The 57,671-nt window shown below is 46.4% G+C and carries 48 protein-coding genes and 1 pseudogene (1 of these 49 cut by a window edge); 39 read left to right on the top strand and 10 right to left on the bottom strand.

The genetic code is table 11. The annotated features are described in order from the left end of the window. Window positions 1-1,002: 1,002 nt before the first annotated feature. Window positions 1,003-1,527, bottom strand: a complete 525-nt coding sequence (locus tag GJB61_RS22815) for an IS66 family transposase (protein WP_154121321.1) — start codon at window positions 1,525-1,527, stop codon at window positions 1,003-1,005. Window positions 1,528-1,687: 160 nt separating this feature from the next. Between GJB61_RS22815 and GJB61_RS22810 the strand changes: the two genes are divergently transcribed. The 7 genes and pseudogenes from GJB61_RS22810 (at window position 1,688) to GJB61_RS32420 (ending at window position 9,772) form a co-directional block, all read left to right on the top strand. Then, window positions 1,688-3,448 carry an ABC transporter ATP-binding protein gene (locus GJB61_RS22810; RefSeq protein WP_154121320.1) on the top strand — a complete coding sequence of 587 codons (1,761 nt, stop codon included), beginning with the start codon at window positions 1,688-1,690 and terminating at the stop codon, window positions 3,446-3,448. Between the two features lie 73 nt (window positions 3,449-3,521). Continuing rightward, window positions 3,522-3,719, top strand: a complete 198-nt coding sequence (locus tag GJB61_RS22805) for a CLI_3235 family bacteriocin precursor (RefSeq protein WP_154121319.1) — start codon at window positions 3,522-3,524, stop codon at window positions 3,717-3,719. 113 nt (window positions 3,720-3,832) lie between these two features. Continuing rightward, window positions 3,833-5,260 (top strand): Cys-rich peptide radical SAM maturase CcpM, encoded by a 1,428-nt coding sequence (gene ccpM / locus GJB61_RS22800; RefSeq protein ID WP_154121318.1) that lies wholly within the window; start codon window positions 3,833-3,835, stop codon window positions 5,258-5,260. Continuing rightward, the gene (locus tag GJB61_RS22795; protein ID WP_195724434.1) at window positions 5,218-6,408 is read left to right on the top strand and encodes a TIGR04066 family peptide maturation system protein; all 1,191 of its coding nucleotides are present in this window, start codon (window positions 5,218-5,220) and stop codon (window positions 6,406-6,408) included. The genes ccpM and GJB61_RS22795 overlap by 43 nt, the downstream gene beginning before the upstream one ends. A 23-nt stretch (window positions 6,409-6,431) precedes the next feature. Next, window positions 6,432-6,728, top strand: coding sequence for a hypothetical protein (locus GJB61_RS22790; protein WP_154121316.1), 297 nt, complete (start codon window positions 6,432-6,434; stop codon window positions 6,726-6,728). Continuing rightward, the gene (locus GJB61_RS22785) at window positions 6,706-8,121 is read left to right on the top strand and encodes a S8 family serine peptidase (RefSeq protein WP_195724433.1); all 1,416 of its coding nucleotides are present in this window, start codon (window positions 6,706-6,708) and stop codon (window positions 8,119-8,121) included. The genes GJB61_RS22790 and GJB61_RS22785 overlap by 23 nt, the downstream gene beginning before the upstream one ends. A gap of 131 nt (window positions 8,122-8,252) precedes the next feature. Beyond that, window positions 8,253-9,772, top strand: a pseudogene (locus GJB61_RS32420) (IS1182 family transposase). 88 nt (window positions 9,773-9,860) lie between these two features. Here GJB61_RS32420 and GJB61_RS22775 read toward each other — a convergent pair. Then, entirely contained in the window at window positions 9,861-10,007 is a 147-nt protein-coding gene (locus tag GJB61_RS22775) for a hypothetical protein (RefSeq protein ID WP_154121314.1), read from the bottom strand. A gap of 366 nt (window positions 10,008-10,373) precedes the next feature. On the opposite strand from GJB61_RS22775, the gene ltrA (GJB61_RS22770) reads away from it, so the two are divergent. From ltrA (GJB61_RS22770) to GJB61_RS31840, 4 genes are all read left to right on the top strand, one after another. After that, the gene (ltrA, locus tag GJB61_RS22770; RefSeq protein ID WP_338116043.1) at window positions 10,374-11,180 is read left to right on the top strand and encodes a group II intron reverse transcriptase/maturase; all 807 of its coding nucleotides are present in this window, start codon (window positions 10,374-10,376) and stop codon (window positions 11,178-11,180) included. A gap of 513 nt (window positions 11,181-11,693) precedes the next feature. Continuing rightward, window positions 11,694-12,545 carry a group II intron reverse transcriptase/maturase gene (gene ltrA / locus GJB61_RS22765; protein ID WP_229522228.1) on the top strand — a complete coding sequence of 284 codons (852 nt, stop codon included), beginning with the start codon at window positions 11,694-11,696 and terminating at the stop codon, window positions 12,543-12,545. Window positions 12,546-12,664: 119 nt separating this feature from the next. Beyond that, window positions 12,665-12,940: a group II intron maturase-specific domain-containing protein gene (locus GJB61_RS31845; RefSeq protein ID WP_229522226.1), complete on the top strand. Its 276-nt coding sequence runs from the start codon at window positions 12,665-12,667 to the stop codon at window positions 12,938-12,940. 225 nt (window positions 12,941-13,165) lie between these two features. After that, window positions 13,166-13,528 (top strand): group II intron maturase-specific domain-containing protein, encoded by a 363-nt coding sequence (locus GJB61_RS31840; protein ID WP_229522225.1) that lies wholly within the window; start codon window positions 13,166-13,168, stop codon window positions 13,526-13,528. A 153-nt stretch (window positions 13,529-13,681) separates the two neighbouring features. On the opposite strand, the gene GJB61_RS22755 is transcribed toward GJB61_RS31840, so the two are convergent. Further along, window positions 13,682-14,503: a phosphatase PAP2 family protein gene (locus GJB61_RS22755; RefSeq protein ID WP_154121361.1), complete on the bottom strand. Its 822-nt coding sequence runs from the start codon at window positions 14,501-14,503 to the stop codon at window positions 13,682-13,684. Between the two features lie 112 nt (window positions 14,504-14,615). Then, complete coding sequence (locus GJB61_RS22750; protein ID WP_154121313.1) at window positions 14,616-15,008, bottom strand: TIGR04086 family membrane protein; 393 nt, start codon at window positions 15,006-15,008, stop codon at window positions 14,616-14,618. 233 nt (window positions 15,009-15,241) lie between these two features. On the opposite strand from GJB61_RS22750, the gene GJB61_RS22745 reads away from it, so the two are divergent. Then, window positions 15,242-16,006 (top strand): YetF domain-containing protein, encoded by a 765-nt coding sequence (locus GJB61_RS22745; protein ID WP_154121312.1) that lies wholly within the window; start codon window positions 15,242-15,244, stop codon window positions 16,004-16,006. A 21-nt stretch (window positions 16,007-16,027) separates the two neighbouring features. On the opposite strand, the gene spoVB is transcribed toward GJB61_RS22745, so the two are convergent. Then, window positions 16,028-17,638 carry a stage V sporulation protein B gene (gene spoVB / locus GJB61_RS22740; RefSeq protein ID WP_154121311.1) on the bottom strand — a complete coding sequence of 537 codons (1,611 nt, stop codon included), beginning with the start codon at window positions 17,636-17,638 and terminating at the stop codon, window positions 16,028-16,030. A 193-nt stretch (window positions 17,639-17,831) separates the two neighbouring features. Here spoVB and GJB61_RS22735 point away from each other — a divergent pair, with 193 nt between their 5' ends. The 6 genes from GJB61_RS22735 to GJB61_RS22710 all read left to right on the top strand — a co-directional run bounded on the left by GJB61_RS22735 (window position 17,832) and on the right by GJB61_RS22710 (window position 24,736). Beyond that, complete coding sequence (locus GJB61_RS22735; protein WP_275591162.1) at window positions 17,832-18,083, top strand: post-transcriptional regulator; 252 nt, start codon at window positions 17,832-17,834, stop codon at window positions 18,081-18,083. A 221-nt stretch (window positions 18,084-18,304) separates the two neighbouring features. After that, the gene (gene secD, locus GJB61_RS22730) at window positions 18,305-19,558 is read left to right on the top strand and encodes a protein translocase subunit SecD (RefSeq protein WP_154121309.1); all 1,254 of its coding nucleotides are present in this window, start codon (window positions 18,305-18,307) and stop codon (window positions 19,556-19,558) included. Next, on the top strand, window positions 19,548-20,447 hold the full coding sequence (secF, locus tag GJB61_RS22725; RefSeq protein WP_338116041.1) for a protein translocase subunit SecF: 900 nt from the start codon (window positions 19,548-19,550) through the stop codon (window positions 20,445-20,447). Before secD ends, secF begins: the two co-directional genes overlap by 11 nt. Window positions 20,448-20,599: 152 nt before the next feature. Beyond that, window positions 20,600-21,562: a cation diffusion facilitator family transporter gene (locus tag GJB61_RS22720; protein WP_154121308.1), complete on the top strand. Its 963-nt coding sequence runs from the start codon at window positions 20,600-20,602 to the stop codon at window positions 21,560-21,562. Window positions 21,563-21,591: 29 nt separating this feature from the next. After that, entirely contained in the window at window positions 21,592-23,994 is a 2,403-nt protein-coding gene (gene recJ / locus GJB61_RS22715; protein ID WP_154121307.1) for a single-stranded-DNA-specific exonuclease RecJ, read from the top strand. Window positions 23,995-24,217: 223 nt separating this feature from the next. Then, window positions 24,218-24,736, top strand: coding sequence for an adenine phosphoribosyltransferase (locus GJB61_RS22710; protein ID WP_154121306.1), 519 nt, complete (start codon window positions 24,218-24,220; stop codon window positions 24,734-24,736). A 211-nt stretch (window positions 24,737-24,947) separates the two neighbouring features. Here GJB61_RS22710 and uraA read toward each other — a convergent pair whose 3' ends face one another. Further along, window positions 24,948-26,258 (bottom strand): uracil permease, encoded by a 1,311-nt coding sequence (gene uraA, locus GJB61_RS22705; protein ID WP_154121305.1) that lies wholly within the window; start codon window positions 26,256-26,258, stop codon window positions 24,948-24,950. 305 nt (window positions 26,259-26,563) lie between these two features. Between uraA and GJB61_RS22700 the strand changes: the two genes are divergently transcribed. From GJB61_RS22700 to GJB61_RS22650, 11 genes are all read left to right on the top strand, one after another. Then, complete coding sequence (locus GJB61_RS22700; RefSeq protein WP_154121360.1) at window positions 26,564-28,747, top strand: RelA/SpoT family protein; 2,184 nt, start codon at window positions 26,564-26,566, stop codon at window positions 28,745-28,747. Window positions 28,748-28,769: 22 nt separating this feature from the next. Next, window positions 28,770-29,213, top strand: a complete 444-nt coding sequence (gene dtd, locus GJB61_RS22695; protein ID WP_154121304.1) for a D-aminoacyl-tRNA deacylase — start codon at window positions 28,770-28,772, stop codon at window positions 29,211-29,213. A gap of 170 nt (window positions 29,214-29,383) precedes the next feature. Further along, a complete protein-coding gene (locus GJB61_RS22690; RefSeq protein WP_154121303.1) occupies window positions 29,384-29,539 on the top strand; it encodes a hypothetical protein in 156 nt (51 codons plus the stop codon). A 139-nt stretch (window positions 29,540-29,678) separates the two neighbouring features. Next, a complete protein-coding gene (locus tag GJB61_RS22685) occupies window positions 29,679-30,137 on the top strand; it encodes a hypothetical protein (RefSeq protein ID WP_154121302.1) in 459 nt (152 codons plus the stop codon). Window positions 30,138-30,949: 812 nt separating this feature from the next. Further along, entirely contained in the window at window positions 30,950-32,203 is a 1,254-nt protein-coding gene (gene hisS / locus GJB61_RS22680) for a histidine--tRNA ligase (RefSeq protein ID WP_338116040.1), read from the top strand. A gap of 33 nt (window positions 32,204-32,236) precedes the next feature. Further along, window positions 32,237-34,024: an aspartate--tRNA ligase gene (gene aspS / locus GJB61_RS22675; RefSeq protein WP_154121301.1), complete on the top strand. Its 1,788-nt coding sequence runs from the start codon at window positions 32,237-32,239 to the stop codon at window positions 34,022-34,024. 73 nt (window positions 34,025-34,097) lie between these two features. Continuing rightward, on the top strand, window positions 34,098-34,853 hold the full coding sequence (locus tag GJB61_RS22670) for a tRNA threonylcarbamoyladenosine dehydratase (RefSeq protein ID WP_154121300.1): 756 nt from the start codon (window positions 34,098-34,100) through the stop codon (window positions 34,851-34,853). Window positions 34,854-35,039: 186 nt separating this feature from the next. Further along, window positions 35,040-36,338 (top strand): NCS2 family permease, encoded by a 1,299-nt coding sequence (locus GJB61_RS22665; RefSeq protein ID WP_154121299.1) that lies wholly within the window; start codon window positions 35,040-35,042, stop codon window positions 36,336-36,338. A 94-nt stretch (window positions 36,339-36,432) separates the two neighbouring features. Continuing rightward, window positions 36,433-38,628 carry a HelD family protein gene (locus GJB61_RS22660; protein WP_154121298.1) on the top strand — a complete coding sequence of 732 codons (2,196 nt, stop codon included), beginning with the start codon at window positions 36,433-36,435 and terminating at the stop codon, window positions 38,626-38,628. A 424-nt stretch (window positions 38,629-39,052) separates the two neighbouring features. After that, window positions 39,053-39,334 (top strand): CD3324 family protein, encoded by a 282-nt coding sequence (locus GJB61_RS22655; RefSeq protein ID WP_338116039.1) that lies wholly within the window; start codon window positions 39,053-39,055, stop codon window positions 39,332-39,334. 185 nt (window positions 39,335-39,519) lie between these two features. Then, the gene (locus tag GJB61_RS22650; RefSeq protein ID WP_154121296.1) at window positions 39,520-40,824 is read left to right on the top strand and encodes a replication-associated recombination protein A; all 1,305 of its coding nucleotides are present in this window, start codon (window positions 39,520-39,522) and stop codon (window positions 40,822-40,824) included. Window positions 40,825-40,891: 67 nt separating this feature from the next. Here the strand turns inward: GJB61_RS22650 and mnmA are convergent, their stop codons facing one another. After that, window positions 40,892-42,013: a tRNA 2-thiouridine(34) synthase MnmA gene (gene mnmA, locus GJB61_RS22645; protein WP_154121295.1), complete on the bottom strand. Its 1,122-nt coding sequence runs from the start codon at window positions 42,011-42,013 to the stop codon at window positions 40,892-40,894. Between the two features lie 314 nt (window positions 42,014-42,327). Here mnmA and cymR point away from each other — a divergent pair, with 314 nt between their 5' ends. Further along, the gene (cymR, locus tag GJB61_RS22640; RefSeq protein ID WP_154121294.1) at window positions 42,328-42,747 is read left to right on the top strand and encodes a cysteine metabolism transcriptional regulator CymR; all 420 of its coding nucleotides are present in this window, start codon (window positions 42,328-42,330) and stop codon (window positions 42,745-42,747) included. Window positions 42,748-43,659: 912 nt separating this feature from the next. Here cymR and GJB61_RS22635 read toward each other — a convergent pair. Both GJB61_RS22635 and GJB61_RS22630 read right to left on the bottom strand, forming a co-directional pair. After that, window positions 43,660-44,346, bottom strand: a complete 687-nt coding sequence (locus GJB61_RS22635) for a DUF1796 family putative cysteine peptidase (RefSeq protein ID WP_338116038.1) — start codon at window positions 44,344-44,346, stop codon at window positions 43,660-43,662. 146 nt (window positions 44,347-44,492) lie between these two features. After that, window positions 44,493-45,173, bottom strand: a complete 681-nt coding sequence (locus tag GJB61_RS22630) for an SOS response-associated peptidase (protein WP_154121293.1) — start codon at window positions 45,171-45,173, stop codon at window positions 44,493-44,495. Between the two features lie 64 nt (window positions 45,174-45,237). Between GJB61_RS22630 and GJB61_RS22625 the strand changes: the two genes are divergently transcribed. After that, window positions 45,238-45,711: a 2-thiouracil desulfurase family protein gene (locus GJB61_RS22625; RefSeq protein ID WP_338116037.1), complete on the top strand. Its 474-nt coding sequence runs from the start codon at window positions 45,238-45,240 to the stop codon at window positions 45,709-45,711. Window positions 45,712-45,829: 118 nt separating this feature from the next. On the opposite strand, the gene GJB61_RS22620 is transcribed toward GJB61_RS22625, so the two are convergent. Next, complete coding sequence (locus GJB61_RS22620) at window positions 45,830-46,660, bottom strand: hypothetical protein (protein WP_154121292.1); 831 nt, start codon at window positions 46,658-46,660, stop codon at window positions 45,830-45,832. A 243-nt stretch (window positions 46,661-46,903) separates the two neighbouring features. On the opposite strand from GJB61_RS22620, the gene GJB61_RS22615 reads away from it, so the two are divergent. From GJB61_RS22615 to GJB61_RS22580, 8 genes are all read left to right on the top strand, one after another. Further along, on the top strand, window positions 46,904-48,055 hold the full coding sequence (locus tag GJB61_RS22615) for a cysteine desulfurase family protein (RefSeq protein WP_154121291.1): 1,152 nt from the start codon (window positions 46,904-46,906) through the stop codon (window positions 48,053-48,055). 68 nt (window positions 48,056-48,123) lie between these two features. Then, window positions 48,124-48,645 carry a PRC-barrel domain-containing protein gene (locus GJB61_RS22610; protein ID WP_154121290.1) on the top strand — a complete coding sequence of 174 codons (522 nt, stop codon included), beginning with the start codon at window positions 48,124-48,126 and terminating at the stop codon, window positions 48,643-48,645. 14 nt (window positions 48,646-48,659) lie between these two features. After that, window positions 48,660-48,869: a hypothetical protein gene (locus GJB61_RS22605; RefSeq protein WP_042179559.1), complete on the top strand. Its 210-nt coding sequence runs from the start codon at window positions 48,660-48,662 to the stop codon at window positions 48,867-48,869. A gap of 225 nt (window positions 48,870-49,094) precedes the next feature. Then, window positions 49,095-53,597 (top strand): carbohydrate binding domain-containing protein, encoded by a 4,503-nt coding sequence (locus GJB61_RS22600; RefSeq protein ID WP_154121289.1) that lies wholly within the window; start codon window positions 49,095-49,097, stop codon window positions 53,595-53,597. 132 nt (window positions 53,598-53,729) lie between these two features. Then, a complete protein-coding gene (locus GJB61_RS22595) occupies window positions 53,730-55,127 on the top strand; it encodes a sugar ABC transporter substrate-binding protein (protein ID WP_338116036.1) in 1,398 nt (465 codons plus the stop codon). A gap of 77 nt (window positions 55,128-55,204) precedes the next feature. Next, a complete protein-coding gene (locus GJB61_RS22590; RefSeq protein WP_154121287.1) occupies window positions 55,205-56,185 on the top strand; it encodes a carbohydrate ABC transporter permease in 981 nt (326 codons plus the stop codon). Next, on the top strand, window positions 56,182-57,039 hold the full coding sequence (locus tag GJB61_RS22585) for a carbohydrate ABC transporter permease (RefSeq protein WP_154121286.1): 858 nt from the start codon (window positions 56,182-56,184) through the stop codon (window positions 57,037-57,039). Before GJB61_RS22590 ends, GJB61_RS22585 begins: the two co-directional genes overlap by 4 nt. Before the next feature lie 33 nt (window positions 57,040-57,072). Next, window positions 57,073-57,671 carry the start of a GH36-type glycosyl hydrolase domain-containing protein gene (locus GJB61_RS22580; protein WP_154121285.1) on the top strand. 2,371 nt of this gene lie beyond the right edge of the window, so 599 of the gene's 2,970 nt are visible here — the first part of the coding sequence; its start codon is at window positions 57,073-57,075; its stop codon lies off the right edge, out of view.

The raw sequence follows: 57,671 nt of genomic DNA, 5'->3' as shown, positions 1-57,671 counted from the left end.
ATGTTGAGTCGCCACAGTGAGTACTAGTGGCTATTACTGTGACTTGGCTCCGAGCAAAAGCGCCTCTTCGCACATGTTCTTATTAAGACACTTCGACGCCTTACAAAGAAAGGATGGCGCTATGGTAAGATGCGTTTTGAGCATCTCAGCGGTCATCATGAACCACAAGAAGATCCATCGAATAGGTAAGTTTAACCTTGTCATGGCCATACGGAAGCTAATCCATACCATAAGATTGTGAAAGCTACTCAGGAGCATCAGACCTGCGCAAACTTACTGAACGCCAATTTGACCAGAAAGCGCCGGAGAAAGTCATTCTAACCGATATCACGTATCTACGCTACGGAAACGGACAGTGGGCTTATCTTTCTGCATAAAAGATGAAGCAAACCGACAAATTCTTGCCGACTGTGTGGCAGGAACAATGGAGTTATCAATTGTTGAAATAACCATTCGGCGTCTACTGGCACAGCTTGATGGAAGCCTTCATCCAGAAGCCATCTTTTGCTCTGATCAATGCATGCACTACACTCATCCTAAAACTCGGCTTCAAATCCAAGAGGCAGGTTTTCAACAATCCGTGTCCCGCAAAGGGAACTGCTGGGACATTGCATCGAAGGAGTCATTTTTTGGGCACATGAAGGATGAAATGAGCGTTCGAGATTGTCAGACTCTTACGAAAGTGAAGGCTCTATAGCCTACTATAACTCCAAGCGATATCAATAGACATTAAAAAATGACTCTTGACCAAATTTAGAAGTCATCTCCTTGCGGGCTATGTCGAGGGGGTATTCTTTTAAATCATCCTCAAATCGGGTCACAGTTCAGGGTCGACACTTCTTTTGTTTTCTTTCATTATTTATCGGCATAGAGATCAATAGAAAAGGGCAGTTAGATTTAAAATGATAAATGGTTACTACTTAGGACCCTCAACAGGTGTAAAAGAAAATGAGCCGGAAGAAGCCAGCATAAAGCTAGCCAGAACGGGGTGTCTTTGCTTAATCAAAGTGGAGATAAAACTGCGGATGGCAGCAAACCAATCGTGAAAGTCGGGGGTCCGGAAGCAGCCGGAGATTTTTGTTTGACGACCACCATGCGTAAATCGCGCTCGGTCTGGTTGTTGTCAAAGGGGACTGCAGGGCGGTGCAGGAACTTCAATATTGCTTCCTTGTGAGTAGCGAAGCGGGCAGCCAGATTGCTGGCTTTGCTCTTGCTTTTGCGTCCCCGTGAACCCGTCTTGGCGGGGATCGGAACGCTCGCTACTTCCTTCTGGCTCTTCTCCAGAATCTCATCGTAGCGCTGTTCCATCCGCTGGATCGCTTCTTCGCTCAGTTGGCCTTCAATCATGCGAACGGCCTTCACCTCCCCCCAGCTTTCCTGGAGTAGCACCAGCATCTCGCTCGCCCACGTCTGCTCATCGTATAAGGTAATCCCTTTACATTCCCGCATCAGGTAGGCATTGCACAGTGCGTGTTCAAAGGCAAATATCTCTGGCTTGAAATAGGCACCGTAGCAGTCATGAAACAAAAATATTGAGTTTAAATTTGTAATATTAAGTATTTAATAGATGAAAATTTTAATAAAGTAAAAATATGTTTACAAAACCAAATTGTAGATTTAAAATGAGGTGAGAAAGTGAGAAAATACAAATTTTGGTTGTTTAATTTACTAGTAGAGGATTTATCAAATGAAATCTATTCTAAGCAAAGAAGATTGTAATCTGCTCAAAAGATGTTTCAAGTATATGTTCCCGTATAAATTCAGGGTTATTGTTACGTTTGTTTGCATAGTCTTTGGTCTAATTCTGCAAGTTGTACAACCTTTAATCCTAGGAAAAGTTATCGCCCTGTTGTTCGCCAGAGAATTTCATGAAATGAGCCTGATGTTGATCTATCTGTTTGTAACCGAGTTAGTCCTCACAGTATTCAGTTTCTTTCAATCTTACCTATTTTCTTCACTAAGTGAAAATATCATATATGACTTGAAAAAAGATATGTTTCAAAAGATTACTACACTTCCTGTTAAGGTGTATGACCATATGAAGATCGGTGAAATGATATCGCGCCTTCAAAACGATACTGCGACTGTCGCCAGTATCTTAACTAACCAATTTATCAGTACGATCATTGACATCCTGAGAGTTGTCATCATATGTGTCATCGTGTTTCGCATCAGCATTCCGCTTTCCTTGGTGATTTTACTTAGCTTTCCAATTACATTTTTCATTTTTACTATCACGGGCAAGAAAATACGGAAAAAAAGTGAAAGTCTGGCTAGGCTTAATGACATCTACTTTAGCAATCTCCAACAATCCATTGCCGGAATTAGGGAAATCAAGAGTTTGGGAATCAAGGGACAGAGAACAATCCAGTTTCTTAATCTTGCGTTATCTCTAAAAGAAAAAAATATAAACATTAATGTTACGAGTACTGTAGCCAGATCATTGTCGCAAATATCTTCTTTTATCTCCAATATTGGAGTTATGGCGTTGGCCGGGTACCTCATTTATAAAGGAGATTTGAATATTGAATACTTCATTGCGTTTTCATCCTATACCGGCCAGTTGAGTGGTTCATTAATGAATATTACGCAAATCAGCAGTACTGTCCAAAATGCGCTAACGTCACTTGTAAGAATATTTAGTCTGCTTGATGAATTTGGTTACAAGAGAGAACGGTTTGGAAATGTACTAAAAGAAGAGATTGAAGGAGAAATCCATTTTTGCAATGTCTCTTTCGGGTATCAGGAAAATATACGGATTCTAGACGATTTGAGCTTTAGCATTGCCAAAAATTCCACAACAGCGATTGTGGGGAGCAGCGGCGGAGGGAAATCTACAATATTCAATTTGCTGCTTCATTTTTATGAGGCTGATAAAGGGCGAATTGAGATTGATGGAATAAATATTAATAAATTCACAGAAGAAACGTTACGCAAACATATAGCGGTAGTACATCAAGCACCGTATTTGTTTAATGCAACATTTACAGAAAATATGTTGATTTCGAGTGATAAAGCTACTGTGGAAGAAATGATTGAAATTTGCAAAAAAATCAAAATACATGATTACATAAGCAGTCTTCCTGTTGGCTACAACACTGTCATTGAAGAGAATGGTGTGAATTTGTCAGGCGGGCAAAAGCAGCGGATTGCAATTGCTAGGGCGATGCTTAAGAATTCCAAAATTATTCTTTTCGATGAAGCCACTTCGTCGCTGGATAATGAAACCCAGCAGATGGTTAGGGAACTGTTAGAATTGGCAGCTGATGACCACACGGTTGTAATTATTGCACATAGGCTATCAAGCATCATTAATGCGGATGAGATACTGATTATTGATTCCGGAAAGCTGGTTGGGCGGGGCAGCCATAGGCAGCTCTTGAATGATAATTTCACCTACCAGAAATTATATGATAATGAGCTAGAGTGCAGAGGATTAATAGGCTGATATATGTTTCAGAGTGAAATACCATTCTGAAATTTATATATATTCTTTTACATACGAAAGGAGGCGAACTGAAATGAAAAAGTTGTATAAAAAAAATATTTCTCATATGCATACTGTGGAGGCATATGCAGACTGTCATCTTTCTTGTGCTTGTTATTGTCCTACCTGCAACTGCCTTGTATCAAACTACCTGTCTATCGCTGATACCAGAGTTGGCAATAACGCCATTGCTATGCAGAATGTTTCTGTTGCAGCGGCTCAAGTAAAATAAAGCTAAATAAACCGGGCTCGAGAAAAAGAATGTACTACTTCCTATTTCCAGAGCCCGGTGTTTTTTGAAATACCGCAGAAGTTTGACTACGCTAAAATAAAGGAGAAATTCCATTGCTGACCGAAATAAAGCCATTAATTCATACTTTCAAGAATATGAGCCAGTTTTATTTCTTTGATGTTAATAAAAATAAGATTATAAATATTGATGAGGAAACGTACAGGGCTCTAAATGATCCAGATCCGACATTAATAGAGGGGATACCTGTGATCAGAAAGCTGCAAAGTCAGGGATACCTGTCAGTGAATAGAGCACAAGAAATTAAACATGCCAATGGTGAGATACTGGAAGAGTTGCTAGGTTATAATTTAAAAAAGATTATTCTTCAAGTAACGCAAAACTGCAATTTCAGATGTAATTATTGTGTGTATTCAGGATCTTATGTTAACCGGGTACATAACAACAAAAGGATGGATTTTGCTGTAGCCCGTAAGGGAATAGATTTTCTGATCGCACATTCCAAGGATGCACAGGAGATTGATATCGGCTTTTACGGCGGTGAGCCCCTTCTGGAAATAGATTTGATTATTCAATGCATGGATTATGCGATTCAAGTGGCTGAAGGTAAAAATGTATCTTTTAGCTTAACTACAAACGGCAGTCTGTTAAATGAAACCAATGCAAAAAAATTGCTGGGTTATAATCTTAGAATTACAGTCAGCTTGGATGGACCTCAAGAGGTTCATGATAAGAACCGGACCTTTGCATCTAACGGATGTGGAACGTTCAATACAGTCTACAACAATATAAAAAGAATTGTACAAAAGTATCCCTCCATTAAACAAAATCTCTCATTCTCAATGGTCATAGATCCTACAGCCCAATTCAGTTGTCTGGATGAATTTATCGGGAGTGAAGAAGAATTTTTTAACGAGTCTTCTGTAATCGGAAGTTTTATTTCCAATGCGTACCGAAATGAAGAAGTCCGATTCAGTGAAAATTTTATCGGGGAATGGGAATACAGCAGGTTCAAATATTTATTGTTTGTACTGGGCAAGGTCTCGAAGGCTAACAATTCACAGCTGATCAGATCTTCATACCGTGAGCACTTTGATTATGTCAGTAAATCACATAGAAATATTGCACCTATTGCTAAAGCCGACCATCACTCAGGTCCTTGTGTGCCTGGCCAAATTCGATTGTTTATGAGTACCGATGCTTTCTTTTATCCTTGTGAAAGAGTCAGCGAAACCTCAGATATTATGAGAATAGGCAGCATTGAAGAAGGGTTTTACTTTGACAAAATAGAAGAGTTGCTGAATGTCGGCAAGCTAACGGAAGATAACTGTAAAGATTGTTTTGCATTCCGCAATTGCAAAATATGTGCTTCTTTATCTGATGACGGGACTAAGCTAAGCAGGGAGACGAAGTTAAAAGCCTGTCAGGATGTCCGCTATAATCTAGAAGAAGTGCTAAAAGATGTTGTTACTCTGAAAGAGTGTGGATTGAAAAAGGAAATGATCCAGAAGGCTATGAGTTGATAAAAGTGGAGGGAACTTTTTTGAAAAAAGAAAACGTGTTGATTTATCCGTATGATTCGCAGTTTACCCCTATGCTAAGGGACAAGGGATTCAGAGAACGTTATGATCAGGTTTTTATATCTTCTCTGCCAGGGTGGGGATTATGCGGCAAAGATGCTTCATACACCGATGGAGGAGACCTCATTGGTATTACGGTAAGCCAAGAGTTCGAGCAAATGCTGGGTGAAGTCGATACTGTGATTTTTGCTGAAACGGATAATTCTTATAGCTTTAAGAATAATATCTTGCCAAAAGTTACAGCTGCAATAGAGGCAGGTAAAAATGTTATTTTCCTCATGAAGATTACTGAGCAGTTTCATACAATACGAGAGCAATGTATACACAAAGGTGTTCAATTCACCAGCTATAGGGAAAGTAATATTGAAGAGGCTTATCAGCCAGCGGTATCAGTTCAGGAAATTGAGGACTGTAGAACTCCTATTCTGGCGCTTATCGGTTTAGCTGAGTACACAAATAAATTTAAGTTGGAGTTGGAATTAAAAGCAGCTTTTGAGGATATGGGTTATAGAGTGAGTGTTGTTGGCTCAAGGCCTTATTGTGAATTTATGGGTTTTCATTCCTTTCCTACATTTATGAATGAACTAACAAACGAGTCTGATAAAATTTTGAACTACAACAAATATATCATGCATATAGAGGCTACAGAAGAACCGGACTTAATTATTATCGCTGTACCGGGCGGATTCATGCGCTATAACAATAAAATCACTAATGACTTCGGCATTACGGCGTATGAAATTTTTCAGGCTGTTGTACCTGATACAGCTGTGCTTAGCTTATTCCATGAGAGGTATACTTCTGAGTATATAGAGGGGATTTTAAATTCTATTAAGTACAAATTAGGCTTGGATATCGATGCAATTAATATCGCGAACCGGCAAATTGACTGGATTGAAATGGTTAGTTCTCAGCCCGGGCAGGTCAGCACCCTTACACTGAATTTGGATTTCATGAGAAAAAGCACCGCGGAATGCAGGCTTGTTACTTCTATTCCTGTATTTAATACAATGGAAAAGGGCGACAATGAAAAAATCGCCAATCTCATTATTGATAAATTATCTGAAGCTGAATTGGCTCTTAATTTCTAAAGCTTAAAGGAGAATATGTGAACATGGAGATTTTAAGTCAGGAAGTAACGGTTACGGAGATTGCACATGTAGTAGATGAAATCCTGAAGAACAAACTTCAGCTAGATTCGGATAGCTGGGGCAATGACAAATTTAATCAAAGCTTTATGGATGTGCGTGTAAATATGAGGGCAAGACACCTTCTTACGTTGTATTTTGAAATTGAAAAGTCTTTTGGGGTTTCGATTCCAGAGGAGGACATCGTGACAGGAAGGTTTAAAACAATAAATAATATCGCAGTCATAATCCGCAATGAACTTGATAACCAAACAAACAGCTAGCGGAGGTAGGCTTGAACGTTCAGGCAGGATAGCTGTTTGTATTATAGATGATGGTATAAATGAAAAAACATTTGCAACAGGCAAGCTGGAATATAACAAAGAAATCAGTGAGAGCCTTGTCATCACTGACAGGCAGCACTATGACAAATTCGCTTTAAACCATGGAACAGTATGCGCGGGAATTATTAAGCAGCAAGCTCCCGGAGTATCTTTTTCGAGTGTGAAGATCCTTACAGAGCGGGACAAGCTGGGGGGGACAGTAGACCAATTAATCAGAGCGATTCAATGGTGTGCTGAAAACGAGATCAGAATTGTTAACCTCAGTCTGGGTACTACATCTTTTATGGATTTTGACAAACTTACAGCATGCGTCAACGAGGTTACGGAGCAAGGCTTGATTCTTATAGCAGCTTACCACAATGATGAACGCTACACTGTTCCTGCCTGCTTAACGAATGTTATAGGAGTTAAGAGTTCCGAGGGCATACCCGCCAATCAGTTTCTGTTTGATCCGTATCCTGCTGATGGAATTGACATCACTACGAGCGGGAGACACTCTCTGCGCTCAGCCACAGGAGAAGTAATTGAAACAAGAAATTTCAACAGCTTTGCAACTCCTTTTATTACAGGTGTGGTATATCGTATGCTTTCCTCTAACTTCCATTTGGATTTGGAGGCTATAAAAAAGAAGCTATATAATTTATCAAGCGGAAATAAAATCAAAACGTATAATCCTTACTTAACGGTAAATACGGACTGGATAGTCAAAGATAAAGCGTCTGAACTGATGAACTGCACAGTATACAATGAGATATTGATTACAAATACTTTAACATGGGTATCGCCAGACTTTGAACACGATAGTCAGCAAATATTTAAAAATGCTAAGACAAAAGTCTGGAGCAGTGCGTTTTATAAGGTGTATTTAGCCCAATGGTTGAAGCAACAACAGCCGCAAGCGGATATACCTGCACCAGTGTTGCTTTTTAGGGGTTTGCAAAGAAAAGAAATTAAACTTTTACTCAGCCTAAAAGCTTTATTTCAACAGGATGGATTCGATTCAAAAGTAATTTCTGATTATCCTGGGGATTTAATTTGGGATATCGAATATATGCCCCTAGAAGTAAGTGATGCTGCATTTTTTTCATTTATCTACAGTAAGTATCTTTGTGACTTAATGATAGTGAGCAGAGAGGCTGTGGCTCTCGATAATCTGGAGAGCCAGTATGATATAGTTCTTGATGTCCTCGACCCACCGGATAACGATACCGAACAAGAGTTTAGTTTAGATCCGGATAAAGAGTGTAACTACTTGGTTTGGGTAAACGGAGATTTTTTTAAAGGAACTGTGCAGGAAATGTATGATTATATGAAGCAGCTGCTGCTGGACTAAGGGGGCTGTCCCAAAAGGATTATAAAAACCCAGGGATGACCCCTGTTTTTAATTTTGTGAAAAAAAAGAAACTATTCTTTGGTAAAATGGAAGTAACGAGCAACCATTTAACACGAAAGGAGCAGTTTCTTTTGTATATTGAATATACCATGAATCAACTGTGTCTGCTAATGGATTTGGAGGAAGATATTCCGGAAAACCACCTGGTCCGTGTTGTAAATGAGGCCGTCAATCGGTTGGATAACCACATATTTGACGTCGCCTATCCGGGAGGTGGACGAGACAGTTATCATCCTAAAATGCTGACCAAAGTCATCATCTACGCGTATACCTAACGGATTTACTCCTCTCGTCAAATGGCCAAAGCCGTCAGAGAAAATATCATGTTCATATGGCTGGCCGCTAGGCAGAGTCCCGACTTCCGAACCCTCAACCGATTCCGCTCGGAGCGGATGAAAGCCGTGCTGGAGACGGTATTCACCTCGGTGCTTCAGTTTCTTGCCAAGGAAAACTACGTCAAACTGGACCACTACTTTGTGGATGGAACCAAGATCGAAGCGAATGCCAATCGCTATACCTTTGTGTGGGGAAAAGCGGTGGTCAAGCATAAAGCAAAGCTGCAGGAGAAAGTACGCACCCTGTTTGCCACCATTGAGGAGAGCGAAAAGCAAGAGAAGCATGAGCAGGGAAGCCGCGATCTGCTTGAACTGGGAGAAGCGTCAACACTGACCAGTGAAAAGTTGGAGATAGTGGTCAAACAAATTGAAGAAAGACTTCAGGAAAAACCAAAGGACAAACCCTTAACCAAAGTGGTACGGCAGCTTCGTAAGGATCTGCTGCCTCGTTTGCAAAAGTATGAGCATCAGCAGCAGGTGCTAGGTGAGCGAAACAGCCACAGAAAAACGGATCCGGTAGCTATCTTCATGCGAATGAAAGAAGATCATATGCGAAACGGTCAACTCAAACCAGGCTACAATGTCCAAATCGGAACCGAGAATCAATTCATTCTCGGTTACAGCGTTCACCAACGACCAACCGATACCCGCTGCTTAAAGCCCCATCTGGAGAAGGTCAAGGCTTTGCTGAGAAGACAACCCAAAGTCGTGATCACAGATGCTGGCTACGGCGGGAAGAAAACTGCGCGTATCTGGAAGAGAAGCAAATGGAGGCCATCGTCAAATACAATACCTACCACAAAGAGAAGACAAGGAAATGGAAGCAGGACATCAGCAAAGTTAACAACTGGATCTACGATGAGGGAAACGATGAATGGAGATGCACCGCAGGTCAACCACTGACCTTTCGCTCTGAAAGCCAGACAAAGACGGAAAGTGGCTATGAGATTCGTACGCGTCATTATCAATGCAGCAACTGTAAAGATTGCCCGCTAAAACCGTCTCGTACAAAGGCGAAGGGGAATCGCAGCCTTCAGATCAGCCTTCCCTATCTTCGCTATAAGCAACAAGCCCGGGAGAAGTTACGCAGTGAAGCGGGCTATGTGCCCCTAGCCGTTCGCCGGATGATTGAACCGGAGAGCATCTTCGGGCAAATCAAGAACAATCGAGTATTTCGACATTTCCTGCTTCGTGGCTTGTCTAAAGTGAGCCTGGAGGTCGGGTGGCTTTCGCTTGCTCATAACCAGTTAAAATAAGGAGCTATGGACCAAAGAAGTCAAACAGACGGGCAAAGCTAACGCTTTACCCGTCTGTTTTTTAGTGCGGCGTGCCCAGAGGCACGCATTATCTAGTTGGTGAAAGTCCAACCCAAGGATGGGCCAAGCCACCTTGGTAGCTAGGATGCTTGCGCATGGCGAAATCTGTGTGTAAAAGCGCATCGACAAAAGTACCTGTCGGAGACAGGGCGAGCAACAACCCAGGCCGCAACATGAAGTGAATCCTGCCGCGTCGTCAAAAAGGCCCTGCAAAGGGGAAGAGAGGAAGCCGAGTCTCGTCCATATAGACGAAGGCCAAGGAAGCTGTAAAGAACTTGGAACAACAGCGAAGAATCCTCCGGCGTATAGGGAACGGCATGGGTTGAAAGATAATGCAGTGAACTGGGGAGACCCTCCCCCACACGGGAATTTTTTTTTTAGGAACCCGTAAAGAGACGCTCTATAAGTCCAAAAGACGAAGTGAACCGTCTGTGGGAAGGGAGTCCGAGGGGCTCATAGTACCGAAGAACCTAAGGACAACATAACCTTAGGGAGGGAAGGAGCCCTGCTTTGTTTTTGCTTTTGGAGGAGGTACGAGTGAGTGAATGCCAATCGGCTAACGACACCCAAGGAAAAAGTTCAACAACTCCAAGAAAAGCTAGGTCATGCGGCCAAGGCGAACAAAAAGCGTAAATTCCATGCGCTGTATGACAAGATCTATCGGTGGGATGTACTGTGTGAAGCGTGGAGACGAGTGAAAGCCAACAAAGGAGCCGCAGGAGTAGATGCAGTGACGCTAGCAGATATTGAGGAACAAGGAGAAATACCGTTTCTCAAGGCATGTGAGCGAGAGCTTAAAGAAGGCAACTATCATCCGCAACCTGTAAGGCGACACTATATCCCGAAGAAGGATGGCAAGCAAAGGCCATTAGGTATACCCACTGTGCGGGATCGAGTCCTACAGATGGCAACCAAACTAGTGATTGAGCCCATCTTTGAAGCTGATTTTGAGGAAGTATCCTTCGGGTTTCGCCCGAAACGAAGTGCTAAACAAGCGTTGGATCGTATTCGTAAAGCCTGCAACCGCAAAGGAAATTGGGTAGTCGACGTCGATATCCAAGGCTATTTTGACAATATTAATCAAGAGAAGCTCATGAAGTTGGTGCAGATGCGTATCAATGACAGGCGGATATTGAAATTAATACGAAAATGGCTACAAGCGGGAGTTATGGAAGAAGGAAGGGTAAGACGCTCGGATTTAGGGACTCCGCAAGGAGGAGTGATTTCACCGCTCTTTGCGAATTTCTATCTAAATTACTTCGACCAATTGTGGGAGAAACACGGAAAAGGAGTAGGGGAGCTCACGAGGTATGCAGACGACTGTGCGCCACGAAGGCTTGGTGCTTAAAAGCACCAAGCCATGCTGGACAGAAGATGAGAGTAGGCCTCTCGAAACCGCTGTGCAGGCGGAGGTTTCAAACCACCTTAAGCTGCTGTGGTCAAAAGCCATGGTGGTGAGCGTTAAGGAAAAGGCAAGGCTAGACCTTGTCAGGTATGTGACACGGAGACGAACACAAGTGAACCACTGATAAAGTGTCGAAAGCGTAGAAATGTCATCAAAACCAGGGGGGAGTCGTTAACCTGGGATCAGTCTGGAAGCAACCTGTTTACCGACCAGATGGTGACCGGCATGAAGGTGGCGTGAACGTGACATAGGCTTCTGTATCGGAACGTGGGAACCTACGACTCCGATGCTAATGGAAAAATCCAAGCGGAAATCCCGCAAGGATGAAAGTACAAATGCGGAGTATAGGGGCGGAACAGCCCGTAGTAGCAATGAACCCATTAAAAAGGTGGCGGAGCCAAGGGGCTGTGTTATCCCGTTTTGGAAATTCGTCAACTGCGAAAGTGGGAGGAACCAATGGACAAAACAAAGTCGTATGAAATTTCAAGGCACACCGTATGGGAAGCTTACAAGCTAGTCAGAGCGAACAAAGGAGCTGCCGGAGTCGATGGACAATCGATTCAGAAGTTTGAAGAAAACCTGAAAGACAATCTCTATAAAATATGGAATCGAATGTCCTCGGGAAGCTATATCCCTCCTGCAGTCAAAGCGGTAGAGATACCGAAGAAGAATGGTGGGGTGAGGATGTTAGGTATCCCTACCGTCGCAGATCGCATTGCACAAATGACAGTGAAGCTGACCTTTGAGCCGTTAGTGGAACCCATATTCCACTCGGACTCTTATGGGTACAGACCTGGGAAATCGGCGATTGATGCTGTTCGAGTAACAAGAACTCGATGTTGGCGATATGACTGGGTGTTGGAATTTGACATCAAAGGTCTGTTCGACAACATCGACCACGAGTTGCTTATGAAAGCAGTGAAGAAGCATACAGATTGTCCTTGGGTCATCCTCTACATTGAAAGATGGTTAACGGCTCCATTTCAAATGAAGAATGGAGACAAAGTAGAACGAAGATCCGGCACCCCGCAAGGCGGAGTCATCAGTCCAGTACTTGCTAATCTGTTCATGCACTATACGTTCGACCAATGGATGGTAAAAGAGCATCCGAATAATCCGTGGGCAAGATATGCGGATGATGCAGTGATCCATTGTCGGACGCAAAAGGATGCGGAACGACTGGAGAACGACTCAGGGAACGGTTCAAACAATGCAAACTCGAACTGCATCCAGAGAAAACCCAGATTGTTTACTGCAAAGATACGGATCGAAAGGGAGATCATCCTGAGATTAAGTTCGATTTTCTAGGGTACACCTTTCGTCCAAGAAGATCGAAAAACCGGTATGGGAAATTTTTCGTTAACTTCACACCAGCAGTGAGTAATAAGGCGTGTAAAGCAATGAGACAGACCATAAGAGGTTGGCGAATGCATTTGAAACCTGACATTGAGATTGAAGACTTGTCGCGGAAGTACAATGCTGTCAAAAGAGGTTGGATCAACTACTACGGACACTTCTACAAGTCGCAACTATATCCCGTCTTACGTCATATGGATCTAGCCCTTGTTCACTGGGCTAGAAGGAAATACAAAAAGCTCGAACGACATAAAACTAGAGCGACAAGATGGTTAGGACGACTAGCGAGGAATCTTCCTCATTTGTTTGCACATTGGCAGATGGGAATACTGACTGCGACTGGATAATGGGAGCCGGATGAGCCGAGAGGTTCACGTCCGGTTCTGAGAGGGACTAAGGGTGTGATTCCCTTGGTCTACTCACCTTGTAGTGGTTTGCAAAACGAAAAAGGACGCCGAACATGCGTATGAGCTCATACGCAAAATTATGGAGCGTTTGGAGTTAACCCTGCACCCGACCAAAACCCGCATTGTAGGATTATGGACGGAGACGAAGGATTCGACTTCTTGGGGATGCATCACCGGAAAACCAAAGCAGAAACATCCCAAGGCAAGGTGTACTACACCACACAACAGTGGCTAACGAAAAAGGCAGAGGAACGCATTCGAGAGGTGGTCAAAGATAGATTGGCACCCCCGAGCATGCGCTCGAAATCGTTTGCGGAACAGGTGAAATGGCTCAATCCAAAGATCCAAGGATGGAGAAATTATTACTACACGAACTATAGCCAAAAGAGATTAGCCAAGTTGGACTGGTATATTTTGCAGCGATTAACCCGGTGGTATGCCAAGAAAAGACAACGTAGAAGATGGATGGGTTCACTGTCAGAGGTTAGATATATTGCCGTCCAGTATGGACTTGAAACGCTATTGTAAACTGTATGCCCATGAATGACGAACATCGGAAAGCCGTATGAGGGAAAACCTCATGTACGGTTTGATGAGGAGGGGCTGGTCAGGCCAGCCCTTTACTCTAGATTCAAAAATTAAAAAACAACAAGCCTCAATAGTCTGAGCTTGCTGTTTTTTTTAATTAGCTTTTGCACGATTTCGAACAGAAAGTGATTCTTCTCCGCTCCATAGTGTTAGCTTGGCCAGTTGAACCCCCATTGAGGTAGCAAAGACTGCGAGTAGACTTCCGCCAATCATATCGGTCAGCCAATGAATGCCCAGATAAAAAATACCAAATACAATAACGGTTGCGGAAATGGTCGTAATGATCATCCAGCGGCGATTGCCTGAACGGTAAGCCAAGAGGGCCATTGTAACCGAAATAGAGGTATGCAAACTAGGAAAACAGTTGTTAAGACCGGAGAGTGGTCTATATTCCTGTTCAAACTTGGGGAACACATCTAGCATTGTAAATCTTACTCCTGCAGGAATATATGACCACACTTCGTCTACCGGAAAATACAGATAGAACGGAATGGCTAGGGAATAATTGATAATAATTGCATAGCAGGTCGCGTACAGCATTAATCGATTCTTACTCAGCACATAGACTCCGAGGGAAGCAGCCAGCACAGATTGAAGCATGAAAATGTAAAAGAATACAATGATTGGTGTCAGCCATGGAGTATAGAATAATTGCTGTAAGTTGTGGACAAAATGTCCCTCCAGCCCAAAAATAAAAGATGTAAAATCGGAGGAATAATGAATTTTGTTCTCGATCTGCAGCTCATATTTGTTCAAAGCGAGCACACCGAACGTTCCAACAATTAGCAGCAAGAATTTATAGGAGTGTAGAAGTTCCTTTCCAATTTCAACTACAGCCAGTAAAGGATTGCGCCGAGATCCAATCCATATCAGTAAAACAACAAGCAGAGCGGTGTACAAAACAATATAGTTCATTGATTGGTAAAGCAAAGCAATCGAAGCCTCCTTGATTATTCATAAAAAGTTTAATGAAAATATTTTAACATATTTTCAAGGAATGGTTTCAATTATTTTTAATTGAAAATTTTTAGGATCTTTGTAGATTCACACCGAACATCCCACCAAATGCGCCAATAGCAGCAGCAGCCATAATCCAGAGCAAATCTGCACCTGTAGGAGAATTGTCGAGTGCCATGAATCCGATTAAAAGAACAATAATACCATAGAAGGCACCTGTAAGGCATCCTTGGTACCAGCCCTTACGTGTGGCTCTGCGCCCCGCTGTTAGTCCGCCGAAAGCGGCGGAAATGCCGTGTACGATATAAGTATACATTGAAAGATCCTGCTCCTTCAAACTACTGCCCCAGAGTAAAAGTGAGAGGACCAATGCGCCCATCAGCATCCAAAGGAAAGATCGGCATAGACCGGATAATACAGGATTGGCTATTCTCCAAGAAAACATTCGCCGGATTAAGTACATAGTACAACCTCCTAAAAGTTTTGATAGCATAAGTTTCATTCGAATCATTGACTTAGTTTTATTGTATGGGACGGCTTGCCCCAATAGTACAAGAATAGGCATTGCTGAGCTTTTACCATTAATTAATATGAAGGTTTCCGAATGTTCCCTGAGCAGAGCGGTCAGAATAGGGTTACATTAATCCGCCTGTGAGGAACGCTTATGGGTGAGAGTAGGAGGGGAGCGAAGCCAATATGTTTCAGCATATTACTACCCATATCTTTTTGACCGTGCTGATGTATTTCTTCATTTACCTGGCTATGCGTATTATGGGGAAAAGGGAGATCGGAAAATTGTCGGTATTTGATCTCACGATCTCAATCATGATTGCTGAGATTGCTGTTTTTGTAATTGAGGATATCGAACGGCCTATCTATGACGGAGTCGTGCCCATGGCCACACTTGTCCTGATTCAGGTGCTCGTCGCCCAACTTAGTCTTAAGAGCAGGAAGGTGCGGCTAATGATGGATGGTAAACCTAGTGTACTCATTTCGGATGGGAAGCTCCACCGGAAAGAAATGCGGAGACAGCGATATAACATAGACGATCTGCTGCTGCAGCTGCGCGGCCAGAATATTGACAGCCCTGCAGATGTGGAGTTTGCCATTCTGGAGACGAGCGGTCAGCTTACTGTTATTGAGAAAAATAAAGGTGTTTCGTCTACAAATCAAACTGGGAATAGCAGCACGGAAGCCGAAAATGATAAATTGGGAAAGAGTTCTAATGAACATAGCTCCTCGATGGTTAAGCTTCCAAAGCATAAAATCAGGTATGAGGGACTTCCGATTCCACTGATTATGGATGGAAAGGTACAGGATGATAATCTTGAAATGATCGGCAAAACCAGATTCTGGCTAAGAACCCAAATTCGGCAGAAGGGTGTGTCTGATTTTCGTGATGTATTTCTATGTTCTGTTGACCATAAGGGAATGATTTATGTGGATCGACTACGCTCTTGATCATTGATAATTTGATGATTGCTAGTGCTTTATAAAGGGCAGACGGTCAAAATCACGCAGAGAGATAAGGCCGGCCATCAGGCTGATCCCAAAATATAACAACATTCCACAAGCCGCGGCAAATAAGAATTGAATCCAGTGTGCATCGGCTACAGGGACGGCAGTGTATACATAATGCACTCCGGCACCCATAATAATCATTGCTGCTCCTGTTTTAACTATGTCTACTAGTCGCAGCGATAATGAAATCAGCTTAACTACACTGTAACCGTGCAGCAGGGTTACAAGGATGCTATTAACTATAATGGCGATAATTGCGCCATAAATCCCATACTCGGGCCGCGAGGCTAAGGCGAGAATAATAATAATTTTGACTACGGCTCCAATTAAGGTGTTTATTAATGCCCGTCCCGGCCGATCCATAGCTTGAAGAGCGGCTTGTAAAGGGGCTTGAACATATAGAAATAAAGCGAATGGCGCCATGAGGCGCAGCATGGGTGCAATATCTGCGTTGCCGTACATGATATCGCATAACGGTACCGCAAGAATATACATAACTACTGCAAAGGGGGCACCGGTTACAAGAGCCAGCCGGAGTGCCTGGTGCATCCGTTTATGGATTGTAGGCAAGTCACGACGTGCAGCAGCCTCTGATAATGATGGCACCAAAGCTACAGCAAGAGAAGACGTCAGTGCACCAGGAAGCAGCAGCAAAGGGATGACCATTCCTTGTAAAGCGCCATATTGTGAAGTTGCAACTGCAGTAGCTATTCCAGCAATGGCAAGGCTGCGCGCAGTAATAATGGATTCCAGCAGATAAGAGATTGAGCCAACAAGCCGACCGGCTGTAACAGGAATGGAGATGCCTAGTAAGCGTCTCAGAATGGTTGGATGTCCTGCACCGGATTGCTGAGGAGAGCCTTTGGCTTGGGAACCCACCAGCTGTGCCGGTGCGGAATTACTTTCTCTATTGTCTTTTTTAACAATGACATAATATTGCCATAATAGGACCACCATTCCAGCGATCTCTCCGACGGTTACACCAAGCATAGCCCCTGCCGCAGCATAAGCGATGCCCTTGGGAAGCAGCAGCCATGAGAACCACAGCATGAAGAATATCCGAATCACCGTCTCCAGAACGGAAGAGAGCGCTGATGGAATCATATTCTGCCTGCCCTGAAAATACCCACGGTATATTGAGGATACTGCAACAATCCCGATCATGGGAGTCATGCCTATAAATGTATAGTAAACTCGGCTATCTGTTAGAATTACATTAGAGACCCATGAAGCGCTGATTAGAGCAACTGTAGTGAAAAATACTCCGAGACAAAGGCTAAGGGTGAGTCCTGTGCGTAGTATTCGACGAGACTTATCTGGGCGCTGCTCCCCTTCTGCTTCTGCTACCATTTTGGCAATAGCGAGTGGAATTCCCCCAGTAATCACGGTAACCAATACGAGGAAAAATGGATATCCAAGCTGATAAAGGCCTACACCCTCCGCTCCGATAATGCGCGGTAGGACAATACGTGGAATAAAGCCCAGCATACGATTAGTGATGCCGGCGGCAAGCAAGATTAAGGTTCCTTGAATAAAGCTCTGTTTTCTTAAATTAAGCCGCTGCTTCCTCAAAGGGCACTCCTTCTTCCCAAAATAAAATGAACACTGATAAACTTGTCTCTTCTTATGGATATGCTGTACCTGTACTACTGCATGACTAGCTGAGCGTTCATCTTTTTGTTTGCGGAAGAAGGAAAGGAGCCGACTGGGGTCGAATACTTATTTTGAGCATGCGTATATGAGCGATCTTTGGAGGTGTGATCACGTGGAAGCGGAACAATGGAATCATGACGATCTTAGCGTAGAAATCGAAGCCATGTGCCGCAGCAAAGCGGAGGAATTCCGTCTCCTAGGCTATGAGTATGTAACCGGTAAGGATATTTGGGACTGTATCAGCCGTAATTACGCTAAGGAAGGCACCCCTCCCTTACATAAGCTGGTGAATGACATTTATTCCTTGAAGGCCAATAGTTACATGAACTATCTGACTATTGCCGCTTATCGGGGGTTGAACTGAATAAAAGGAACGATTTTCTTTTGCAAACGGCTACGCAAAGCGGTAAAGTAGAGGAGACATCAACTTCACAATTCCTATGAAAACGGATGGCTTGCTAACAGAGCAGGGCCGGCCGTTTCTTTGTGTGAATATAGCCCTGTCAATGCTTGCGCGAATTGACGGTGATTTAGCACGTGGCTATAATAGGAATATTGAGTAATGAAAGGGGAACTAGCAAGAGCATGAAGAGACTTATGAGCTTTATAATTACCGTGGTCGTTTTATTAGGCGTCATGGTATTTACCACTCCTGGACTGCTGGACAAAGTTAGGCTTGGTCTTGACTTAAAGGGTGGGTTTGAGATCCTGTACCACGCTGAACCGATGGAGACTGGGGGAGAATTATCCCGGGCTTCGCTGCAAAAAACAGCGGAGAGCCTTGAGAAACGGGCTAACGCTCTTGGAACAAGCGAACCAGAGGTTACTACCGAAGGGACTGACCGTATCCGTCTGAAGATTGCGGGGGTTACCGATGAGGCTGAAGTACGCAAGAAGATGAAAGAACCGGCAGTTCTGACTTTCCGGAGTGCTGCTGAAGGCGATGCTGCTAATACCTATAGCAAAATTGAGCTTGTGGGCAGTGATTTCGTTGAGAATGCTGCAGAGGTTGAACGTGACAAATTGAATCAACCGATTATTAGCATTAAGGTTAAGGATAAGAAAAAATTCGCGGAAATTACCGAGCGGTTACTTGGTAAGGAAATGGCTATTTATCTGGATGAGCAATTATTGTCTACTCCCCCCACAGTCAGAGCAGTGCTTACCGATGGGGCTGCCTCAATTTCTGGAGGCTATACTATTGATCAAGCCCGAGAACTGGCTGATACGATTAACCTCGGTGCATTGCCACTGAAGCTTACAGAGAAGTATTCTCAGAGCGTTGGCGCTACATTGGGTAAAAAATCTCTTGATCAAACAATCATGGCTGGTCTTATTGGTTCCTTGATTATTTTGATCTTTATGATCATGATGTACCGCTTGCCTGGTATTCTGGCCAGCTTCGCACTGATCTTGCATACCTGGCTCTTGATCCTTATATTTGTTATTGCGGACTTTACTTTAACCCTACCCGGTATTGCCGCCTTTATTCTCGGTATAGGGATGGCGGTCGATGCCAATATCATAACGAATGAACGAATAAGAGAAGAGATGCGCAGCGGCAAGAGTATTTTGTCTTCCGTTAAAGCGGGAAATAAGACCTCTTTCCGTACCGTTATGGATGCGAATGTAACGACAATTATTGTAGCGGCCGTAATGTTTGCATTTGGTACGGGTGCGGTAAAGGGTTTTGCACTGATTCTGATTGTGGAAATTGTGCTTAGTATCGCAACAAACCTTTATTTTGCCCATTGGATGCTGACAGTGCTGGTTAAAGCCGGCATTCTGAAAAAGTCCAAGCAATTTGGGGTAAAGGAGAGTGACATCCGTGCGCTTTAAGAAAGAGTATGATTTTGTACATCTAAGTAGATATTTCTATGTTTTTTCCATCGCTCTTACAGTTGCCGGTCTGATCTTCCTGGCTACGATGGGACTTAACTACAGCGTTGACTTTAAGGCTGGTTCCAACGTCGATGTATCTCTATCTAAGAATCTGACATTGGAACAGATTAATCCAGCCATTAGTGATGTGGGTATATCCAGTGAACCTAGCATTACAATTGGTGAGAAGCGGGTTAATATCAGATATGATGAAGTGCTTGAAAGTGATCAAGATGCGGCACTGCAAACAGCGGTGAAGAAGCTGGACGCCAAAGCATCTTTTGAGATCAATACCGTGGACACAGAAATGGCTAAAGAGTTAGCACGCAATGCTATTTATGCGGTACTCATTTCTTGTCTGGGTATTATTGCTTATGTAAGTATTCGTTTTGAATGGCGTTTCGCCTTGGGTGCGATTGTTGCGTTGATGCATGATGCATTTATAGTCGTTGCGATCTTCTCAATCTTCCGGCTAGAGGTGGATATGACCTTCATTATTGCGGTGCTTACGATTATTGGGTACTCCATTAATGATACGATTGTTATCTTTGACCGTATTCGCGAGAATCTGCGTTTTGGCAAACAGAAAACGTATGAGGATCTGAAGATTTTGGTCAACAAGAGCGTAGCCCAAACCCTGATGCGATCCTTATACACAGCATTTACGGTATTCATCGCTGCATTCTGCCTGTTGATACTTGGCGGCGAATCGATCAAAATGTTCTCGCTCGCAATGGTTATCGGATTGCTCTTTGGTGCCTATTCCTCTATCTTTATTGCAAGTCCTCTCTGGTTGCTGCTTAAGAAGCGCCAGAAATTACCTGTAAAGAGTAGTACAGCCAAATAAACGCTTACCTTATCTTTTTGTAAGTATCTAAAGGATCGGTACGAGTATATTTCTAATATTTTTCGAAAAGCCGCGTCAAAGGCGACGCGGCTTTCGAAATCTTTGGAGTAACTAACATGAGATTACTTGCTAGTGGTAAGGAGGGACCCTGTATGAATAACAAACAATCACCGCAAAGTGAGACGGTTGCCTGGACAGGGATCGTCAGCGATGTTGCTCTGGCTGTAGCCAAGGGAGGCTTCGGTTATATTTCCGGCAGCAAGGCATTGATGGGTGATGCTTTATATTCTGGAGCGGATGCCGCAGCCAAACTGTCGGAGATTCTTCCGTGGCGCTCAGAACAGGGGGAGAAGCATAAATACCTGCAGCGGATCAGTGACCGGCGGGGGAATAAGGAACCGATTGTAGCCGTTCTTTTCTCCGTATTAATTCTGATGGGTGGTCTGCAAGTTGCATTCTCCGCGATACGTGATTTAACGAGTGGACATTTATCAACACCCGGCCAATTGGCACTTATTACAGTTGTAGCGTCTATTTTGCTTAAAGAAGCAGTATTTCAGTATCAATATCGGTATTTCAAAAAAATCGGCGATGGCAGTCATGCTGCTTATGCAGATAGTCACCGCTTCAGCTTGTATACTTCGATTACTGTATGTATGGGGATTTCCCTTTCCATGGTTGGTGGCTATGTCGATTGGCATCCCTTGCTGTACATGGACCCGATTGCGGCTCTACTGGCAGGTTGTTTGGTTCTCCGCAAAGGTTATATTCTTATTGTAAGTTCGGTCTCAGGCAAAAAGGTACAGGAACTTCCCTCGGAAGAGGCAGCCAACTTTATTGAAACCGTGCAACGGGTTCATGGGGTAATTCGTGTAGAACACTTAAAGGCACTGGAACAGGGCCGTTATGTCAATCTGCAAGTCAAGATCAGTGTCAATCCTCGAACTTCGGTTATGGAGGCTCAGGATATTTCGGAATGTGCGATAAAGTTGCTGCAGCACAGGTTCATTCATGTTGGTGAAGTTCATATGGATGTAGTTCCTTATGATCCTGGATATCCATACAAAAGCAATCATGAACTGGTGGATAATGATATTCCCACACTGCTTCAGTAGTCCGTAAGGTGAGAGACAGGTGAATTATATTGCTTCATTCAAAAACAAGCTGGCATTCTCCGGCAGCCGATCCCGAACTAGTAAAGGATCTGGCCCGGAGCCTTTCTATTTCCCCATTACTAGCCTCATTACTGGTGAACAGAGGGTTGAATACATCTCATGAGGCGCTACTGTTCATGGATGGCGGTGAGGAAGAACAGCATGATCCTTTTCTGTTAAAGGGCATGTCAGAAGCCGTTCCTCGAATAAGAAAGGCATTAGAGGAAGAAGAACATATCCTTATTTATGGCGATTATGATGCCGATGGTGTGTCCAGTACCGCGCTGATGATCTATCTGCTGCGTTATTTGGGCGCGTCCTTTGATATTTATATACCGCATCGGTCGAACGAAGGTTATGGACTGCATAATCATGCGTTAGATTGGGCTGTGCAGCAGGGAGTCTCACTAGTTATTACAGTGGATACCGGCATCAGTGCCTATCACCAGATTGCCTATGCCAATGGACTCGGAATCGACGTGATCGTCACGGATCACCATGAACCACCGGAGCTTCTGCCTGAGGCCTATGCACTTATTAATCCGAAGCTTCCAGGCTGCCCTTATCCATTCAAAGGTTTGGCTGGTGTAGGAGTAGCCTACAAGCTGGCTCAGGCACTGCTTGGTGAAGAAACTCCGGCTGAGTGGAGTGAGATCGCGGCTATCGGTACTGTTGCAGATTTAATGCCACTACTGGGTGAGAATCGTCAAATCGTGCGCATTGGATTATCAAGTATGCGGAATTCGCGGTTTCCTGGTATACGTGCATTACTTGGCGTTAGCGGGGTAACGATGAACACAGTCAATTCAGTGAACATAGCTTTTGGAATGGCCCCACGTATTAATGCGAGTGGACGTCTGGATCATGCAGGCCGAGCAGTAGCCCTGCTTACTACAGAGCATGCTGAAGAGGCGGAGTTACTGGCTGGAGAACTGGACCTACTCAATAAAGAACGCCAACTGGTTGTCGAAAGAATTGCAACAGAAGCTACTGCTAAGCTGGAAAAAGTACTCGAAGTAGGAGAACTTCCTGATATCATTGTTCTTGCCGATCAGGGTTGGAATGTGGGCGTGGTCGGGATTGTGGCATCCAAGTTGCTGGAGCGTTACTATCGGCCTGTTATTATCCTTGATATTCATCCTGAAACGGGGATGTGCAAGGGTTCTGCTCGCTCAATTCCCGGTCTGGATATCTATGCGGCACTGTCCTCCTGCGCGGATCTGCTAGATCATTTCGGTGGACATCCGGCCGCAGCAGGCATGAGTCTTCATCGTGACTCCATTGGGGCATTTGCTACAGCACTAAATGAATACGCCGCCAGTGTACTGACGCCAGAGCACTTTGTGGCGGTTACAGTCGCTGACGCTGAGGTTTCACTCTCTGAGTTATCACTACAAGCTGCTCTCGACTTGGAGAGATTGGCTCCTTTTGGGATGGCTAATCCGTTGCCGAAGTTCATCGTACGCGGAGTTACGGTGAAGGAGACACGCACGATGGGACAAGGTGGCAAACATCTGAAGCTTGTTTTACAGCAAGGAGACAGCACTATTGAGTCGGTCGCTTTTGGCAAAGGAGCACTATCAGCACTGCTTCCAGGAGGGACAAAGGTCGATGTGTTGGCAGAGTTGTCCGTCAACGAGTGGAATGGCTCACGCAAACCGCAGCTAATGCTGCAGGATTTGGCTGTGCAGGATGCACAGCTATTCGATCTTCGTGGCGCTGTAGACGCTGTAGAGCAAGCGGGGCAGATTAGGGAGTTACTGCTGCCATACAGTGGTAACGGTCCTTACCGTGCTGCTGCGGTGTTTCAGAGTGGACGTATGTCGCCGCAGAGTGAATTGAAAGGCATGTCCCTTTGGGTATATGATAAGGAAATGGGGATTTCAGCGCTCAATAATGAGCAGACAGTAGCGGAGCACGAACCCGTCTCCTTGTTGTGTTTGCTGGATATACCAGAAACTCCGGAACAGCTGGATGCGTTACTTACGGTTTTTCCAGATGCCGATAATATTGCGCTGCTGCATTCGATTAGAGATGGACGTGAACGGTTGCAAATCCCAACGCGAGACCATTTCAAAGCCTTATATAAAATGCTGGCCTCGATTGCTGCTGTGGCAATAGCGGAGAATGAAGTGCTGCTGCGACTCAGCCGCCAGTCATCCATGAGTGTGCGTATGCTCAATATGATGCTGGATGTGTTCGAGGAGCTTGATTTTATCGAACGTAGCCAGGGGAAGATTTTATTTATAACCCAGCCTGCAGCCAAAAGTTTGACTGCATCGCGTCATTTTATCAGACTGGGACAGGTTGCCGAGATGGAGCAGTATTTCATGGAAGGCAGCCGGCTAGAAGTGCAGGAATGGATGCTGTCCCGCCGTTTAGGAGCATCTTAAGAATAGGCTCACCAAACATAGCGTATGCTTTCGAAGTAGTTTTGTACGAAGTGAATTCAGTAAGTTAATGCTCACAAAACAAAGCGTATGCTTCCGAAGTAATTTTGTACGAAGTAAATCGATGGTGTGTAGGCTTACAAAACAAAGCGTATGCTTCCGATGTAATTTTGTACGAAGTAAATCGACGAAGAATAGGCTTACAAAATTTTTAGGAGATGATGATTTGGATTTAAAAGATAGTATTCGTGTGATTCCTGATTTCCCTCAGCCGGGTATCAGCTTTAAGGATATTACTACTCTTCTTAAGGACGGGCCTGCATATCGCCAGGCGATTGATGAGCTTAAAGCACTGGTTGCGCATATGAAGATTGATGTAATTGCCGGACCAGAAGCACGTGGCTTTGTTATTGGCGCACCGCTGGCTTACGCACTGGGTGTGGGTTTTGTACCAATTCGCAAAAGCGGCAAGCTTCCCTTTGATACGATCGAGGTTGGTTATGATCTGGAATACGGTAAAGATACCCTCGCTGTGCACACGGATGCAATCTTGCCCGGACAGAATGTCTTGATCGCTGACGATTTACTGGCTACTGGCGGTACCATTGCTACTTCGGTTAGCCTTGTGGAGCAGTTGGGTGGAGTAGTTGTGGGTGCAGCTTTTCTGATTGAACTAGTAGAACTTGCCGGACGCAACAAGCTTTCCGGAATCGAAGTTGTTTCCTTGTTGACCTACGAAGACTAACATTTCCGGCCTAACTTTTCCCGGGAAATAAAAAGCGGAAGACTGTCGATTACAGACAGCCTTCCGCTTTTTTAAAATATAAGAATTTATATGCTTCACGCAATAATTTATCCTTATATTTCTCGAAGAAACGGGTACCGTCCATATAAAGGACGGCAAAGCCGGTTCATCTTGTTGAAATGATTAATGATTATATCCCAGTATTCAGGGCTTAATGCGCAGACTTATCACTTTCTTTTTCATTGGACAAGCCAAGCACCTCGATAAGCTTGAAGAATAGGGCCAGAACCATGCCGACAATTGTTGCAAGGGCCATGCCTTTGAGTTCTACTCTGCCTAGGGTAAGGGTTGTCCCGCTGATGCCGACAACAAGGACTAGTGCTCCCAATATCATGTTGCTTGCTTTGGAGAAATCGACTTTCTGCTCCACAAAAATTCGTAGTCCGGAGGCTGCGATGACACCGAACAGCAATAGGGATACACCACCCATAACCGGTAGTGGAATGTTGGCGATGACAGCCGAGAAGGTGCCGGAGAATGAGAGCAGAATGGCGATTACGGCTGCCCCTCCGATAACGTACACAGAATAGACTTTAGTTAAGGCCATGACGCCGATATTCTCACCGTAGGTAGTATTTGGTGTGGAGCCTAAGAAACCAGAAATGATCGTGGAAATACCGTTGCCCATAAGCGACCGGTCAAGTCCGGGATCTTTAGTCAAGTCTTTGCCTACAATGTTGCTGGTTACCAGCAGATGTCCAATATGCTCCACAATAACAACAAGGGACACAGGAATGATGGTAAGGATAACTTGCCAGTCAAAGGTAGGTGTGACTATAGTTGGATGTGCGAAAAAATGAGCCTTGGATATGGCAGTTGTATCTACCTTTTGCATAATATAAGCCAAGCCATAACCGGTGACGATACCGATTAGAATATGAATGATTTTGGGAAAGCCGCGGAATAGAACCGCTCCAATAACGGTCACGCCCAGCGTCACCATAGACAGCAGAATTGCCGTTTTGTCCGGCGTCCAATCTGTAACCGCAACTCCTTCAGGAGCGATAAGCCCAGCCATACGCGCGGCGACCGGTACGAGTTCAAGACCAATGGTTGCCACGATTGCGCCCATTACAGCTGGTGGAAAGACGATATCAATCCAACTTGTTCCAGCATAACGGACAATTACGGCTACGAGCACAAAAATAACACCAGTGACGATAAAAGCACCCAAAGCAAGGGAATATCCATGCATATGATCGTTTGTATGTTGTTTAAGTACAAGTATAACCGGCGAGATAAAAGCAAAGCTTGAACCTAGGTAAGCTGGTATTTTGCCGCGGCAGATAAAGATGTACAGCAGAGTTCCTAAACCGTTCATAAGCAGAATCATACCTGGGTCTACCCCAAACAGGTTAGGCACAAGCACCGTACTGCCGAACATGGCGAACAAATGCTGGAGACTTAAAAGAAAACCCGGGCCCCAAGGGAGTCTTTCGTTAACTTGAATTTCGCGTTGCAATGGATTTCACTTCTCTTTCTTATCTAGTATAATGTTAGGTTGTGGCAAAGCGCCTTTACTAGATTAAATAGAACGGAGCATTTTTACAACAACATTTTCACAACTGCCATCAATTTGCCCCATCTTGACATATTGCCTGACAAGAATGCCACGCCATGGCAAGTGTTGACGTAACTCCTCGTAAGCGTCATAATTATAGACAACTTTAGACTGAGAGTAAGACAACCCGAGAAATGATGGAACCTGCAGATTTTGCAACCGTTGCGGGTTCATTTTATTATAGAAAGGAAACGGATACGACGAGAATGGGCATAGAGCGATTAATTGACAAGGCCGGCGCCTATATAAAAGAAAAAGATCTTCTCCGCATCCGGGAAGCTTATGAATTTGCCGATCAGGCTCATCACGGGCAGGTCCGCAAATCGGGGGAGCCATACATTCTGCATCCGCTGGCGGTGGCAGATATTGTCGTCAATATGCAAATGGATGTCATATCCATTATTGCAGCGCTTTTGCACGATGTTGTGGAAGATACGACGGTGTCACTGGAGCAGATCCGCGCGAATTTTGGCGATACATGCGCAATGCTTGTCGATGGGTTAACCAAGCTGGAACGCATTCGTTTTCGCTCCAAGGAAGAGCAGCAGAATGAGAACTACCGCAAAATGTTTATTGCCATGGCTCAGGATATTCGGGTCATAGTGATTAAACTGGCGGATCGCCTGCATAACATGCGTACCCTAAAGTATCAGTCAGAAGAAAGTCAGCGCCGTATTTCCTACGAAACTTTAGAAATATTCTGTCCCATTGCCGACAGGCTGGGGATTTCAGCGATCAAGTGGGAGATGGAGGATATTGCGCTCCGTTACTTGAATCCACAACAATACTACCGCATTGCCAATCTGGTGCATAAGAAGCGGGCCGAACGCGAGGAATTTATCGAAAGCGTGATCGGGCGCATCCGCGCCAAGCTGGATGAAATGGGTATTGAAGGCGATCTTTCCGGGCGCCCGAAGCATATCTACAGTGTCTATAACAAAATGAACACCAAAAATAAGCAGTTCAATGAAATTTACGATTTGCTGGCTATCCGCATCATCGTGGAGAATATTAAGGACTGCTATGCCACACTTGGAATTATCCATACTCTTTGGAAGCCGATGCCAGGGCGGTTCAAGGATTATATAGCTATGCCCAAAGCGAACATGTACCAATCGCTGCATACTACGGTAGTGGGACCAGGCGGGGAGCCAACGGAGGTTCAAATCCGCACTTGGGAAATGCACCGTACTGCAGAGTTCGGGATTGCTGCCCACTGGGCCTACAAGGAAGGAAGCAGCAATAATAACGTTAATCCAGAGAATCGGATGCCGTTTTTCCGCGAAATTCTGGAGCTGCAGCATGAAGCTAAGGATGCAGAAGAATTTGTCGAATCACTCAAAATGGACTTTTTCTCCGATCTGGTATTCGTATTCACTCCTAAAGGTGAAGTTATCGAGTTGCCAGCAGGCTCTGTGCCGCTTGATTTTGCCTTCCGTATCCACACGGAGGTCGGCAACCGGACGATTGGTTCCAAGGTGAACGGGCGGATCGTACCGCTGGATCACAAGCTGAAGACCGGAGATATCGTGGAGATTCTGACCTCGAAGCAATCTTTTGGACCCAGCCGTGACTGGCTTAAGATCGCCCAATCCTCACATGCCCGCAGCAAGATCAAGCAATGGTTCAAGAAGGAAAAACGGGAAGAGAACGTCGAAAAAGGCCGCGAAGCGATTGAACGTGAGCTGAAACGCCTTAATGTAGAAATCTCTGAGTATAGTTCAGACGATAAGCTGATCGAAGCAGCCAAGAAGTTCGCCTTTAATGATATAGAGGATATGCTGTCCGCTGTGGGATTCGGCGGCATTACTGCGGCACAGATTGCCTCCAAACTAACGGAGAAACTCCGCAAGGATCAGGAAGAGGCTGCGAATCACCTGGAGCTAACTTCAGAAATGAAGGAAATTAAGTCTTCAGGCGAGAAGCGCAATCAACCGACAAATGGCGTGCGTGTGAAGGGAATCGATAATTTGCTTGTTCGCTTTGCCCGATGTTGTAATCCGGTGCCAGGCGACAATATTATTGGTTATGTTACACGTGGCCGCGGGGTTTCGGTCCATCGTGAAGACTGTCCCAACATTCCAGGTGAGGCTGACGGTGAGGAAGCAGCCCGCGTGATCGAAGTGGAATGGGAAGGTGAGATGGAAGCTAACTACAGCGTGGATATTGAGATTACAGGTCATGACCGCAACGGGCTGCTCAATGAAGTGCTGCAGGCCGTCTCCGAGAGCAAGACTAATATTTCAGCTGTCACCGGACGTTCCGATAAGAACAAGATGGCCATGATTCACATGACGATCCTCATCCGCAACACAGATCATTTGCAATCGGTAGTGGACCGGGTCAATCGTGTGAAGGATGTATATACGGTACATCGTATTATGCAATAAGGCAAGGAGTTGAAAGCTTGCAATGAGAGTGGTAGTGCAACGTTGTAAAGATGCCAAAGTAACCGTTGATGGTGCTGTAATTGGTGAGATTGGTAAGGGCTTGATGCTGTTGGTCGGCGTTACTCATGGAGATACGGAAAAGGATGCCAAATATTTGGCGGACAAAATAGCGGGTCTGCGTATTTTTGAAGATGAAGCTGGTAAAATGAACTTCAGTGTCACCGATACCGGCGGAGCGATATTATCTGTGTCACAATTTACGTTGTATGGAGATTGCCGGAAGGGCAGACGTCCAAATTTCATGGCTGCAGCTGCTCCAATTGAGGCACAGGCACTTTATGATTATTTTAATCGTGAGCTGAGAGGGAATGGTCTTCAGGTTGAAACGGGCGTTTTTGGAGCGATGATGGATGTTTCACTGACTAATTGGGGCCCAGTAACACTTATTCTGGATAGTCAGGGTTAGGATAATATCATTTGAAGGATGCTAGGCATTGTCCCCTTAAAGGGACACCGCCTAGCATCCTTTTTTTTGAATAAAGCACGATACAAAGCACTCAATAATGGATAGAGCTCGACTAAGCTGGATAAGCTAGGGACTGATGAACATTATGGGATAGCTGCAAGGGGTGCACGATGAGACAATCACAGAAGGCATGGGTTTGGAGAAACATACCGACGCTTGCGACAGGAAGCACTGTCGAAGCTTATGCGACCGCGAAAGCGAACGAGGGGCAAACGGAAGTCCATGTTTTAAAAGGCAGAAGCCGCAGCCTCCTGCCGCGCACATGAGCGGCAGGAGTGGCGGCTTCTTATTTTTTATTGTCGGTGAACAGCGATGAATAGCTGGATTATTTATCACAAGGTTATAGATTGCCTCAATTCGGGTAATAGGGAAATAAGAACAAATCAACCAGAGGAGGGAAATAACATGACTAAAAGAATTCAGGCTTATTTCAGAACTGAGGATGAAGCACAAGGTGCGAAGACGGCATTAATCTCTTACAAGGTTGAGGATCTGCAGTTATCACCACTTACAGATCCTTTAGATACAAGGAGTGACGGTGATCGTAGCCGTAGTCGTAATATTCTGGTACCGCTTGCACCGTATAATAACTCGGCAATGGCTGGAGGGATAGTGGGAACTGCAGGCACGACAGGCTCCGTGATGGGTGCGGCTATTTTACCGGGAGTTGTTGCTCCTGACTCGCTAGATGAAAAGGATGTTCCTGTTATTAACGAGGATAAAGCACAGAAAAATGATACTATAGCTAAAGGAGACCTCGATGGACTTCATTATGTTATGGAGCTTAAGGTCGCCGAAGAAAATTATAACGAGGTAGTGGAAACCTTGCGGGGCAAGCACGCTTATGTGGAGCTTTTTGAGTGAAACCATAATTTTTCTGGAAGTTCCGGTTGGCTCCTAAGAGTCTGCCGGAGCTTTTTTTGTTATTTCTGGAACAGCAAACAGATTGCTAAATGCCCTGCAAATTAAACATAGTGGAACAAACTGTAGAATGTTATGATAAAAAAGGAACTCCGTAGGGGGAATATCCAATGAAATACAGCGCTTTCTTTTCTGTAATATAATCGTAATATTACATTCATGATTCCTTAATATAGCGCGTTTATAATAGTGGCATGACCCCCTTTTTTATAATATATGATGATGGACCTGCAGCACTAGGCTGCAGGTCATTTTTTTGTATTTTGCTCGGTAGCCCGTTTTTCTTGTTATGATTTCTTGACTTTAGTGCAGTGGTTCAGTAGAATCTAACAATATACGGTTTGATTATAATGTTTTGATGACGGGAACAAGTAATTCGCTGCCCACAACTCCAGAGAGGAATCCCGCAGAATCGGCTGCTGTCCATAATAAGGACGACATAACCGCTTCCGCTTGGCTGAAAGGATTCTGTTGATGAACGAATGAATGACCTCCCCGAGAACGCACGGCGAAAGCAGGCAATCATAAATTGCCGCGACAGTAGCCGCTTGCGCGTAGGCGGGCGTTAACCGCTTAGAGCGGATTCAGTGATTAGACTGATCCGGAATGTGGGTGGTACCACGGGTGTATTATTACTTATAATAATCCCTCGTCCCTGTTTGTAATAAACAGGGCGGGGTTTTTTTGTTTTTTTTAAAGATAAGAATGTTCACACGATGAGGTTAGGAAAGGTTATTTTTCGGGAGGGATAGGCTGTGGCTAAAGAAAGATTCGAGAAACCTACAGGTACGCAGGATGTTCTACCGGGTGCGGTGGAGAAATGGCAATACATTGAAGGCAAAGCAAGGGAGCTATGCCACCGTTTCAATTATCGGGAAATTCGTACGCCAATGTTCGAGCACACGGGTCTGTTCGAACGGGGTGTAGGCGAAACAACGGATATTGTTGAAGGAGAAATGTATACCTTCAAGGATAAAGGCGATCGTGATTTAGCCCTGCGTCCAGAGGGAACGGCAGGCGTTGTTCGTGCTTACGTACAGAATAAGCTATACGGAGAACCGGATGTCAGCAAGCTGTATTACATCGGACCGATGTTCCGCTATGAGCGTCCACAGGCGGGAAGATACCGCCAGTTTCATCAGTTCGGGATTGAGGCATTTGGGGCGGTTGATCCGGCCATTGATGCTGAGGTTGTCTCGTTAGGTTATCAATACTGCAAAGATCTTGGTCTGAGTGGGGTTAGGGTAGAGATTAATTCGGTGGGTAACGCACCAAGCCGTGCCGCATACCGTGAGAAGCTTCTAGGGTTCCTTAGACCCATGAAGGATACTCTTTGCAGCGATTGCCAGCGGCGTATGGAACGCAATCCGCTGCGAGTGCTGGATTGTAAGAAAGATCAAGATAAATTTGTGGAGGCTCCTTCCATTCTGGACAGCCTGGATGAAGAGTGCACTACTCATTTTGAGAAGGTTAAAGAACATCTGGGAGCCATGGGCTTGGAATACACGATTAACCCTCGTCTGGTGCGTGGGTTGGATTATTACACCCATACAGCGTTTGAATATAAAGCAGCAGGTATCGGGTCCATTGATACGGTTGGCGGCGGTGGCCGCTATAATGGCCTCGTAGAAGAGATAGGCGGACCGGACCAGCCGGGGATTGGCTTTGGGATTGGTCTGGAGCGAATTCTGCTGATTCTGGAGAACCAGCAGGTGGAACTGGAAGCTACAAAGCCGCTGGATGTATATTTCGTAGGTCTTGGTGAAGCAGCCGATATTGAGATTTCGAAGCAGCTGTTCGTGCTCCGCAATCTGGGATTCTCCGCAGAGCGAGACTATCTCGGCCGCAAGATGAAAGCGCAAATGAAATCGGCCGACCGTATGTCGGCGCGGTATACGGCGATACTTGGCGAAGAAGAGCTGAATAATGGCGTCATTGCTTTGAAATCAATGGCTACCGGGGAGCAGCAGACTGTGAAATTAGAGGAATTGGGACAGGCACTGTTATAACGTATTTTTAACTATAAAGGGGTATGATAAATTATGACAAGAAGTCATCATTGCGGACAATTAACACCTGACAATATTGGAGAAACTGTAACCTTGAACGGCTGGGTTCAGACCCGTCGTGACCTTGGTGGTGTACTATTCATCGATCTCCGCGACCGCAGCGGAATTGTACAAGTTGTATTTAACCCGGATTACTCCGGTGAAGCACTGCAGACTGCCGATAAAGTGCGCAGTGAATATGTATTGGCTGTGACCGGTAAGGTCGTTAAGCGTGATGCCGAAACTGTAAACCGCAATCTGCCTACCGGTGAGATCGAAGTGCAGATTAGTGAGATTGAAGTGCTTAACACGGCTAAGACTCCACCGTTCTTCATCGAAGATGGTGTGGAAGTGGATGAATCACTGCGCCTCAAATACCGTTACCTTGACCTGCGTCGTCCGCAAATGCAACGGACTTTGCGCTTACGCTCGCAGGCGACTAAGATTTTCCGCGATTTCCTTGATAGTGAAGGTTTCATAGACGTAGAAACACCGATTCTGACCAAAAGCTCGCCAGAAGGCGCGCGTGATTATCTGGTACCGAGTCGGGTACATGAAGGTGAATTCTTCGCGCTGCCGCAATCACCGCAAATTTATAAACAGCTGCTGATGGTGGCTGGCATCGAACGTTATTATCAAGTTGCCCGTTGCTTCCGCGATGAAGATTTGCGTGCTGACCGTCAGCCGGAATTCACTCAGGTCGACGTTGAGACCTCTTTTATGGCACAGGATGATCTGCTCGGGATGATGGAGAAGTTGATGCAACGTCTGTTTAAAGAAACCGTTGGAGCCGATATCACACTTCCGTTCCAGCGTTTGACTTATGCCGATGCAATGGGTAAATATGGCTCCGATAAGCCGGACCTGCGTTTTGGTCTGGAGCTTGTGGAGATGAATGATATAGTGACTACCAGTGGAGTGAAGGTATTTGCTTCCGTGATCGAAAAAGGTGGCGAGGTTAAATGCCTGAACGCCAAAGGCTGTGGCACTTGGTCCCGTAAAGAAATTGATGAACTTGGTCCGTATGCCTCACGTTATGGCGCAAAGGGTTTGGCTTGGATTCAAGTGAAAGACGGCGAATTCAAAGGACCGATCGTGAAATTCTTTTCTGAGGAAGAGATTGCTGCTGTTAAAGAACGTACGGGTGCTGAGGAAGGCGACCTTCTGCTCTTCTCCGCTGATAATAAAAAGGTGGTTGCTGATGTACTGGGTGCGCTTCGCCTGAAGATTGGACGCCAGCTTGGCCTTATCGACGACAGTGTGTTCAAGTTTGCCTGGGTTACAGACTTCCCATTGCTAGGATATGACGAGGATCAAAAACGTTATGTGGCGGAACATCATCCCTTCACTCGTCCACGTGATGAGGATCTTCCGTTATTTGATACGGATCCGGGTGCTATCCGTGCACAGGCCTACGATATCGTCTTGAACGGTTATGAAGTTGGCGGCGGCTCGATGCGGATCTACAAGCGTGATGTACAGGAAAAAATGTTCTCGGCACTGGGATTCTCACCAGAGGTAGCTTACGAGAAATTCGGCTTCCTGCTTGACGCTTTCGAATATGGAACGCCTCCACACGGTGGGATTGCCTTCGGTCTAGACCGTCTGGTCATGTTACTCGCTGGCAGCACGAACCTGCGCGAGACGATTGCCTTCCCAAAAACGGCAAGTGCAACAGACCTGCTGATGGACGCTCCTTCGCCAGTGGATGCAATACAATTGGAACAGCTGCATATCAAGCTCGCTCCGAAGCCGGAGAAAGAGAAGAAACAACTAGTCTAAGACTTGCGGAGCAAGTTTTACGAAGTGGAATTTGGAAGTCTGTGCTATCACAACATTTAGGAGGCTATACGTCATGCTGCATCAATTCTCACGTACCGAGCTGGCGATCGGACCGGAAGGTCTGGAAATTATGAAGAACAGCACGGTGGCGGTACTTGGTATCGGTGGTGTTGGAGCCATGGCGGTGGAGGCTTTGGCCCGCAGCGGGATCGGCCGTCTGATCCTGATTGATAAGGATACGGTGGATATCACCAATATAAATCGCCAGATTCATGCGCTCACAACAACGGTTGGACAGAAGAAGGCCGATCTTATGGTTGAGCGTGTCAAGCTGATCAATCCGGAATGTGAAGCCATTGCGCTGAATATGTTCTATACGGAAGAAACCTGTGAAGAATTATTCAAATACAAGCTGGATTATGTTATTGATGCCTCGGATACGATTATTTATAAAGTCCATTTAATTAAGGAATGTCTGGCGCGTGGGATTGCTATGATTTCGAGCATGGGTGCTGCTAACAAGATAGATCCGACTCGCTTCCAGGTCGCTGATATCTCTAAGACCAGTATGGACCCTATCGCCCGGATCATTCGCCAGAAGCTGCGTAAGGAAGGCATCAAAAGAGGGGTTAAGGTCGTGTTCTCGACTGAACCGCCAATGAAGCCGCGTCAGGATGTCACGGATAAAATCGTTCCTGAGAATGCGCCGGATCGACGCAAAGCACAGCAGCCACCTGCCAGCAATGCATTCGTGCCGCCGGTAGCTGGACTGATTATGGTCAGCGTAGCTGTACGAGATTTGTTGGAGGCCGGCGGAGTCAGCCTATAATCGAAGCGCTTAGCGTGTGGAGCATATACATTCTTATATAATAATAAAGGACAAAAGGGCGTGCAGCCGTAATCCGGGTGCTTACGTCCTTTTGTTGTGATTAAGCGCCGAATAAACGTTGATTATAAGGCGCGTAATTCAGGTATTAATAGCCAGCGGAACTTAAATAGTAGTGGAGGTTGTACAATGAAAGCGAATTTCTGGCGGAATAGCGTGGGGCTGGAACCGGAGCAGGACTGGAAACGGGAATGGGCAGCAGGTATCCTATCATATTTTGCTTCTGTATATATTGTAATGGTCAATGCAGCGATACTCCATGATGCGGGGATGCCGCTTAGAGCGGGAATGGTGGCTACGTTGTTGACGGCCATAATTGGCTGTCTGCTGATGGCTTTTGGTGGCAAAACTCCGATCATCGTCGTACCAGGCATGGGTATTAATGCCTTTTTCACCTATACACTTGTGCATTCCATGAAGCTGGATTGGCGCGAAGCACTTGCTGTAGTGACCGTTACCGGCATCTTGTTTGCTATCGTTGCGTTCACCTCGCTTTACCGTATTCTTAGTGACGCGATTCCCCATAATCTGCAGCATGCGATTACTGTCGGAATAGGTCTGTTCCTGACCTTTATTGGCCTGCAAAAGAGTGGGATTGTGATCGCGCACCGCACGACCTTTGTGGCGATCGGACATTTTAGTGATCCTGCGGTCTTAACCTCCTGTATTACCTTAGTGCTGGCTTTAGTGCTATTTATCCGTGGAACGCGCGGAGGACTATTAATCAGCATGCTGGTGGGTACTGGACTTGCTTACCTACTCGGAGCAACACATGCGCCGAAGAATCTGGGTTCAGGTCATGTATTCACTGGTTATGGAGATGTATTTGCGGGCATGGATTGGAGCGGTGGGATCAGCCTGGTGTTCTGGATAGCGGTGTTCCTGCTGCTGTTGATCGTCGTATTTGAAAATATCGGTCTGATCGCTTCCCAGACGCTGATGGCAGGTCATCCAGAGCGCTTCAAAAGCAGTCTGCGGGCGCTCTCTATCGCTAATATTGCAGCTGGCTTATTCGGCAGTAGTCCAGTGGTCGCCGCAGCTGAATCGACTGCCGGCATTGCTGCAGGAGGACGTTCCGGTCTGACCTCACTGGTCACCGGCCTCCTGTTCGGGGCCACGTTCCTGTTCATTCCACTGTTGGCTTACGTGCCGGATAGCGCAATCGCTCCGATCCTGATTGTTATCGGCGGGCTTATGGTCCAGAGCGTACGCGAAATGGACTTTAGTGATATGACAGAACTGTTTCCCTCCTTCCTGATCATGGTTATGATTCCTTTCACCTACAGTATTGTGGACGGAATGGCGTTTGGATTCATTACCTATCCGATCCTGAAGCTGTCGATGGGCAGAGGAAAAGAGGTCCCGCCAGCGCTTTATGGAATTGCCGGGCTCTTTGTAGCTAATTTTATTTTGCATGCATTATTGTAGCTTTGAATTCTCTGGTGTGCTACAATGAGTATCCTTTTTGCTTGATCAGACATAGAAGGAATAGCTCCATAACACTTTTAGGAGGTAACTGAAATTGGAAGACAACATTCAAAGTGCCTATCAAGAGGAAGAAAGCAGGCTGAACAGCGCGCTTACGGAAATTGATACTGTACTTGAGAAACTCCGCAATACTCCGGTATACACGGGACACGAGTTTACGGAACAAGCCTTGGAGGCCTCTCGGGAACAGAAGCGCAAAGATCTTGCCAAGCTTAGGCAGGAGCCTTATTTCGGACGGCTTGATTTTCAGGGCAATGATGAAGACGAACGCAAGGCACTCTATATCGGCAAAATCGGTGCAGACCGCGAACAGGTAAGTGACCGCCCGCTAGTTATCGATTGGCGCGCGCCAGTGGCTAGCCTGTTCTATTCATTTACCGGCGGAGCTGAACCCGCTTCCTATGAAGCTCCGGAGGGACTTATTGAAGGTTTGGTCTACCTCAAACGCAATGTTGTTATCCGCAAGGAAATACTGGAGCGGGTAGCAGATACCTATAATCGAGACAGTGACGGGCCAGCAGTATCGGACGAATTCCTCGTCTATCGGCTGGGTGAGAACAAAGATAATCGACTCCGCGATATCGTTTCGACGATTCAGGAGGAGCAGGACAAGATTATCCGTGCGGCCAAGAATACGGCGCTGATCATTCAGGGCGTGGCAGGGAGTGGGAAAACTACGGTCGCGCTGCACCGATTAGCTTTTTTACTATATCAATACAAGGACCAGGTTTCAGCGGAGAAAATGATTATTTTCGCTCCGAACCGGATGTTCCTGGATTATATTTCAGATGTTCTGCCTGAGCTGGGCGTGGGCAATATTATGCAAAGTACCTTTCCGGACTGGGCAGCACAGACGCTCGGCCTTGAGTTACCGGAGCAGGATGCCACAGAGACTCTGAATCGCTGGTTTGAAGCTAAGGGTGGAATGCCGGAGATTACGGAAGAGACACAAGGACGCTTCAAGGGTTCAACGGTGCTGATGGAGATTATTGAGTCCAGCATTAAGCTGCTAGAAGTAAACTCGGTTCCAGAGGATGATTTCAGTCCCTGGGAAGGTGCAGTCCTGCGTCGTTCCATGATTCTGCGCTGGCATAATGAGGAGTATAGTCCGTATCCTCCGGCCAAACGTAAAGAACGTGTAATGGCACGGATTCACCGCTGGATTGAGATGGAGCTGAAGAAAAGTTCATCAACTGCAGCAATGAAGGATCATAAGAAAAAAGGGGCACAGCGCGAGAAAGCATACAGTGCAAAATGGCCTAAATATGACCCTTTGACGATCTATAAACAAATCTTTCGGGCTGTTAAAGTGCCGGAGAGTTGGCCGATTGAACCGTCGGAGGCCATTCCGGCAAGCGTGCTGAAGGAAACTGCTAAAGAGTTAAAAAAAGGAATTTTGCGCGAAGAGGATCTGCCGCCGTTATTATACATTCATTATTTGTTGAACGGTAACGAGGGTGGCGACCGTTTTGACCATGTTGTCATCGATGAGGCACAGGATTTCTCGCCTTTCCAGATTGCTGTGCTGGATTTGTATGTGCGCGGACATTCCTTTACCATTCTTGGCGATTTATCGCAAGGAATTCATGCCTATAAAGGCGTACATGCCTGGGCAGAAATGCAAGCGCTGTTTGCTCCCGAGCATACAGCTTATCATGCACTAACACGCAGTTATCGTTCGACTATGGAGATTATCGAGTTCGCCAACGGAATTCTAACCTCTGGCGTGGGCAGCTCATTGCTCGCCGTGCCGGTCTTCCGCAGCGGTAATCCCGTTCGCCTGATATCCTATGGGGAAGGGCAGAGCGCAGGAAATGGTGCGGAGAGTGGTCGCATTGGTGACGTTAGAGCCGCTCTGGCGGCGCTCTCCGGGCGTGAATACCGTACAGTTGCTATACTGACACGAAGTCTTCGTGAGGCTGAAGAGCTATACGCTGTGCTCACAGAGCATTTCGCGGATATTCATCTAATTGATGGCAGTATGACTGAATATCGTGGTGGGCTATCTGTGCTGCCTGTATATTTATCCAAAGGATTAGAGTTTGATGCTGTCATCCTGGCTGATGCCGATCTTGATCATTACGGCTCTGCCGCTTGGGATGCGAAGCTTATGTACGTAGGCTGTACTCGTGCGCTACATGAGCTGTGGTTGCTGCATAATGGCGGACTTCCTTCATACGTGCAGGCAACAGCAGGGGAGACTGCCACTGGCTGGCCGAATGCAGAGTAATCTGCCGCTTCAGTGAATTCGAAACTGTTGTGCAGGTTGGTGGAGAACGGTTATAACTGTTTTTGAACTTGTAACTCCTATGCAGCTATGGCTTAATAATAAGTGTCCGGCCGGGCGAGATTACTTCTGGAAGGAGGCTGAATGACATGATTTCAGAATACGAGGTGGTTTCCGTCTAAGACGGAAACCCGCTTAAACGGAGGAGGCCGCAAGGCCTCCTTATTTTAAAATATATGAATATATAAGTTTCACAATATGGAAGTATAAACATTGGAACATAGACATTTAACCAAAGGTTTTAATATAATGAAATTATTGGTTTTACCAAATATGAACATGAGAAAGGAGGCAGGTGACGTGGATTTTACTTTACATGTAGTGAACGGACGCAAAGGGACACACCTGTTGAAGGAGGAAATTGAGCGTGAGTTACGTAAATGGGAAGGATGTGCTTCCCCCTGGCTTGCTCGAAGAGCTTCAGGGTTACATCCAGGGTGAATTGCTTTACATCCCTAAGAAGAATGAAGAAAGAGTAAAATGGGGCGAAATCAGTGGTTCAAGACAAGAAATTGCCAGTCGCAACGAGGAGATCTTTTGTTGTCATCGAAGCGGCAGTTCAGTGCCTGAGCTGCAGAAGAAATACCATTTGTCGGAGGAAAGCATCCGCAAAATCATCTCAAAAGTGCGATTGGCTCTAAACCGCTAGTCCAAACTTTGAATAAAGAGCATGGCTCCGTTGACGAAGACGGATTCATGCTCTTTTTGACGATCCGGACATGAACTTAAAGCACAGGCTTCGAGTCTTTACGGGCGCTTCTGTATATGGCGTTATGGTATGATAGGAGAGGTTTAGTATCCCTATATACAAGAATACAGCAAGGATGTGGAGCTATGGATTTATTTTCTTTCGGGGAAGATACCGGGGGCGGACGTCTGTTGGCGGACCGGATGCGGCCGGAGAATCTCGATGAATATATTGGTCAAGAGCATATTGTAGGCCGGGGAAAGCTGCTGCGCAGAGCGATTGAGGCCGATCAGGTATCCTCAATTCTGCTCTACGGCCCACCGGGCTGCGGCAAAACAACTTTGGCTCATATTATTTCTCATCATACGCAAGGGGAATTTGTGCGTCTGAACGCGGTCGAAGCTTCAGTGAAGGACGTACGTGAGGTTATTGAGCGGGCTCAGAGTAATAAGTCACTGTACGGTTCGAAGACCATTCTTTTTCTGGATGAGGTACACCGCTTTAATAGCTCTCGTCAGGATGCGCTTCTGCCTGCCGTTGAGAAGGGGACAATTACCTTTATTGGTGCGACCACGGAGAATCCGTTCCATTATGTAAACGGAGCGCTGCTGAGCCGATCTACGCTGTTTCAGTTGGAGTCTTTGACCAGCGAGCACAGTCTCATTGCGATGAGAAGAGCCTTGGCTGACAAGGAAAAAGGACTAGGTTTTATGGAGCTTCAGGTAGATGAAGACGCGTTGCTGCATATAGCAACAATGGCTAACGGCGATATTCGGCGGGCATTGAATGCCCTGGAGTTGGCTGCCCTGACCACAGCACCAGAGATGGATGGGAGCGTACATATTACACTGGAGGTAGCGGAGGAATCCATTCGCCGACCGATTGTCAAAGCGGATGAGTCGACGCAGTATGATGTTCTTTCTGCTTTTCACAAAAGTATCCGCGGTTCCAGTGACGCCGCACTGTTCTGGTTTCTCTATGCGGTGGAGAAGCTTGGCATGGACCCCATGACCTTCATTCGCCGCCTGATTGCGGCCAGCAGCGAGGATATTGGCCTCGCTAATCCACAGGCGATGGTTCAGGCAGTGAGTGCTTTGGAGGCTTATCGGAACAACGGCTGGCCAGAAGCCAAACTGAACATTGCTCAAGCGATCCTCTTCGCAGTGGAGAGTCCGAAGTCCAATGCCGTTGTTGCAGCGATTTCGAAAGCAATGGCCAGTATGGATGATCTTAAATCGGCAGAGGTGCCGCTGCATTTGCGGGATACACATTATAAAGGTGCCACTGCGCTCGGACATGCTGGATATCAATACCCACATGATTTTCCAGGTCATTATGTGAAACAGGACTATTTGCCCAAGGAAATCGCAAGGCGTGTGTTCTATCAGGCTACCGAGCAGGGAAATGAAGCGAAGATCAGACATAATCAGGCGCTGCGGCGTGAACAATAAGAGGTAAGGTAACAAAAAAAGGGATGTCCTAAGCCGCAATGGCTTTAGAACATCCCTTTTCATTTCATTATGATTGCAGCGAGGGTACGACCTTCTCGGCAACTTCAATTGTTCCTCCGCCGAGACATAACTCGCCCTGATAGAAAACAACGGCTTGACCTGGCGTAATCGCCTTCTGTGGAACATCAAAAGCAACATGGAAGGTTCCGTCTTCACGTTGTGTCACAATGACACCCTGGTCAGGCTGGCGATAGCGGAACTTGGCCGTGCAGCGCAGTGGCTCATTGCCGAGCTCCTGACCGTCAATCCAGCTTACACCAGAAGCAATCAGGCTGGTGGAGTATAAGCTGTGGTGCTTGTCACCTTGGACAACATAAAGAATGTTGCTGGTGAGGTCTTTCTCAGCCACAAACCATGGCTCTCCGTTGCCGGAGCCACCGATACCCAGACCTTGTCGTTGTCCGAGCGTATAGTACATTAGCCCATCGTGCCGGCCTTTGTTCTCCCCTGTAGCGATATCAACCATTTCACCGGATTTGGCAGGCAGGTATTGGCTTAAGAATTCGCGGAAATTGCGCTCGCCGATAAAACAGACACCGGTGCTGTCTTTTTTCTTGGCAGTGTAAAGTCCAGCCTCTTCAGCGATTCTCCGTACCTCCGGCTTAGGAAGATGACCGATTGGGAACATTGTCTTGGAGAGCTGGTATTGACCCAATGCATTCAGAAAATAAGTTTGGTCCTTATTGTTATCTACACCGCGCAGAAGCTTAAACAAACCGTCTTCCTCGATAACCTGTGCATAATGCCCAGTAGCCACATAATCCGCGCCCAACTGCAGCGCTTTGTTCAGGAACTCTCCGAACTTGATCTCGCGGTTGCACATTACATCAGGATTTGGTGTCCGCCCAGCCTTATATTCTTCAAGGAAATAGGAAAATACTTTATCAAAGTATTCCTTTTCGAAATTAACGGTATAGTAAGGAATATCAATCTGCTCACACACTCGGCGAACATCCTCTGCATCGCTTTCGGCTGTGCATACTCCGAATTCATCGGTATCGTCCCAATTCTTCATGAAGATGCCAATGACGTCATACCCCTGCTGTTTGAGCAGAAGGGCAGTCACGGAGGAATCGACCCCGCCGGACATACCGACGACGACACGGATGTCTTGATTTGCTTTTGTCATCGTAATCACCATTTCTTTACCCAATATACCGGTTATTTCACGAAACACCCGGCTCAAAATGTATTATAACATAACTATCTGCCCATATCGCCCGTTGTAATGTCTATTTACCCAGAAAAGGGGTGCGAAAATGACAATTTGTCCACCGGGGGCGAACATTATCGTAAAAAGTTACGTTTTGTTCTCCAAAATTGTCCGTGGATATGATAACATAAACTAAGAGCAAACATCGGAATACCTTGATATGACAATTCTCATGTCTACCAACTAATTATTATACTATAACCAGCAATTAAACTGAAAGAGGTGCCCCTTTGAAAATATCAACAAAAGGACGTTACGGATTAACTATTATGATGGAGCTTGCCATTAGATTCGGCGAGGGTCCAACATCGCTTAAGAGTATTGCCGAGAAAAATGGATTGTCCGAGCATTATCTCGAACAACTGATTGCCCCCCTGCGCAACGCCGGACTTGTTAAAAGTATCCGTGGAGCCTACGGAGGATATATTCTGGCCCGCGAATCGAACACAATTACCGCTGGTGATATTATACGTGTTCTGGAGGGTCCTATTTCTCCTGTTGATTTTACAGAAGAAGATGATCCGGCGAAGCGTGATCTCTGGCTTCGTATCCGCGACAGCATAGCAGATGTACTGGATTCAACGACACTTTCCGACCTGATTAACTTCAAGGAAGAAAACCATGCGGATAATTATATGTTTTATATTTAGTGAAATAGCAAAAAACATTGATGCGCCAGGTTTCGGCTCCCTTAGGGGAGCCTTTTTTGTAGGTTCTGGTCAGAAGTCGCAATTATAAAGATAAGGCTACCCGATAATGTGGAAAATGTTCTTCTCATAATTCACCGTCCCGGGTTGCTCTTTTTAATCTTAATAGTGATTTAGTTATTCATCACTAATAGGAACATAAAGCTTGAGCAATTATATCCCTTATTCAGAAAAATTATAGTGAAAGCTATGTTTCATGGATTTGGGACAACTCCTTCATTTTAGGATAGGGAATTTTTCTCGTTAATTAAAAGTGATGTAAGAATAAGAGATAATATAAAAACCAATGCCATGCCGATCATTTGAAATATATTATTGTATGGATCTGGGAAAGTGATGTATTCAGTAATCACTTTGGCAAATAAAAAATATAAAATCTTTATTAGACTCCAAAAAACTAGAATAGTGATAATCCACTTTTTTATTTTCATAAAATTAATAAAATCACCTTACTTCATTTCAATTTTAGTTCATCAACAACAACATATTTATTATTTAAATCACCTTTGAACACCCTATACATGGGATCATCAAGTGTAATCACTAAAGCCAAATAAAGTATGATTTTTATCTTTATCATATGCTAAAGAGACTATAGTGTCTTTAAAATTAATGTCGCCAATGTTAAGTTTTTTCAAAGTTCTATTGCCGATATTTTGAAGGCATAGCCCCAGAGAGAGAACCTCCGTAAATCAAATCATGCTCGTTATCCCGCAATAGGGTCCATCGATGACGGATCTGTTGTCTGAGAAATGATATGTAATTTATATACAAAAATAGCTAGCAATGAGGAATCATTTAATAAAAACAAAAAGAGAAGCATGAAATAAAGGCTTCTCCAACGAATACGGGATATTAATCATTTGTTACTACTATGTCTTTCAGGATATAATCCCAACTCTCGTAATCGTCCATGTTGTTGGGGAATTCCAAGGCGCATACATTCTTGATGTTCCAATTTGCTTCTCTTACAGATATTAATTCATGTACAGGATTAAGAATAATGACGGTAAAATTGTTCTTGTTCAATAGATGAGACAAAATCGACTGTAGTTCCACAGCCTGCTCATAATCTGCGGACCACCTGATGAATAAAGTATTTTTGCTGTTCGTTAATCGATCCCAAAATCGTTTTATTCGTAGATCAAGTTTCGCTTTATAGGATGGATAGGTCATTGTCCAATTTGTACCCTCGATGATCGGGAAATCATGAACAGAGGTGATGTTGTATAGGGTGTCTTTTATAAAATAGGATTTCACTACAGCTGTCTCCGTTCTATCAACAAAAATAGGTAACCCCTCATCCAAAAAATAATGCGTATCTTCCTGCACACTCAGGTTGTCAAATTCCATGAAATTCTGAAACTTGTTTTGTAGAAGTCTGTTAACATCGGTTAGTGATATAGATACCATCCAATCAAGAGGCATGGAGAATTTTCTTAAATTCCACCTTTTCATATTTACTGCAGGAGCACAAGACGCACCTAAGCTAACTATTAAATCATAGTTTTTCTTAACATCTTGTAGGTTCAATTTACTCACCCTTTTCTAATTAAGCTCAGTTCCTTTAATAAATCATACACAGGGATACATTTCATTGATTGGACTATCATCAAGATGTTTACTGCTGGTTCATAACCCCAAAAAACACAAAGAGCAGAAGATAATCTCTCTGCTCTTTGTATTTTTTATCCTAACTCTTTGTTTTCGTCAATGAGCTCTTTCGAGTCATTCCGCACATTACCGACCGCCGAAGAAACGGGATAGGCTCTCATCTGATCTGTAGCATAAGGTTTCAGCAGCTTCATTAATTCCGGTACGTTATAATTATCCCGACTGAGCCATTCGGATTCATCTTCGGGCTTCAGAATTACAGGCATACGGTCATGTATGTCGGCCATTAGGCTGTTGGGTGTGGTAGTGATAATCGTGCAGGTACTGAGTTTCTTGCCTTCCGGATCTACCCAGATATCATACAGCCCTGCCATAGAAAAAATGCCTCCATCGAGCATAACGATCCTTAAGGGCTGCTTATTGCTGTCTTGTTTTTTCCATTCGTAAAATCCATCAGTGGGGATGAGGCACCGGCGTGTGCTGATCAGTCGTTTAAATGACGGCTTCTCTAACAGCGACTCTGCACGAGCGTTAATGAGCCTGCTTCCGCCTTTATCGTCTTTGGCCCATGAGGGAACCAGTCCCCAACGAAGCTCCCCAAGTTTATTATGTGAGCCGTTATGGATTACTGCTGGTATATATTGCATGGGAGCTGCGTTATACTTGGGAGCATAGTGAATAATTGTAGCGTCATTCGTAAGGTATCTGAGCATAAGTTCGTCCATCGAGACGGTAATCGTATATCGTCCGCACATGTTCAGCACTCCTAATAGGGTCTAATTAATATGAATAAAGTTTACTAAAGGTAGAGGTGATTTTGTGATTTTGGTAAGCTCCTGTTTAGCGGGCATGAAGGTAAGATATAACGCACTACATAGTTTAGATCATACCATTCAAAGACTAGTTGAGGAAAACAAGGCAGTTGCTGTATGTCCCGAATTATTAGGAGGGTTATCGATTCCCCGGGAACCAGCTGAGATCGTAGGCGGAGACGGCGATGATGTGCTGGAGGGAAACGCCAAGGTTATGAATAGCTCGGGGACGGACGTAACCGAAATGTTTGTCAGAGGTGCTTATCTGACTTTAGAGAAAGCACTTGAGGTAGGGGCAACTCTGGTTGTCCTGAAGCAGAGCAGTCCTTCCTGTGGGAGTTCAATGATTTATAACGGGGAATTTAATGGTGAGAAAATTGCCGGTCATGGGGTAACTGCGGCGTTGCTTAGAAGAAATGGTATTCAAGTGACTTCTGAAGAGCGCTCATCTGAAATTGATCGAATTTTAGCATTGCTGTAGTTTGTCATTAAGGGAAAACGGCTATACATGTGTATTTGCATGTATAGCCGTTTTTCTTATTTTCAGGTAAACTTGTGGGCTTGCTGATACGGCGGTGAAGGCTTTTAATGAAAACTGATTAATTGACGGTTTGTGGAACCTGATCGAAGGTCTTCAAAACCCGATCGAAAAGTGTAGACAAATCGTCATCGGAAGCCGACGAGATATTAACATTGGAGAGCATGTTCTTCACCACATCCAATGGATTGCTGGCGTTCTTTGTGGAATCATCCGCTACGTTAACCGAGTTCAGCTGGCTTTGCAGCTTCGTTAATATCGACTGGATATCGTCTGTGGTCAGTCCGGTATCAAGTGATGTTGCGCTGCTGTCTTCGGTATCCGCTGAATCCTCAACTCCCCACATAAAAGGTGGAGCGATGCTCTGCATGGATTGCAGCATAGACGGGATACCGCTTGCTCCTTGAGTCTCACTGGCCGAAGGACTATCCGCATAAGCTAAAGAGAACGGAACAGACTGAATATTTTGGAACAATGAGGAAATTTCATCTTCATTGGCAGTCGAGAGATCGATGTCACTAAGCAAATCCTGCAATGTAGCCAAGGTGCTATCTGTGCTGGATGAAGTATCCTCTTCCGAATCCGCAGAGGACACATTGGTTTGGATTTCCGTTAGCAAGGACTTCATTCGATCTGTGGTTAACGGAGGAGCAGAATGTTTTTTTATCGGAGCATAAGTATCTGTGGAGTAATCTTCTGAACTGTCATCGGTCTTGTTACTGCTGAAATACTGCAGGGCTACTTGACTGAAGTCAATTGAATCTGTTCCGGACACATTTTTGCTCTTGTTGGTACCAGAGGATTGTGTAGAGGTTGTACTACTGGTGCCTCCGTTGTTGCTGTTGTCGTAGTAATAATTTTTATTGTAATAGTTATTTATGGATACTGACATTTGCTGTCCCCTTTCGAGCCTGATTCGCCATACACAAAAAGCCCACCATCCTTCATCGGAAATGAATCTGAAAATAGGCTGAAAGTACGCTGAAAATTAGCTGAAAGTTTAGCTAAGCTTAGATACAGTGTTAAATGTTACAAAGTATGCTAAAATCCCTTGTGGCAAAGACATCCCCTCAGCGTTATAATCAAATAGTCTGGAAAGAAAACTTCCTAAGTCCCAAGAAGCGGAGAATAATCCATGAAATCCATCTATTTGGACCACGCCGCCTCAACCCCGGTTCATCCCGAGGTGGCCAAGGTCATGCTGAATATAATGACAGAGCAATACGGCAATGCGTCCAGTGTTCATCATTTCGGGCGTTCCGCCAAAAAGATAGTCAGTGGGGCGCGCGATACAATCGCGGCCTTTTTAGGCTGTTCACCGGAGGAATGGGTCTTCACCAGCGGGGGGACGGAGAGTGACAACCTGGCTATATTTGGGGCGGCAACTGCCGCCGCAGCCTCCGGTAAAGGCAAACATATCGTTACCACAGCTATTGAGCATCATGCCGTGTTGAATACCTGCGAAGAGCTGGAGAAGGAAGGTTTTACCGTCACCTATCTTCCTGTAGATGCTACAGGACGGGTATCGGTGGCGGATGTTGAGGCAGCCTTGCAGGAAGATACAATACTCATCAGCGTGATGTATGCCAATAATGAAGTAGGGACGATACAGCCTATCCAGGAAATCGGTCAGTTGGCCGCAGAACAGGGTATTCTGTTCCATGTCGATGCGGTACAGGTTCTGGGCTTGGTGCCGCTCTCCCTTCACGAGCTTCCGGTTGATTATATGAGCTTTACGGCCCATAAGATTAATGGTCCTCAAGGAATCGGAGGTTTGTATATCCGCCGGGGAGCGCCACTCCATCCAAGGCAACACGGTGGGCTTCAGGAGCGTGGTAGACGCGCAGGGACTGAGAGTCTGGCTGGAGTGGCCGGTTTTGCCAAAGCGGTCGAAATAGCAGTGCAGGGACTTGCTGCTCGTAACGAGAGAGCACTTGTACTAAGGAATATGCTGCTGCAAGAACTGGACCGCCTAATTGGGCGGGAGAGCTATACAATCAACGGTAATGCTACGTATCTTTTGCCGAGTATTTTGAATATTAGCATCCCTGGAGCAAGAACGGATGTGCTGCTGATGAATCTGGATATGGAGGGGATTGCTGCAGCAAGTGGTTCAGCCTGCACTTCAGGATCTTTGGAAATATCGCATGTTCTACAGGCCATGAAGCTTTCTGAGAATCTTTTAGAATCCGCGGTTCGATTTAGTACTGGTTTGGGTAATACTAGTGAAGAAATAGAGTACGTGGCCCGCAAAATTGAAACTATTTTGAAACGGCTACGTAAATAGGTTTAGCATCGTGTTTTAGAAATCCAGAGATCTTCATTATATTATAACGCGAAGGGATATGGGCAGCCATGAAACTACAAGATATGATCGGCCTGGCTGTTTACGAAGTCGAAGAAGGTCAAGAAATTGGCACAATTGTCGATATCTCACTGGATTCAAACTGGAATATTACGGGTATTGAACTGGAAAGTAAATCTTTTTTCGCCAGTCATGTGAAAGTTGTGGCATGGAAGGATATTGTCGCCTATGGCGAGGATGCTGTTATGATTCGCAGTAAGGAAGCGATTGAGAAGGCAAATTCCGACCACACACCCTATACTTTTCTTTCTGGAAAGAACAAACTCAAGGATTTGCAGGTACTAACTGCAACCGGAACGATACTTGGACGAATATCCGATGTTTATTTTGACCAAAAGTTGGGAAACACAATAGTAGCGCTGGAAATCAGTGACGGGCTTGTGACTGATTTGATCGAAGGCCGCAAATGGCTGCCTTGTTCTGAAGGGATCTCCATTGGGGAAAGTGCCGTCATGGTTCCCGCGATGAGCGAAGAACGGCTTCAAAAAGCCATTAATATTGTTAACGGATAGGTGGAATGTTTGATATGAAGTGTCCAAATTGCAACTCTAAAGACATTGGCAAGATCGGTTCTCATCAGTTCTATTGCTGGGGCTGCTTTATTGAATTAACCGTAAATGGCGAGAAAATGTCAGTTTATCAGGTTGAAGAGGACGGAACCCTCAGTTCGTTGGACGATCTGTTCTCCGGGGAAGAAATTGCCCAGGATTTTCCGCAAATTCACGCTTCCTCCTGATCCCTGGTTTATGTTCAAAAGAGCTACATATATTTCCGCGCCCAATCTTTGGGTGGCTATTGCAGCCACCTGTGGATTGGGCTTTTTTGCTTTTTGAAAGTTGCATCTTTGTTATACGTGCTAAGGAATTGGTATGTTACCTGCATGAAGCGGACTCTATACTGAAATCGAACGGCGACGACGCCGGGATTCTAGTAGGTTCTACATACAGGGGGGAATATTGAGATGTACCGTAGATTAATATCCAAGCTTCTGGTGGCGGTTATGCTGTTATCAGTGCTCCAACTTCCGGGAAACACGGGACGGGTACAAGCAGCGGGGCAGGATGGACTTTCGAAATCAGCCGCAAGTGTGAGCAGCGCCGAAGCCGGAACGGCAGCATTTGCCGATATGAACCAGCATTGGGCCTCGTCTGCAGCGGACAGATTGGCAACTGCTGGGATTCTGCAAGGGGATGGGCAGGGCAGATTTGGACCCGGCCGCACGGTCTCCCGTGCAGAGATGGCAGTCATATTAAACAGGGTGTTCCGTTACATAGTTCCGGGTACTGCCTCTTTCAGTGATGTAAGCGCTTCTTCCTGGTATGGGAAGGATGTGGACTTGGTCCACGCAGCGGGCATTATTGAGGGCTACGCGAATGGCCAGTTTCAACCGGGAGCGGCTGTCCGGCGGCAGGAAGTGATAACGATGCTGGGTCGGGCTTTCCAACTAGAGGGTGCCTCCCAGACAGCATTGGCCGCGCAGGCAGACGGGTCAGCGGTCAGCGGTTATGCACGGGAAGCGGTGAACGCGATGCTTGCGGGGGGTTATATCCGCGGCGATTCGGAGGGCAGGTTGAATCCGCAGGCTCCTATGACCCGGGCCGAGCTGGCGGTGCTTCTCGGCCGGATGATCGGGTGGATCAGTCCGGGCGAAGGAAGCTATTCGATTGGTGAGGTGTCCGGCAGCGTTATTGTCAACCGGTCGAATGTACAGATTGAAGGCGGTGCGGTGAACGGAAATTTCTATGTGACTGCCGGAACGGGAGAGGGAGACGTATCGTTCTCGGGAATCAAGGTGAAAGGTACCACCCGTATTTCCGGAGGCGGTGAACATTCAGTGGTTTTCCGCAAATCTGCCCTGGGACAGACGATCGTAGACAAGCCCAAAGCGCCTGTGCGGCTCGTCCTGAAGGAAGGAAGCTCAGCGGCCCGGATTGAATTGGTCCAGCTGGCCAAAGTTGAGATTGATGCTGGCTCAACGGTGGATGCCCTGATTGTAGATGCAGGCGCTGCCGGATCAGAGATCGTGAACCGGGGGTATATCGGCTTGCTTGAAACAAAGGCGGACAGTGTGCTTTTCAACGGTACAGTGCTGAAAAACGGTGAGACGATTCGGGGCTTATCGGGCAGTGTCTCCTCGCCACAGGTCAGTGCCGCGGCTACCTTCGCAGCAGGAGGGTGGAACCCGGGAGGAGCGACACCAACGGTTGTACCTGAGACACCAGCACCCACTCCGACGGCCACTCCGTCAACCCATGACGATCAATGGGAGCTGGTCTGGAACGACGAATTCGACGAACGCTCCATCGATGAGACCAAATGGAATGTTCAGGATACCGGAACGGTATACAATAACGAATTGGAGTATTATCATCCGAACAATGCTTCGCTCAAAACGGAGAGTGGACAAGGTGTGCTGGCACTGGAAGCGCGAAAGGAGGCTTACGGCGGGAAAGAGTATACTTCTGCCAAGCTGACCTCCAAGGTGAAGGGCGACTGGACTTACGGCAAATTCACGGTGCGCGCCAAGCTGCCAATTCAGCAGGGCATGTGGCCAGCCATCTGGATGATGCCAACCGACGAAGAGAAGCAGTACGGACCTTGGCCGGGAAGCGGCGAGATGGACATTATGGAATTAACGGGACCGGTGGCTGGTGATACGGAGAAGGCTGATCTATACCCGCGAACCGTTCATGGTTCGCTTCATTACGACATCCCGCATATGTCCCAGTCCAAAACTTATGTTCTGCCGGAAGGCAAAACATTCGCTGACGATTATCATGACTTCACGCTCGAATGGCTCCCGGGCCTGATTCGGTATTACGTGGACGGTAAAATGTATTTCGAAACGAGTGATTGGGGAACCAAGGCTGAAGGCCAGCCGGATTACTATACGTATCCCGCACCATTTGACCGGCCGTTCTATATGATTCTCAATCTAGCAGTGGGCGGCGATTGGCCGGGCGACCCGGCGGCTGACTTCCAGTCCGACAAGATGTATGTCGATTATGTCCGGGTCTACAAGTATAAGAAGTTGGATGAATGGCCGGACGTAACGGGAAAGCGGCCAACGAAGCCTGAAACCTCCGTTCCGCAGCGTCCAATGCCTGCGGACGGGAATCAGATTTACAACGGAGATTTCACCGGAGCCGCAGCGGCCGATGGACTTCCTGAATATTGGGAATTAATCGAGAATGCAGGCGGTGCGGCTACAGCTTCTGTCATTGACGATAAGAATAAGGGCAAGGCGTTGAAGGTTGCAATCAGAGAGGCGGGAACACAAAATTATTCCATTCAGCTCACCCAGAAGCCGCTTATGCTGGAGAAGGGCAAAGCCTATAAGGTGACGTTCGACGCCAAAGCGGATGCGGCCCGTCCGCTGATGAGCAAGCTGACAGAATTCGGCGGCGGATGGACGGCGTATTCCAAAGAACGTAATTTCCAGCTTACCCCGGACTGGCAGTCGTTTGAATATACCTTTAACATGGCACAGGCTTCCGACAACAATGTCCGTTTTGAGTTCAATCTGGGTCTGAACGACATAGCAGCTTATTTTGCTAATGTTCGGGTGGTAGAGACGGAGCCTCTACAAGTGGTGCGTACACCACTTGCTGATGGTAACCTGATTTATAATGGAGGGTTCGAGCTGGGAGAAGGACGATTGGGCTATTGGGCATTTGCCGTTAAGCCGGACTCTGGAGCAGCGGCGAAAGCCAGTGTAACCAATACTCTGGAGCTGCCGCTGATGAAGCGGGAGTTCAGGGCAGATGTCCAGAGCGCCGGAGGGTCAGCGGAGGATGTAACTCTCACTCAGACAGGAATACCTATGTCAGCAGCAGGAGTCTATCAGCTCGCGTTCGAGGCCAGGTCGGATAAGGCGCAGCCGGTCGGAATTAAGCTCGAGAACAGTAGTGGAAATACTCTCTATCCCGACGGGGCAACGTTCACTCTGACGCCGGAGTGGAAGAGCTATACAGCGGAAATAGCACTGTCCGGCGTTTCCGGTACTGAAGGTGCATTATCGTTCCTTCTTGGCCAGGCTCCGGGGCAGACTGAGATTGACAATGTACGTCTGGTAAGGATGGTTGATCCACCTATATTCAATAACTACCTGCATCTACGAGGGGATCAGTACTGGAGATCATCGGGGACCCACCTGATTCCGAGCGGCGAAGGTGGCAAGGACATCACCGATATGGATAAGGGTGACTATGTTGAATACAAAGTGGTTCTTCCTCAAGCGGCCAGCATTATTCCGGTAACCCGGGTATCTAGTGTACATGCCAATTCGGAGCTGGAGCTGTCGGTTCTGGATGCCGGCAAGCAGAGTGTGGTGACGGCATCTGTCTATAGCACTTCAATTGGAGATACCGGAGGCCTTCAATCCTACCGCGCAATCATCGGGGAACCGCTGAAGCTGCCTGCGGGAAGCTATTATATCCGTCTTGGCGGCAGCGGCTATAATCTGGCCTGGCTGGATCTTTCACGCGAACTGGTGGTGAACGGAAGCTTTAATGACGCTTCCACAGAAGGCTGGACGCTGTTCAAGAAGGACTGGGACGACAATGATCCAGTGAAGAATACCGTCATGACCGCTGTGTATGGAGCACTGCAGGTTGACCTTGGCGGCAGCGGCGATGAGGACTGGAATGTACAGGTTAAGCAAGGGGCAATACCGGTAGAGCAAGGCAAGAAGTATCTGCTTCGCTTCGATGCGGATGCCTCAATAGCCCGATGGATTCGAGTGCTGGTCCAGCATGACGGCTCTACGGACAACAATTGGACCGCCTATACGAATGAGAAGGTGAGTCTGAGCGAAGTCGGCGGACATTATGAATACCTGTTCACCGCTCCTGCAAGCGATCCTGCAGCCCTGCTTCAGTTCAGTCTGGGCAAGATTTCGGAATCCTTGGGAGCGCATAAGGTCAAGCTGAGCAACATTTCCCTGCAACAGGTAAGTCCGGTGATGGCCGGTGAGGTGTATGGGGAGAATCTGATTCCAAACGGAGACTTCTCGGCCCCGCTGAAGAGCTGGAGCAGCTATTCCTCCGACAGCGGCGAGTTGTCCATTGACAATGTGAATGGGGCGCTGCGGATGCAGGTCGGTTCCACAGGGACCAACAGTTGGGACCGGCAGGTCTATTACGAGGGAGTAGCCTACAACGAAGGAAATCATTATACGCTCACGTTTAGAGCCAAGGCAGAAGCAGCGCGCAAAATGAACATCAGCATCGGCTGGCTAGATGTCGCAAATAATTACACCTGGCACGGGTATACCAGCAAGGTGGTTGATCTGGATACCGAATACACCGAATATACCCTGGAATTCGACGTTGCCGGAGGCAGCACATCTATCGGCCGCATTTCGTTCGAGCTGGGAAATATTAAGGATGGCGGCACTGGCCATCTTGCGGTGGACGTCGATGATATTGTGTTGATGAACAATGGAACCGTAGCCGCACCTTGAACAAGCTTTATAATTTGTTATTCAGGCTTGCGATTTGGTATTTAGACCGGCAAGCAACGCTTTTATAATCAAGACATGGAGGACGGGCAACCGTTCTCCGTGATTTTCAAACGACAATGGGGGAGATTTATTGTGAAAAAGACAGCAGTATCAATTGGTGCACTGCTCATGGCATTTTCAGTAGCCATCAGCGGATGTGGAGGCAACAACAATCAATCAAGTTCTGCTAACAACGGAGGAGTGAAGGAAGAATCCAGCGCAACTGCGGCTCCTGCAACACCAAGCACGGAACCGGTTACCCTGAACGCTTGGGTCATGCCGAACAGTCCCAAACCGGATGCTGACTTCCTGAAGACGCTTGATCCCTACCTGAAGGAGCATCCGAATGTCACCGTCAAGGTAACGGTGCTTGACTGGGGTTCCGCCTGGACCAAGATCACAACGGCGGCAACAAGCGGCGAAGGCCCGGATTTGCTCCAGCTCGGATCGACCTGGGTGCCGGCAATCGCTAGCATGGGCGGTATTGACAAAGTAACTGACAAAGTGGCCGATGTGGGCGGCGCTGAGGCCTTCTTGCCGGCCATCTGGAACACTACCTCCATCGCAGGCGACAGCGAGGTGTACGGAGTGCCATGGTTCGTGGATGCGCGCGCCATTTACTACCGGACCGATGTATTCAAGCAAGCCGGGATAGATCCGGTAACCGCATTCAAGGATTGGGATTCCTTCAAGGGCGCACTTGAAGCGGTCAACGGACAAACAGTTGATGGCAAGAAGATCGCTGCACTGGGACTTCCGGGCAAGAACGACTGGAACGTAGTGCATAATATTTTCCCTTGGATCTGGGCCGCAGGAGGCGAGGTTCTCACGGAAGACAACAAAAACGTAATCTTCAACGAAGAGAAAGGGCTTAAAGGCGTTATGTTCTATACAGGACTCGCGCATGAAGGTCTCGTCGATAAGTCCTCGCTCGAAAAGAACTCGTCACAGATTGAGAGTGATTTCGGCGATGGCAAATCGGCAGTGATTATCTCCGGACCGTGGTTGGCCAAAAACTTTGCTACTCCGAAAGCAAACGGCGGCATGGCCGATATGAAGGCAGCGAAAAACTTTGCGGTGGCTCCGCTTCCAGCCGGTCCTGAAGGACAGGTTACCTTTGTCGGCGGCAGCGAGCTGACGGTGTTCAGTGGATCTAAGAACAAAGAAGCGACATGGGAGCTTATTAAATACCTGACTTCGGATGAAGCGCAGAAGGCCTATGCCAATGTATCGGGTCAGCTCCCTACCAAATTGTCTCTTCTGGAATCTCCGGATCTTGATGCCAATATGAAAGCATTCTCGGAAGCAACAAAATACGGAAGAACCTATCCGGCCATTCCGCAATGGGGACCTACGGAAACTGCGCTGCAAAAGCATTTTGCTAACATTTGGGATATCGTCGCCGGTGTGAAGGGCACGTATGGGGAAGAAAGCATTAAGAAAGAGCTGGACTCCGCAGCGGCTGAAGTCAAAGCGATTATTAATCAATAACTACTAGGAACTTGGGAGGCCGCCGCGCGACTATAGGGCACGGCGGTTTCTTCCATTAACAAAGCGAGGGATAAGAGATGAGACTCCATACTGAAAAAAATCTTCCTGCAAAAGCCTCTTCCGGCAAGCGTGGTCTGTGGCGCAAGCGAATCAGAGAGAACAAGTTCGCTTACATGCTGATGGTGCCGACTATCATCTTCATGATGCTAGTGCACCTGATCCCGATGCTTGAGGGAATTTGGATGTCATTTTTGAAACTGAACCAATTTACGTTGGGTAAATTTTTGAAAGCGCCTTTTGTCGGGCTGGACAATTATATCGGCCTCTTGTTTAACTCCGATAATCCGGTCCGCCAGGGGTTGAATTTTGCCGTACGCAACACAGCAATTTATGCCGTCATTGTAACTATCGGCGTAATGATTATGGGGCTGATGATGGCCATGCTGATGAACCGTGACTTTCCCGGCCGCGGCATTGCCCGTACAGCCATGCTACTCCCTTGGGTCGTCCCGTCGTATGTTGTCGGCGTGCTCTGGGGCTTCATGTGGCAGCAGAATGGCATTATCAACTATTTTCTGGTCGACGTTCTGCACCTTTTCGCGGACAAACCCTTCTGGCTGATGGGACCGAATACCATCTGGGCGATCATTATTCCGACCATCTGGCGCGGCTGGCCGTTCTTGATGGTTATTTTCCTGGCTGGATTGCAGACCATTCCCGATGACATCTATGAGGCGGCAACCATTGATGGCGCCCACAAGCTCCGCCAATTCTGGCATATTACCCTGCCGATGCTCAAACCGGTCATTGCGGTACAGCTTTTGTTCCAAATCATTAACAATGTCTACTCCTACAATATCGTCGCCACGATGTTCGGCAACGGCGCCGGATATCCGGGTGAGTGGGGAGACCTGATGATGACGGCCTTGACCCGCCAATCCTTCGGCTATTGGTCGTTTGGTTCCGGTTCTGCCGCTTCAATAATGCTGATGATCGTGATGCTGATGGTAGTCGGCGTTTGGTACCGAGCCTTTAGAACGGAGTTGAATGCCCAATGAATACACACCGTAAACGTTCTGTAAGTTCGTTTCTACTGACTTCTCTGACCTGGATCATCGTTGTGGTGACGATATTTCCGATTCTGTGGATGATTTTTACCTCCCTGCACTCGAACAATCAAATTCTGAACGGCATCACTACCTTCAGTTTGCCGAAGCCGCAGTGGGTTAATTACATCAACATGTGGGACACAGTTAATTTCGCCATATATTTCCGCAACAGCCTTCTGATCTGCGGCGCGACGACCCTGCTTGCCGGTTCCTTTGCCGTCCTGGCGGGATATGCTCTGGCCCGGTTTGATTTTCCGGGATCGAAGCTGTTCGGCATGAGTATCATATCCACTCAGCTGATTCCGGGCATTATGTTCCTGTTTCCGATATACCTAATGTTCCTGTGGATCAAGAATACCTTCGGTTTGCCGATGATCAACACGTACTGGGGAATGATTCTCGTCTATACGGCCTTCTATACCCCAATCAGTATCTGGATTATGCGCGGTTTCTTTGTATCCATTCCAAGAGATCTAGAAGAGTCGGCTTCGATTGATGGCTGCACGAGATTTCAGGCGTTTTACAGAATCATTCTGCCGCTCTCTGTACCTGGCATTATTGCGACTGGCATCTTTATCTTCCTTACAGCGTGGGATGAGCTTCTCTTCGCCTGGGTATTGACGACCAGTTCGGATGTACAGACGATTCCGGTCGGTATCCGCCTGTTTGTCGGCCAGTACAATACCCGCTATGACCTGCTAATGGCAGCTTCCACTGTTGTAACGGTGCCGGTTATGGTGGTATTCTTCATGACGCAGAAATACTTTATTAGCGGTATGACCGCGGGAGCCGTTAAGGGCTGATCCGCAGCATGCTATGAAAGGAGAGAGTGAGTCATGCTCAAACTTACTACTGCAAGAGAAGCAACGGCTTCGGCTGAAGATATCCTGAGTCAAGCGTTCGCCGACCGGATTGGAACTGGCGCGCATATTAGTGCTCTCTTTACCGATTCGGAACGCCGCGGGGCTGTCGGAATAGCCGGATTACCGCTTCGGCTGCCGGCTATTCAGGAGCTGCTCAAGCTGCCCGCCGTGGTTGCGCTGCTGCCAGTTGAAGCCGGCACATCGGCGCTGTTCGCTGTAAGCGGCGAAGGTACGGGACTGTCCTTGTATATCCGTCATGCCGGAAGACAGGAAGAGTGCACTGAATTACCGGAGGCGACCGCAAGGGAGGCACTGGTGCAACTGCAAGCCGCGCCTGGCTGGGCCGGGTCGCTCAACGCCGAGGGAGAGCATGTAATCGATCTGCGATCACCCGTTCCGGGTCCGCATTTCGCAGTCAATTTGCTGCTTGGCAACCGTCTCCAGTTTCCCCATCCGCTGCAGACCACGCCCAAGAGTGTAGTTGACCGGTTCGGCGGCGGGAGCTTTCGCTCGCACGCGGCAACTCAAGTGCTGGCGACCCGCTGGGATATGCGGCAGGAGGAGAACGGATT

Origin of the sequence: Paenibacillus monticola, from assembly GCF_009664975.1 — a bacterium.
In the GTDB taxonomy this organism is placed as follows: domain Bacteria; phylum Bacillota; class Bacilli; order Paenibacillales; family Paenibacillaceae; genus Paenibacillus_AQ; species Paenibacillus_AQ monticola.
This window is presented reverse-complemented; position numbering and strand designations above follow the sequence as displayed.

Bases quoted from the DNA above. Each gene is read 5' to 3' on its own strand.
- GJB61_RS22685 (WP_154121302.1), top strand. From the start codon at position 29,679: ATGACTAAAAGAATTCAGGCTTATTTCAGAACTGAGGATGAAGCACAA.
- GJB61_RS22605 (WP_042179559.1), top strand. From the start codon at position 48,660: ATGAAGTGTCCAAATTGCAACTCTAAAGACATTGGCAAGATCGGTTCT.
- GJB61_RS22665 (WP_154121299.1), top strand. From the start codon at position 35,040: ATGAAAGCGAATTTCTGGCGGAATAGCGTGGGGCTGGAACCGGAGCAG.
- GJB61_RS22670 (WP_154121300.1), top strand. From the start codon at position 34,098: ATGCTGCATCAATTCTCACGTACCGAGCTGGCGATCGGACCGGAAGGT.
- GJB61_RS22615 (WP_154121291.1), top strand. From the start codon at position 46,904: ATGAAATCCATCTATTTGGACCACGCCGCCTCAACCCCGGTTCATCCC.
- GJB61_RS22600 (WP_154121289.1), top strand. From the start codon at position 49,095: ATGTACCGTAGATTAATATCCAAGCTTCTGGTGGCGGTTATGCTGTTA.
- GJB61_RS22720 (WP_154121308.1), top strand. From the start codon at position 20,600: ATGAATAACAAACAATCACCGCAAAGTGAGACGGTTGCCTGGACAGGG.
- GJB61_RS22620 (WP_154121292.1), bottom strand. From the start codon at position 46,660: ATGTCAGTATCCATAAATAACTATTACAATAAAAATTATTACTACGAC.
- GJB61_RS22690 (WP_154121303.1), top strand. From the start codon at position 29,384: ATGAGACAATCACAGAAGGCATGGGTTTGGAGAAACATACCGACGCTT.
- GJB61_RS31845 (WP_229522226.1), top strand. From the start codon at position 12,665: ATGCATTTGAAACCTGACATTGAGATTGAAGACTTGTCGCGGAAGTAC.
- GJB61_RS22610 (WP_154121290.1), top strand. From the start codon at position 48,124: ATGAAACTACAAGATATGATCGGCCTGGCTGTTTACGAAGTCGAAGAA.
- GJB61_RS22745 (WP_154121312.1), top strand. From the start codon at position 15,242: ATGTTTCAGCATATTACTACCCATATCTTTTTGACCGTGCTGATGTAT.
- GJB61_RS22750 (WP_154121313.1), bottom strand. From the start codon at position 15,008: ATGTACTTAATCCGGCGAATGTTTTCTTGGAGAATAGCCAATCCTGTA.
- GJB61_RS22810 (WP_154121320.1), top strand. From the start codon at position 1,688: ATGAAATCTATTCTAAGCAAAGAAGATTGTAATCTGCTCAAAAGATGT.
- GJB61_RS22585 (WP_154121286.1), top strand. From the start codon at position 56,182: ATGAATACACACCGTAAACGTTCTGTAAGTTCGTTTCTACTGACTTCT.
- GJB61_RS22700 (WP_154121360.1), top strand. From the start codon at position 26,564: ATGGGCATAGAGCGATTAATTGACAAGGCCGGCGCCTATATAAAAGAA.
- GJB61_RS22590 (WP_154121287.1), top strand. From the start codon at position 55,205: ATGAGACTCCATACTGAAAAAAATCTTCCTGCAAAAGCCTCTTCCGGC.
- GJB61_RS22805 (WP_154121319.1), top strand. From the start codon at position 3,522: ATGAAAAAGTTGTATAAAAAAAATATTTCTCATATGCATACTGTGGAG.
- GJB61_RS22755 (WP_154121361.1), bottom strand. From the start codon at position 14,503: ATGAACTATATTGTTTTGTACACCGCTCTGCTTGTTGTTTTACTGATA.
- secD (WP_154121309.1), top strand. From the start codon at position 18,305: ATGAAGAGACTTATGAGCTTTATAATTACCGTGGTCGTTTTATTAGGC.
- GJB61_RS31840 (WP_229522225.1), top strand. From the start codon at position 13,166: ATGCATCACCGGAAAACCAAAGCAGAAACATCCCAAGGCAAGGTGTAC.
- GJB61_RS22790 (WP_154121316.1), top strand. From the start codon at position 6,432: ATGGAGATTTTAAGTCAGGAAGTAACGGTTACGGAGATTGCACATGTA.
- dtd (WP_154121304.1), top strand. From the start codon at position 28,770: ATGAGAGTGGTAGTGCAACGTTGTAAAGATGCCAAAGTAACCGTTGAT.
- mnmA (WP_154121295.1), bottom strand. From the start codon at position 42,013: ATGACAAAAGCAAATCAAGACATCCGTGTCGTCGTCGGTATGTCCGGC.
- ltrA (WP_229522228.1), top strand. From the start codon at position 11,694: ATGGACAAAACAAAGTCGTATGAAATTTCAAGGCACACCGTATGGGAA.
- GJB61_RS22630 (WP_154121293.1), bottom strand. From the start codon at position 45,173: ATGTGCGGACGATATACGATTACCGTCTCGATGGACGAACTTATGCTC.
- aspS (WP_154121301.1), top strand. From the start codon at position 32,237: ATGACAAGAAGTCATCATTGCGGACAATTAACACCTGACAATATTGGA.
- GJB61_RS22775 (WP_154121314.1), bottom strand. From the start codon at position 10,007: ATGTTGCGGCCTGGGTTGTTGCTCGCCCTGTCTCCGACAGGTACTTTT.
- GJB61_RS22650 (WP_154121296.1), top strand. From the start codon at position 39,520: ATGGATTTATTTTCTTTCGGGGAAGATACCGGGGGCGGACGTCTGTTG.